Annotated in this window: 55 protein-coding genes and 1 tRNA gene (2 of these 56 cut by a window edge); 20 read left to right on the forward strand and 36 right to left on the reverse strand. The window is 62.1% G+C overall.

Features of this window, described 5'->3' with window-relative positions; translation table 11 throughout:
- Both V6B15_RS01385 and V6B15_RS01390 read right to left on the reverse strand, forming a co-directional pair.
- Positions 1–103, reverse strand: the 5' end (the start) of a protein-coding gene (locus V6B15_RS01385) for a sigma-70 family RNA polymerase sigma factor (protein ID WP_334199757.1). It extends 503 nt beyond the left edge of the window; the window shows 103 of its 606 coding nt (coding positions 1–103); its start codon is at positions 101–103; its stop codon lies beyond the left edge, outside the window.
- Positions 103–294: a NepR family anti-sigma factor gene (locus V6B15_RS01390; RefSeq protein WP_253522162.1), complete on the reverse strand. Its 192-nt coding sequence runs from the start codon at positions 292–294 to the stop codon at positions 103–105. The genes V6B15_RS01385 and V6B15_RS01390 overlap by 1 nt, the downstream gene beginning before the upstream one ends.
- Before the next feature lie 228 nt (positions 295–522).
- Between V6B15_RS01390 and V6B15_RS01395 the strand changes: the two genes are divergently transcribed.
- Positions 523–2,154 (forward strand): CHASE domain-containing protein, encoded by a 1,632-nt coding sequence (locus V6B15_RS01395; RefSeq protein WP_334199758.1) that lies wholly within the window; start codon positions 523–525, stop codon positions 2,152–2,154.
- 89 nt (positions 2,155–2,243) lie between these two features.
- Here V6B15_RS01395 and V6B15_RS01400 read toward each other — a convergent pair whose 3' ends face one another.
- Complete coding sequence (locus V6B15_RS01400) at positions 2,244–3,035, reverse strand: response regulator (RefSeq protein ID WP_253522164.1); 792 nt, start codon at positions 3,033–3,035, stop codon at positions 2,244–2,246.
- 143 nt (positions 3,036–3,178) lie between these two features.
- Here V6B15_RS01400 and V6B15_RS01405 point away from each other — a divergent pair, with 143 nt between their 5' ends.
- Positions 3,179–3,925, forward strand: a complete 747-nt coding sequence (locus V6B15_RS01405; RefSeq protein ID WP_334199759.1) for a Crp/Fnr family transcriptional regulator — start codon at positions 3,179–3,181, stop codon at positions 3,923–3,925.
- Between the two features lie 232 nt (positions 3,926–4,157).
- On the opposite strand, the gene V6B15_RS01410 is transcribed toward V6B15_RS01405, so the two are convergent.
- Together V6B15_RS01410 and V6B15_RS01415 are read right to left on the reverse strand one after the other, a co-directional pair.
- The gene (locus V6B15_RS01410) at positions 4,158–4,589 is read right to left on the reverse strand and encodes a response regulator (protein ID WP_253522166.1); all 432 of its coding nucleotides are present in this window, start codon (positions 4,587–4,589) and stop codon (positions 4,158–4,160) included.
- Between the two features lie 126 nt (positions 4,590–4,715).
- Positions 4,716–5,879 carry an N-acetyltransferase gene (locus V6B15_RS01415; RefSeq protein WP_334199760.1) on the reverse strand — a complete coding sequence of 388 codons (1,164 nt, stop codon included), beginning with the start codon at positions 5,877–5,879 and terminating at the stop codon, positions 4,716–4,718.
- A gap of 147 nt (positions 5,880–6,026) precedes the next feature.
- Here V6B15_RS01415 and V6B15_RS01420 point away from each other — a divergent pair, with 147 nt between their 5' ends.
- A complete protein-coding gene (locus V6B15_RS01420) occupies positions 6,027–7,124 on the forward strand; it encodes a fatty acid desaturase family protein (protein ID WP_334199761.1) in 1,098 nt (365 codons plus the stop codon).
- 37 nt (positions 7,125–7,161) lie between these two features.
- Here V6B15_RS01420 and V6B15_RS01425 read toward each other — a convergent pair whose 3' ends face one another.
- From V6B15_RS01425 to V6B15_RS01450, 6 genes are all read right to left on the reverse strand, one after another.
- Positions 7,162–7,680: a GNAT family N-acetyltransferase gene (locus V6B15_RS01425; RefSeq protein ID WP_334199762.1), complete on the reverse strand. Its 519-nt coding sequence runs from the start codon at positions 7,678–7,680 to the stop codon at positions 7,162–7,164.
- Entirely contained in the window at positions 7,677–8,774 is a 1,098-nt protein-coding gene (gene lptG, locus V6B15_RS01430) for an LPS export ABC transporter permease LptG (protein WP_334199763.1), read from the reverse strand. Before lptG ends, V6B15_RS01425 begins: the two co-directional genes overlap by 4 nt.
- Positions 8,775–8,783: 9 nt before the next feature.
- Positions 8,784–10,004, reverse strand: a complete 1,221-nt coding sequence (locus tag V6B15_RS01435) for an LptF/LptG family permease (protein WP_253522173.1) — start codon at positions 10,002–10,004, stop codon at positions 8,784–8,786.
- An 83-nt stretch (positions 10,005–10,087) separates the two neighbouring features.
- Entirely contained in the window at positions 10,088–10,450 is a 363-nt protein-coding gene (clpS, locus tag V6B15_RS01440; RefSeq protein WP_334199764.1) for an ATP-dependent Clp protease adapter ClpS, read from the reverse strand.
- A 208-nt stretch (positions 10,451–10,658) separates the two neighbouring features.
- The gene (locus V6B15_RS01445) at positions 10,659–11,408 is read right to left on the reverse strand and encodes a phasin family protein (protein ID WP_334199765.1); all 750 of its coding nucleotides are present in this window, start codon (positions 11,406–11,408) and stop codon (positions 10,659–10,661) included.
- 108 nt (positions 11,409–11,516) lie between these two features.
- Positions 11,517–13,382 carry a PHA/PHB synthase family protein gene (locus V6B15_RS01450; RefSeq protein WP_334199766.1) on the reverse strand — a complete coding sequence of 622 codons (1,866 nt, stop codon included), beginning with the start codon at positions 13,380–13,382 and terminating at the stop codon, positions 11,517–11,519.
- Positions 13,383–13,517: 135 nt separating this feature from the next.
- On the opposite strand from V6B15_RS01450, the gene V6B15_RS01455 reads away from it, so the two are divergent.
- The 5 genes from V6B15_RS01455 (at position 13,518) to V6B15_RS01475 (ending at position 17,982) form a co-directional block, all read left to right on the forward strand.
- Positions 13,518–14,705 (forward strand): LL-diaminopimelate aminotransferase, encoded by a 1,188-nt coding sequence (locus V6B15_RS01455; RefSeq protein ID WP_320181725.1) that lies wholly within the window; start codon positions 13,518–13,520, stop codon positions 14,703–14,705.
- Positions 14,706–14,812: 107 nt separating this feature from the next.
- Positions 14,813–15,466, forward strand: coding sequence for a winged helix-turn-helix domain-containing protein (locus V6B15_RS01460; protein ID WP_334199767.1), 654 nt, complete (start codon positions 14,813–14,815; stop codon positions 15,464–15,466).
- An 80-nt stretch (positions 15,467–15,546) separates the two neighbouring features.
- Entirely contained in the window at positions 15,547–16,344 is a 798-nt protein-coding gene (locus V6B15_RS01465) for a crotonase/enoyl-CoA hydratase family protein (RefSeq protein WP_334199768.1), read from the forward strand.
- A 512-nt stretch (positions 16,345–16,856) separates the two neighbouring features.
- Positions 16,857–17,072: a hypothetical protein gene (locus V6B15_RS01470; protein WP_334199769.1), complete on the forward strand. Its 216-nt coding sequence runs from the start codon at positions 16,857–16,859 to the stop codon at positions 17,070–17,072.
- Between the two features lie 160 nt (positions 17,073–17,232).
- Entirely contained in the window at positions 17,233–17,982 is a 750-nt protein-coding gene (locus tag V6B15_RS01475) for a hypothetical protein (protein WP_334199770.1), read from the forward strand.
- 136 nt (positions 17,983–18,118) lie between these two features.
- On the opposite strand, the gene V6B15_RS01480 is transcribed toward V6B15_RS01475, so the two are convergent.
- The gene (locus V6B15_RS01480; RefSeq protein WP_334199771.1) at positions 18,119–19,045 is read right to left on the reverse strand and encodes a hypothetical protein; all 927 of its coding nucleotides are present in this window, start codon (positions 19,043–19,045) and stop codon (positions 18,119–18,121) included.
- 68 nt (positions 19,046–19,113) lie between these two features.
- Between V6B15_RS01480 and V6B15_RS01485 the strand changes: the two genes are divergently transcribed.
- Positions 19,114–19,611, forward strand: coding sequence for an RrF2 family transcriptional regulator (locus tag V6B15_RS01485; protein WP_334199772.1), 498 nt, complete (start codon positions 19,114–19,116; stop codon positions 19,609–19,611).
- A gap of 57 nt (positions 19,612–19,668) precedes the next feature.
- Here the strand turns inward: V6B15_RS01485 and V6B15_RS01490 are convergent, their stop codons facing one another.
- Positions 19,669–20,073, reverse strand: coding sequence for a GFA family protein (locus V6B15_RS01490; protein ID WP_334199773.1), 405 nt, complete (start codon positions 20,071–20,073; stop codon positions 19,669–19,671).
- Positions 20,074–20,616: 543 nt separating this feature from the next.
- Here V6B15_RS01490 and V6B15_RS01495 point away from each other — a divergent pair.
- Both V6B15_RS01495 and V6B15_RS01500 read left to right on the forward strand, forming a co-directional pair.
- Positions 20,617–21,783 carry a hypothetical protein gene (locus V6B15_RS01495; RefSeq protein WP_334199774.1) on the forward strand — a complete coding sequence of 389 codons (1,167 nt, stop codon included), beginning with the start codon at positions 20,617–20,619 and terminating at the stop codon, positions 21,781–21,783.
- A 256-nt stretch (positions 21,784–22,039) separates the two neighbouring features.
- Complete coding sequence (locus V6B15_RS01500; protein WP_334199775.1) at positions 22,040–22,702, forward strand: hypothetical protein; 663 nt, start codon at positions 22,040–22,042, stop codon at positions 22,700–22,702.
- 79 nt (positions 22,703–22,781) lie between these two features.
- Here the strand turns inward: V6B15_RS01500 and V6B15_RS01505 are convergent, their stop codons facing one another.
- Complete coding sequence (locus V6B15_RS01505; RefSeq protein WP_334199776.1) at positions 22,782–23,561, reverse strand: acyl-CoA thioesterase; 780 nt, start codon at positions 23,559–23,561, stop codon at positions 22,782–22,784.
- A gap of 124 nt (positions 23,562–23,685) precedes the next feature.
- On the opposite strand from V6B15_RS01505, the gene V6B15_RS01510 reads away from it, so the two are divergent.
- Positions 23,686–23,759, forward strand: a tRNA-Cys gene (locus V6B15_RS01510).
- Positions 23,760–23,827: 68 nt separating this feature from the next.
- Here V6B15_RS01510 and V6B15_RS01515 read toward each other — a convergent pair.
- The 3 genes from V6B15_RS01515 to V6B15_RS01525 all read right to left on the reverse strand — a co-directional run bounded on the left by V6B15_RS01515 (position 23,828) and on the right by V6B15_RS01525 (position 27,114).
- On the reverse strand, positions 23,828–25,174 hold the full coding sequence (locus V6B15_RS01515) for a phospholipase effector Tle1 domain-containing protein (RefSeq protein ID WP_063510781.1): 1,347 nt from the start codon (positions 25,172–25,174) through the stop codon (positions 23,828–23,830).
- A 108-nt stretch (positions 25,175–25,282) separates the two neighbouring features.
- Positions 25,283–26,413 (reverse strand): hypothetical protein, encoded by a 1,131-nt coding sequence (locus V6B15_RS01520; protein WP_063513146.1) that lies wholly within the window; start codon positions 26,411–26,413, stop codon positions 25,283–25,285.
- On the reverse strand, positions 26,413–27,114 hold the full coding sequence (locus V6B15_RS01525; RefSeq protein ID WP_232508384.1) for a Cap15 family CBASS effector: 702 nt from the start codon (positions 27,112–27,114) through the stop codon (positions 26,413–26,415). Before V6B15_RS01525 ends, V6B15_RS01520 begins: the two co-directional genes overlap by 1 nt.
- Before the next feature lie 373 nt (positions 27,115–27,487).
- Here V6B15_RS01525 and V6B15_RS01530 point away from each other — a divergent pair, with 373 nt between their 5' ends.
- Both V6B15_RS01530 and V6B15_RS01535 read left to right on the forward strand, forming a co-directional pair.
- Positions 27,488–28,165, forward strand: coding sequence for a hypothetical protein (locus V6B15_RS01530; protein ID WP_063511320.1), 678 nt, complete (start codon positions 27,488–27,490; stop codon positions 28,163–28,165).
- Positions 28,165–30,021, forward strand: a complete 1,857-nt coding sequence (locus V6B15_RS01535) for a KGGVGR-motif variant AAA ATPase (protein ID WP_082835728.1) — start codon at positions 28,165–28,167, stop codon at positions 30,019–30,021. The genes V6B15_RS01530 and V6B15_RS01535 overlap by 1 nt, the downstream gene beginning before the upstream one ends.
- A 300-nt stretch (positions 30,022–30,321) precedes the next feature.
- Here the strand turns inward: V6B15_RS01535 and V6B15_RS01540 are convergent, their stop codons facing one another.
- From V6B15_RS01540 to V6B15_RS01555, 4 genes are read right to left on the reverse strand one after another with little or no spacing between them, the layout of a single operon-like run.
- The gene (locus tag V6B15_RS01540) at positions 30,322–31,182 is read right to left on the reverse strand and encodes a hypothetical protein (protein ID WP_063511318.1); all 861 of its coding nucleotides are present in this window, start codon (positions 31,180–31,182) and stop codon (positions 30,322–30,324) included.
- Positions 31,182–31,916, reverse strand: coding sequence for a hypothetical protein (locus V6B15_RS01545; RefSeq protein ID WP_063511317.1), 735 nt, complete (start codon positions 31,914–31,916; stop codon positions 31,182–31,184). The genes V6B15_RS01540 and V6B15_RS01545 overlap by 1 nt, the downstream gene beginning before the upstream one ends.
- A gap of 36 nt (positions 31,917–31,952) precedes the next feature.
- On the reverse strand, positions 31,953–32,825 hold the full coding sequence (locus tag V6B15_RS01550; RefSeq protein ID WP_232508385.1) for a 3'-5' exonuclease: 873 nt from the start codon (positions 32,823–32,825) through the stop codon (positions 31,953–31,955).
- Positions 32,818–33,195, reverse strand: coding sequence for a hypothetical protein (locus V6B15_RS01555; RefSeq protein ID WP_173829922.1), 378 nt, complete (start codon positions 33,193–33,195; stop codon positions 32,818–32,820). Before V6B15_RS01555 ends, V6B15_RS01550 begins: the two co-directional genes overlap by 8 nt.
- A 138-nt stretch (positions 33,196–33,333) precedes the next feature.
- Here V6B15_RS01555 and V6B15_RS01560 point away from each other — a divergent pair, with 138 nt between their 5' ends.
- Positions 33,334–33,609, forward strand: a complete 276-nt coding sequence (locus V6B15_RS01560) for an ArsR/SmtB family transcription factor (RefSeq protein ID WP_063505027.1) — start codon at positions 33,334–33,336, stop codon at positions 33,607–33,609.
- Between the two features lie 12 nt (positions 33,610–33,621).
- On the opposite strand, the gene V6B15_RS01565 is transcribed toward V6B15_RS01560, so the two are convergent.
- The 7 genes from V6B15_RS01565 to V6B15_RS01595 all read right to left on the reverse strand — a co-directional run bounded on the left by V6B15_RS01565 (position 33,622) and on the right by V6B15_RS01595 (position 42,503).
- On the reverse strand, positions 33,622–34,956 hold the full coding sequence (locus V6B15_RS01565) for an MFS transporter (RefSeq protein WP_063505028.1): 1,335 nt from the start codon (positions 34,954–34,956) through the stop codon (positions 33,622–33,624).
- 18 nt (positions 34,957–34,974) lie between these two features.
- Positions 34,975–35,448, reverse strand: coding sequence for a YqaA family protein (locus tag V6B15_RS01570; protein ID WP_232508386.1), 474 nt, complete (start codon positions 35,446–35,448; stop codon positions 34,975–34,977).
- Positions 35,445–36,047 carry a hypothetical protein gene (locus tag V6B15_RS01575; RefSeq protein WP_063505029.1) on the reverse strand — a complete coding sequence of 201 codons (603 nt, stop codon included), beginning with the start codon at positions 36,045–36,047 and terminating at the stop codon, positions 35,445–35,447. The genes V6B15_RS01570 and V6B15_RS01575 overlap by 4 nt, the downstream gene beginning before the upstream one ends.
- Positions 36,048–36,072: 25 nt before the next feature.
- Positions 36,073–36,795 (reverse strand): HupE/UreJ family protein, encoded by a 723-nt coding sequence (locus V6B15_RS01580; protein ID WP_063510669.1) that lies wholly within the window; start codon positions 36,793–36,795, stop codon positions 36,073–36,075.
- 65 nt (positions 36,796–36,860) lie between these two features.
- Positions 36,861–40,022, reverse strand: coding sequence for an efflux RND transporter permease subunit (locus V6B15_RS01585; protein WP_063505031.1), 3,162 nt, complete (start codon positions 40,020–40,022; stop codon positions 36,861–36,863).
- 13 nt (positions 40,023–40,035) lie between these two features.
- On the reverse strand, positions 40,036–41,277 hold the full coding sequence (locus tag V6B15_RS01590; protein ID WP_063511682.1) for an efflux RND transporter periplasmic adaptor subunit: 1,242 nt from the start codon (positions 41,275–41,277) through the stop codon (positions 40,036–40,038).
- 2 nt (positions 41,278–41,279) lie between these two features.
- Entirely contained in the window at positions 41,280–42,503 is a 1,224-nt protein-coding gene (locus tag V6B15_RS01595; RefSeq protein ID WP_082835580.1) for a TolC family protein, read from the reverse strand.
- Positions 42,504–43,136: 633 nt separating this feature from the next.
- Here V6B15_RS01595 and V6B15_RS01600 point away from each other — a divergent pair.
- Positions 43,137–46,853 (forward strand): hypothetical protein, encoded by a 3,717-nt coding sequence (locus V6B15_RS01600; RefSeq protein WP_334199777.1) that lies wholly within the window; start codon positions 43,137–43,139, stop codon positions 46,851–46,853.
- A gap of 39 nt (positions 46,854–46,892) precedes the next feature.
- Here the strand turns inward: V6B15_RS01600 and V6B15_RS01605 are convergent, their stop codons facing one another.
- The 5 genes from V6B15_RS01605 to V6B15_RS01625 all read right to left on the reverse strand — a co-directional run bounded on the left by V6B15_RS01605 (position 46,893) and on the right by V6B15_RS01625 (position 50,625).
- Positions 46,893–47,588, reverse strand: a complete 696-nt coding sequence (locus tag V6B15_RS01605) for a hypothetical protein (RefSeq protein WP_063512753.1) — start codon at positions 47,586–47,588, stop codon at positions 46,893–46,895.
- Positions 47,575–48,165 carry a 7-cyano-7-deazaguanine synthase gene (locus V6B15_RS01610; protein WP_063505036.1) on the reverse strand — a complete coding sequence of 197 codons (591 nt, stop codon included), beginning with the start codon at positions 48,163–48,165 and terminating at the stop codon, positions 47,575–47,577. Before V6B15_RS01610 ends, V6B15_RS01605 begins: the two co-directional genes overlap by 14 nt.
- Positions 48,162–49,352, reverse strand: coding sequence for a PfkB family carbohydrate kinase (locus V6B15_RS01615; RefSeq protein ID WP_094062562.1), 1,191 nt, complete (start codon positions 49,350–49,352; stop codon positions 48,162–48,164). The genes V6B15_RS01610 and V6B15_RS01615 overlap by 4 nt, the downstream gene beginning before the upstream one ends.
- Positions 49,349–49,561: a hypothetical protein gene (locus V6B15_RS01620; protein ID WP_063505038.1), complete on the reverse strand. Its 213-nt coding sequence runs from the start codon at positions 49,559–49,561 to the stop codon at positions 49,349–49,351. Before V6B15_RS01620 ends, V6B15_RS01615 begins: the two co-directional genes overlap by 4 nt.
- A 248-nt stretch (positions 49,562–49,809) precedes the next feature.
- On the reverse strand, positions 49,810–50,625 hold the full coding sequence (locus tag V6B15_RS01625) for an 8-oxoguanine DNA glycosylase (protein ID WP_082835505.1): 816 nt from the start codon (positions 50,623–50,625) through the stop codon (positions 49,810–49,812).
- Positions 50,626–50,638: 13 nt separating this feature from the next.
- Between V6B15_RS01625 and V6B15_RS01630 the strand changes: the two genes are divergently transcribed.
- Positions 50,639–50,974: a helix-turn-helix domain-containing protein gene (locus V6B15_RS01630; RefSeq protein ID WP_334199778.1), complete on the forward strand. Its 336-nt coding sequence runs from the start codon at positions 50,639–50,641 to the stop codon at positions 50,972–50,974.
- Positions 50,975–51,080: 106 nt separating this feature from the next.
- Here V6B15_RS01630 and V6B15_RS01635 read toward each other — a convergent pair whose 3' ends face one another.
- Positions 51,081–51,590, reverse strand: coding sequence for a GIY-YIG nuclease family protein (locus V6B15_RS01635; RefSeq protein WP_063505053.1), 510 nt, complete (start codon positions 51,588–51,590; stop codon positions 51,081–51,083).
- A gap of 272 nt (positions 51,591–51,862) precedes the next feature.
- On the opposite strand from V6B15_RS01635, the gene V6B15_RS01640 reads away from it, so the two are divergent.
- Both V6B15_RS01640 and V6B15_RS01645 read left to right on the forward strand, forming a co-directional pair.
- Positions 51,863–52,333, forward strand: coding sequence for a Panacea domain-containing protein (locus V6B15_RS01640; RefSeq protein ID WP_157726781.1), 471 nt, complete (start codon positions 51,863–51,865; stop codon positions 52,331–52,333).
- Positions 52,323–52,751, forward strand: coding sequence for a hypothetical protein (locus V6B15_RS01645; RefSeq protein ID WP_094062563.1), 429 nt, complete (start codon positions 52,323–52,325; stop codon positions 52,749–52,751). The genes V6B15_RS01640 and V6B15_RS01645 overlap by 11 nt, the downstream gene beginning before the upstream one ends.
- Positions 52,752–52,786: 35 nt before the next feature.
- Here V6B15_RS01645 and V6B15_RS01650 read toward each other — a convergent pair whose 3' ends face one another.
- Together V6B15_RS01650 and V6B15_RS01655 are read right to left on the reverse strand one after the other, a co-directional pair.
- Entirely contained in the window at positions 52,787–54,478 is a 1,692-nt protein-coding gene (locus tag V6B15_RS01650) for a VRR-NUC domain-containing protein (RefSeq protein WP_094062564.1), read from the reverse strand.
- An 18-nt stretch (positions 54,479–54,496) separates the two neighbouring features.
- Positions 54,497–54,931 (reverse strand): excalibur calcium-binding domain-containing protein, encoded by a 435-nt coding sequence (locus tag V6B15_RS01655; RefSeq protein ID WP_332461748.1) that lies wholly within the window; start codon positions 54,929–54,931, stop codon positions 54,497–54,499.
- Between the two features lie 513 nt (positions 54,932–55,444).
- Here V6B15_RS01655 and V6B15_RS01665 point away from each other — a divergent pair.
- On the forward strand, positions 55,445–56,354 hold the 5' portion of the coding sequence (locus tag V6B15_RS01665; RefSeq protein WP_094062565.1) for a hypothetical protein. 35 nt of this gene lie beyond the right edge of the window; the window shows 910 of its 945 coding nt (coding positions 1–910); its start codon is at positions 55,445–55,447; its stop codon lies beyond the right edge, outside the window.

The following is a 56,354-nucleotide window of genomic DNA, read 5'->3' on the forward strand; positions in this document are numbered from 1 at the left end:
GTCCGCACAGGCCGCGCGCAAAGGCGCGCAGGTGCGGCACCACCTCGGTCAGCTCGCGCTTGAAATCGGCTGCATCGGATGCCGTCCGTTCCTCGGCGGCCATCAGGACTTGGCGTCCAGCTGGTCGAGCAGGTTCTGGAAGCTGTCGGGCAGCGGTTCCTCGACCACCGAATCGTACAGCTGCCTGAGGCCATTGGCCCAATCGGGGTCCTTGCCGCGGCCACCGGCGCCGGAACTCGGGGGCGGTCCGCCGGCGGTCGACCGCTGCGGTTTTTTTGGTGTGTCGGACTTCATGACTTGAAAGGTAGTACCCTCTTATGGTTCTCGCTAGGGGCTGTACCCGCTAGCGGGAGCGACGATCCCGGATGTGCTTCGCACAACGCACGGATCATATGCGGGTTCCCGCAAGTTGCAAAATGGAACCAAACCCGCCGCACGGCATAGTATAACGCCGGGTAAATCGACAGGGACAAGAAGCTGGTCAGCGAAGAACTCCAACGCAAGGGACGCCGACGGCGCTGGTTGATCGATTATCCGCGCGGTATCCCGGTGCTGATTTTCATCCTCGTGACCGGCATCACCGTGCTCAGCGTGTTTGCGATCGAGCGGGGCGAGAAGCAGCGCGATGCCGCCGATGTCGCGCGCAAGGCGCAGGCGATGACCTCGGCGATCGAGCGCCGTGCCTATACCAGCTCGGCCTATCTGCGCGCAGGCGCAGCGCTGCTGTCGACGCAGGACGAGGTGACGCCAGAACTGTTCCGGCGGTTCGTCTCCGAATTGCGGCTCGATGCCAATTATCGCGGTGCGGAGGGGATCGGCTGGGCTCCGGTTATCGAGGCGGGCGAGGTCGAGCTTTTCGAGAACCGTCTCGGCGTCAGCCGGGTGGAGGAAAAGCGCGTCTCCCCCACGCTCGAAGAGCAGCCGCGCGACATGCTGACGCCGATTCTCTATCTCCAGCCCGACACCGTCCGCAACCGCCGCGCGCTGGGTTACGATATGTATGCCGAACCGATCCGCCGCGCGGCAATGGATCTGGCGGCGGCCAACGACCGCCCGACCGCAAGCGGCCCGATCGTGCTGGTGCAGGAAGGCGGCGGCAGGGAGGCAGGCTTCCTTATCTACATGCCGGTCTATGAAGGGCTCAGCAATACGCGCGGGCTCAAGGGCTTCATCTACAGCCCGTTCAACGCCACCCAGTTCCTCGATTCGGCCGGCGAGCTGGTAAGCTATGACGCGGTCGGTGCGCGGCTGCTCGATGGCGAGACGCCTGCACGCATGTCGATGGCGCAGAGCGAGGGGTGGGTCGAGGGCCGCTCCGCCGTGACCCGCGAGGTCAATCTCGCCAACCGCGCGATGGTGCTCGAAGTGCAATCGACACGCGAGGCCGGGCTGTCCTCGATGTCGATGATCACGCTGCTGTTCGGTCTTGCGGTCGCCAGCCTGCTGATGCTCGTCTCGCGCCTGCTGACCCAGCAGACGCTGGAAGACCGGCGGGCGATCAGCTGGTTTGAGGAGCAGAACTCGATCCGCAATTCGCTCACCCGCGAGCTCAACCACCGGGTCAAGAACACGCTCGCCAACGTGCTCTCGATCGTCTCGCTCACTCGCCGCCGGTCGGACGATCTGGATGAATTTGCCGAAGGGCTCGACGGGCGTATCCGTGCGCTGTCCGCCACGCACGACCTGCTGACGCAATCGGAATGGGGGACCACGCCGATCCGCTCGGTGATCGAGGTCGAACTGGCGCCCTATGCGCGCGACGAGGATCACAAGCTCGAACTGATCGGCCCGCATACCGAGCTTGCGCCCAATGATGCGCTGTCGCTGGGGCTGGCGATCCACGAACTGGCAACCAATGCCGCCAAATATGGTTCGCTCAGCATTGCCGGGGGCAGCGTGTCGGTCTGCTGGAGCCAGCTCAACGATACGCTGGCCAAGATCGAATGGATCGAAAGCGGCGGCCCGCCCGTCGGCAAGCCGCAGCGGCGCGGGTTCGGCACCGATTTGATCGAGAAGATCGTTGCGCATGAATTGCGCCACCCGGTCGAGCTCAAATTCGATCCCGAAGGCGTGCGCTGCACGTTGATGGTCCCCGTGCGCGAGCCGAGCGAGTTCGAATTGCGGCGCAAGGGCCCCGGCGGCCGCAGGAACTGACCGCCGCCACCTCGCAAGCGGCAGAGCCCGACACGAAAAACCCGGACCTCGCGGCCCGGGCTTTACCGTATTCAATTGTCGGCTGATGCTCAGCCCAGCGGGCGGCTCGATCCGAAGAACAGCGCCTGGCTGATCGCGGCGCGGACCGTCTGTTCCTGGAACGGCTTGGTGACGAGGTAGGTCGGCTCGGGCCGGTCACCGGTCAGCAGGCGTTCGGGATAGGCGGTGATGAAGATCACCGGGACGCTGCTGATGGCGAGGATATCGTCCACCGCATCGAGGCCCGACGAACCATCGGCCAGCTGGATATCGGCCAGTACCAGACCAGGGGTCTTTTCCGCGACCACTTCCTGCGCCTGCGTGCGCGTGGCAGCAGTCCCGCAGACTTCGTGGCCGAGCGAGGACACCAGGTCTTCGAGTTGCATCGAGATCAGCGGCTCGTCTTCGATGATGAGCACGCTGGTCGACGATTCACGGTCGATCTCGGAAATGGCTTCCTGCGCGAGGCGCTCGATATCGTCGGCTGCCATGTCCATGATTTCCCCCGCCTGGTCGGACGAGAAATCCTCCAGCGTGGTCAGCAGCAGCGCCTGGCGGTTGAGCGGTGTAACCGATTTCAGCCGGTCCTGCGCGGCGCCTTCGTGGCGGTCGTCGCCGACGTTTTCCGGAACATCCAGATAAGCGCTCGACCAGACTTTGTTGAAGGCCCGATAGAGCGGCACGCGGCCGCCTTCGAGCGATTGTTTGAGTTCGCTATCGGCCAGAGCGGCTTCAAGCGTGGCACGGACAAATGCGTCTCCCGTAGCCTGCGAACCCGTCAGCGCGCGCGCATAGCGGCGGAGGTACGGCAAGTTACGAGCAATCTGATCACCAAGTGACATTTAGACCCCTTCCTTAAGGTGCGCGCTTCTAACGTCCCGTGTGGCAGTAGGTTCCAAGTCGGCGGCCTGCAAGCTGCGGTTTGACAAACCCGGTTGTTGGGGCGCATCCCGCGCGCAATTCGCTGCCTCAAGGAGATCGTGCGTTGCACGAGATTGCCGATCCGATCGCCTGCCGGAACTGCCCGCTTCAGTCCTGTCCGGGCCTGAGAACGCTGGAAGAGCATCAGCTCACCTATATGCAGCGGTTCAAGGACGGCGAGGTCGGGCTCCTGCGCGGCGATACGCTGATCGAGGAAGGCACCGCGCACGACCGGCTCTATACCGTGCTCGACGGGGTCCTGATCCGCTCGCGCACGCTTGCCGACGGACGGCGGCAGATCCTCAACTTCATGTTCCCCGGCGATCTCGTCGGCTTGCAGGGCGCGTTCGATGCCCCGTCGAACCATGCGATCGAGGCTTTGGTGGATGCGCGGCTGTGCCGCTTCAAGCGCGGCGATTTCATCGACCTGATCTCGGAGCACCCGCGGCTGGGCTACGATATCACCTGGCTCGCCGCGCAAGAAGAAGCGGCGCTGGAAGGCCATATCGTCTCGCTCGGCCAGCGCAGCGCGCGCGAACGGGTGACCTATCTGGCGGTATGGTTGCTCGACCGTGCGCAGGCGACTTGCCTCGCTGGCGATCAGAATATCGTCTCGCTGCCGATCACGCAGGCGCAGATCGCCGACATGCTCGGGCTGTCGCTGGTGCATACCAATCGCACCGTGCGCCAGCTCCACCGCGAAGGGCTGGTCGACTGGAAATCGCGCACAATTCATGTGCCCGACCTCGCCCGGGCCGCCGACTTCGCGCAATTCGATCGCGACAAAGAGACGTGCAGGCCGTTCATTTGACGCGGTTTTTTGCAGGTCCCAAAAAAAATGGACCGGCGTGGGAACCCTCTTTTTGGCGGCGCGTATTCTCTATGTCACCGCCGAGACCCCCCCTCCCGTCCAAGCGGCTGGTGATACGATCCCGAAAGGCCTCCGTTGCACTGCAACGGAGGCCTTTTTTCTGTCCGGCGCCCATATTCGGCGTCAGCGCGGTCTTCCGCGCGCGGGATGAAGCAGGAAAAGGGTAGGGGGGTTAGCGCAGTGCGCCGCGCAGGCGCGAGATGATCCCGCGCCGCTTCGGCTGCCGCAGCACATCGATCAGCACTTCGGCATCATAAGGCTTTTCCAAGGTGCAGCCGAGCGCCGCTATGTCCTTGGGGATGTCCTGCGGCGCACCGGTCGAGAAGATGATCCGCGGGCTGTTGGGGCCAAGCGTGCGGACCAGCTCGGCAATTGCCCAGCCATCGTCGCGATCGGCGAGATGGACGTCGAGGACGATCGCCCCCGGCCGTTCCTGTCGCAAATGCTGCATCGCCTGTTCGGTGGACGAGGACAGCGCGACCTGCGCCACGCCCGCATCGAGCAGCGCCTGTTCCAGAACCATGCCGAGGACAGCGTCATCCTCCACCACAAGCACGTGGTCCGGCAATGTCTCGGCTGAGACCGTCTGGGAAGGCTGCGTCATCGGTTCTCGCATGGCTCCGCGACAAGGATGCCGCGTCTGTTCTGCCAACGGGACAAGGCCTTGCACAGTTCCCGGCACATGGCGTTCAGGCGTGGACCGTGGCGCAATTGCGACAGCCGGTCCGGATCAGGTGGCCAGCGCCTTGCGGTAGATCGCATATTCGCGGTTGACGCTGCTCTGGATCGCATCGGCGATGGCCTTCATCCCCTGGTTGTCGTCGAGGATCCAGCCGATCTCGGCCCGCGTGGTGGCGTATTTCGTGGTCGCGGTTTCGCGGATCTGGCTGATCATCATGAAGGCCAGCTGGCTCGCCAGCCGCGAATTGTGCAGTTCGCGGCGGACCCCCATCAGCGGCACGCGCATGCCTGCCCCCATCGGCTTGCGCATCCAGCGCAGCAGGTGGAACCAGCCGAACGGCAGCAGCCGGCCCTTCACCTTGCGCAGCACGCCGTTCACATCGGGAAAGGTCAGCATGAATGCCACCGGCTTGCCGTCGAGTTCGGCAACCATGTTGAGTTCGGGATGGATGATCGGCTTCAGCTTCTTGCCGGCATAGGCGATCTCGGCATTGGTGAAGGGCACGAAGCCCCAGTTGTTCGACCACGCATCGTTGAGGATGGTCAGGAGGGTCTCGACCTCCTTGTCCCAGCACGAAATGTCGATCGGGCGCACAGTGATGCGGTCGTTGCGCTGACCCGACTGCACGATCCGCTGGATCAGCGGCGGGAAGTCATGCGTCACATCGAGGTGGTAGGTCAGCAGCGTCTTCTCGCGGACATAGCCCGCGCTTTCGATCCAGTGCTGATAGACGGCCGGATGGTGCCCCATCATGATCATCGGGTCGTGATCCTGCCCCTTCACCAGCAGGCCCGGTTCCTCCCAGATCGACATCGATATCGGTCCGATCGCGCGGTCCATGCCCTGGCCGCGCAGCCAGCCCTCGGCCGTGCGCAGCAGCGCATGCGCGGCCGCCTCGTCCGCGGCGTCGAAATAGCCGAACATCCCCGCGCCGGGGCCAAAACCCTGTTCGCGCGGCAGTTCGAGTGCGAGATGGTCGATATGCGCCGAGATCCGCCCCACCGCCGCGCCGCCGCGGCGCGCGACGAACAATTGGTGCGAGGCGTGACCGAAGAACGGGTTCTTGTTGGGATTGACCAGTTCAAGCTGTTCGGAGCGCAATTGCGGCACTGCATGCGGCTCGCGCGCGGCAAGGGCGCGGCCGATGTCGACGAATTCGGCCCGTCCCGACTTGCCCTCGACCGGTTCGACCACCACATTCCCGTCAGACATTCACGCACACTCTCGTTCAGCTTGGATTAGCCCTGTGTGCGCTAGCTGTTCTTTGTCAAGGAAGCCAAGGCAGCGATCACTATGATCGACAGCGCGCGCTGTATCGCGCGCGTGTTTTCGGCTAGGGGCCTCCCAGGAAATTCGATTATGACCGTGCAACAAACCAGCATTCAGGGTGCCGACCTGCTTTCGCGCCGCGACGCGGGATCGGGCTGGCATGCCCAGATTCCCGACGACAAGACGATGCTGCGCGCCGCGCGCGACCTGACCAAGGACATCGCCGCGCACCGCGCCGATATCTACTGGCCCGACATGGTCGGTTCGGCGCTGGTCGGCTACGGCGCGCTGGCGGGTGCGATCCTGACCGGCAGCCTGCCGCTGGCGATCCTGCTGGCGGGCGTCGCGGTCCTCGCGCTGTATCGCGCGCTGCTGTTTATCCACGAGATCTCGCATTTGCGGAACGGTACGCTGCCCGGCTTCCGCACTGGGTGGAACGTGCTGGTCGGCATTCCCATGCTGACCCCGTCCTTCATGTATGAAGGCGTCCACACGCTGCACCACAAACGCACGCAATATGGCACGATCGAGGATCCCGAATATCTCCCGCTGGCGCTGATGAAGCCCTGGAGCCTGCCGGTGTTCGTGCTGGTCGCGCTGCTGGCACCCGCAGCGCTGTTGCTGCGCTTTGCCGTGCTCGTCCCGCTGGGTGCGATCATCCCGCCGATCCGGCGGCTGACGTGGCAGCGGCTGAGCGCGCTCGCGATCAATCCCGAATTCCGCCGCCGTCCGCCCGAAGGCGATCTGCGCCCGCGCGTGTTCTGGCAGGAAGTGGGCGGCATGGTCTGGGGCTGGGCGCTGATTGCCAGCGTGTTCGCCTTCGGCTGGAAACCGCTGCTGGTGGCCTTCGCGGTCGCCGCGGTGGTCGCGCTGCTCAACCAGCTGCGCACACTGGTCGCGCATCTGTGGGAGAATGAGGGCGAGGCGATGACCGTCACCGCGCAGTTCCTCGACAGCGTCAATGTCCCGCCGCCCGGCCGGATCGCCGAAATCTGGGCGCCGGTGGGCTTGCGCTATCACGCGCTGCATCACCTGATGCCCTCGATGCCCTATCACTCGCTGCCCGAGGCGCACCGCCGCCTCGTCGGCGAGCTGGCGACCGATTCGAGCTATCACGGCGCGAACCATGCCGGGATGGGGGTGCTGGTCGCCCGCATCGCGCGCAACACCATGCGCCCGCGCGGCTGATCCTGCGCTGCGCCGGCGCCGCCCGGTAGCGCGCCTGTCAGCCGAGGAAGTGGATCATCGCGATGCGCCGCTGGGCGGGCAGTCCGGCCTCGATCTCGGCGGCGATTTCCTCGGCCAGCCGGGGATGTGCGGCCAGGTCCTCCACTTCGACAAAGCCGATCCGCGTGTAGAACGGCCCGTTCCACGGCAGGTCGCGGAAGGTCGTCAGCGTCACCGCACGGAAACCCGCATTGCCCGCATCGATCAGGCAGGCGCGCAGCATGACTGCGCCGATCCCCTGGCCCTGGCAGTCGGGGTGGACATCCATTTCGCAGATATGCAGTTCGCGGCCGCACGGCTGCGTGGCGAGGAAACCGACGATCCGGTCACCGCTTTCGGCGACCAGGCAATGGCCACGCGCAATCAGCCGGCGATAGTCCGCGGCGGAGCGAACCGCATCGAAATCGATCTCCGTGCAATCGGGATCGTCCGCGAACAGCACTGCGGCGGCGCGTTCGACAGCGGGGAACGCCTCGGCATCCTCGCTTCGCGCCAGCCGAATCGAAAACTCGCTCATTCCTCGGTGCGGATGAGCACCGTCTCGCCGATCAGCAGGAACAGGAAGAACGGCGCCCAGGCCGCGAGCGAGGGCGGATAGCCGCCGAAACTGCCCATCGCGAGCGCGGCATTGTCGATCACGAAATAGGCAAAGCCCAGCGCCATCCCGATCACCGCGCGCACGAACAGCTGGCCCGACCGCGCCAGCCCGAAGGCCGCGACCGCGCCGAGCAGCGGCATCAGGAAGGCCGACAGGGGCCCCGATATCTTGTGCCACCACTTGGCGCGCAATTCGGAAGTTCGCCGCCCCGCGCGCTCGAATTCGGCGATCGACTGGGTCAGCGTCCAGAAGGGTTCGGTATCGGGGTCGATCTTGGCGAGGTCGATCTGGTCGGGCGTCAGCCCTTCGCCCACCACCATGGTGGCAGGCCGTTCGGTCACTGCGTTCTGCACGCTGAAGCGGGTGATCCCCTCGAGCTGCCAGCCGGGGCTGGCATAGCGCGCGGTATCGGCCTGCACCTGTTCGACGATCATCCCCTCGGCATTGCGCTGGTACCAGGTGACCTTGCGCATCGCGATCGCGTCGCCCGTACCGGCAAGATAAGCGGCGGTGAGGATATTGCCGTTATCGGTTAGATAGATATTGGTCCGCACCCGGCTGTCGGTCGGGATGGGACCGAAATCGACCGCTTCCCACGCCTTGAGCGTTGCGGTCGCGCGGGTAACCACGCGTTCGTTGAACCCGAAGGTGACCAGCGACACGATGCCGGCAGTCAGCAATAGCGGCGCGAGCACCTGATGCGCGGACAGCCCCGCCGCCTTCATCGCGATGACCTCGCTGTTCTGGTTGAGCGTCACCAGCGTGATCAGCGTCGCCAGCAACACCGAATAGGGCAGGAAGCGCGAGATCAGCTGCGGTATCCGCAGGCCCGCATAGGTCAGCAGCTCGCCCTGCCCATTACCCGGCACGGCGAGGATCTCGCCGCTGCTCGAAAGCAGGTCGAGCATCATCAGCACCAGCACCAGCACGAACAGCATGGCCGCGATGCGCACGGCAAAGAGCTTCGCCAGATACAGCGTCAGCGTGCGCGAAGGAAAGAAGTCGAGCTGCATGGGTTCCTGCTATTCGGCGGCCGCGAGGTCGATCTTGAGCCGCCGTCGGCGGAACAGCCGCCCGATGCGCTTGGCGACCTTGTCGAACCAGATTTCCAGCGCCCCGATTGCCTGTCCGCCCGGGACATGCGCGACGCGCCAGTACATCCACCCGATCAGCGCGGCAAACAGCAGGAACGGCCCCCACAGCGCGAGGAACGGGTCGAGCCGGCCGAGCGCGGCGATATCCTCGCCGTACTGGTTCACCTTGTGATAGGCGACCACCATGATGATCGACAGGAACACGCCGAGCGCGCTGGTCGATCGCTTGGGCGGCACGCCCAGCGCCACGGCCAGCAGCGGCAGCAGCGCCATCATCACCACTTCGACCAGTCGGAAGTTGAAGCTCGCCTGGCTGGCATCGCGTTTGTCGTCGGGCTGTTCGTCGCTCCACCCGACGCGGAGCAGTTCGGGCAGGATATATTCGCGCTCGGCATCGCCGCGGTCGCGGAATTGCTCGATCGCGGGCAGGTCGATCGGCAGATCGTGGCGGGTGAAGGTCAGCACGCGCGGCGTCTGGCTGCCCGTGTCCTGCACGATCGTGCCATTGGTCAGCCGCAGGATGATCGTGTCGGGGCTGTCGGTGGTGGCGAGGAAGGCGCCTTCCTTGGCGGAGATCGACAGCACCTGGTCCTGGTCGTTCGCCACGCGCGCGAAGATGCCCTTCAGGCGGCGCCCGTCGTCTTCGCTTTCCTCGATCCGCAGCGCCATGCGATCCGCCAGCGTGGTGAACTCGCCGACCTTGATCGAGGCGCCGAGCGCGCCCGAGCGCAGCTCGTATTCCATCTGCTCGTAATAATAGCGGCTGACCGGCTGGATGAAGAACACCAGCGCGACATTGACGATCATCAGCACCGCGGTGATTGCGTACGGTACCCTCAGCAGCCGCCCGTAGCCGAGCCCGACCGCACGCAGCACATCGAGCTCGCTCGATGTCGCCAGCTTGCGAAAGGCGAGCAGGATGCCGAGCAGCAGGCCCAGCGGGATGGCGAGGCTGGCATATTCGGGCACCAGCGCGATCAGCATCTTGAACACGACCCCGACGGGGCCGCCCTCGATCGCGACGAAATCGAACAGCCGCAGCATCTTGTCGAGCACGAGCAGCGAAGCGGCGATGGCGAACACCGAAAGCATCGGCACGATCACGAGCCGGAAGATATAGCGATCTATGGCGGGCAGGAATCTGAGCAAGGTGTCGCCGGTCAGTTATTTTCGCCGGACGCCCTAGCGCGCTTTTCGGCGCAGGTCATGTCCCTTGTGCCGCGCCGCGGGGCTCAGGCTTTCTCGAGCGTGCACTGCAGCGGGTGCTGGTTCTGGCGCGCGAAATCCATCACCTGGTGCACCTTGGTTTCGGCGACCTCATAGGGGAAGATACCGCAGATGCCGACGCCCTTCTGGTGGACATGCAGCATCACGCGGGTCGCCTCTTCCATATCCATCTTGAAGAAGCGCTTGAGCACGATCACCACGAATTCCATCGGCGTGTAATCGTCATTGAGCAGCAGCACCTTGTACTGGCTCGGCTTCTTGGGCTTGGCGCGGGTCTTGGTGGCAATGCCGACCTGACCCTCGCCTTCGCGCGTGTCGTCATTCTCGTCGGCAGCGCAAATCGGGAAGGGGGGCAGAATCTCGGTCATTGCGGAGCCCAATATCGTATCGCATCGCCAAATCGCAAGCCGCGAGCGGCGCGCGCTGCCGATTGCGCGCCGGGAACCGCGCGCGGCGAGGGCGGAGAAGGATAGAAAAAGGGCCGGATGGCAAATACCATCCGGCCCACGGTATCCAATTTCACCGAGCGAGGGAGAGAGGAGAGAGCCCGGCGGAATTGAAGCTGGTTGACGCCGTTCAGGCGGCCTTGCCGACCTTTTCGGCAGCAAGGCTCATGCGGTTCGACATCGGGGCAAACGCCTCGTTGACGAGCTTGAGCATGGTTTCGGTGTTCTTCGACGTGGTCGAGACCATCGCGTCAAAGTTGCGGCGGGCAATCTCGCCCTGCAGCTGGAACATCTCGGTCGGCGACTTGATCGCGGCGAACTTCTTGACGTCGTCCTGCGTGGTCTCGGCAACCGACTTGGCTTCCTCGACACAGGTACGGCCCATGTCCTGGATGCCGCTGGCAAAGATCTTGCCCGATTCCACGAGCGCTTCGAGATTGCCCTTCTGGAACGCGACGGCTTCCTTGGTCATCTCGGTGCCCTTGTCATAGGCCGACTTGACGCGGGCCTGCATGTCGGCGGCCAGTTCCTGGGCCTTGGCGGTGTATTCGGTGGTGGTGTCGGTCTTGGCGGTGGCCATGATGGTTTCCTTCAACTGGGGGATCGGGGTGGTCGGGGCGGCAGCGGCCTTCGCGGGGGCAGCCTTGGACGTCGGGGCAGCGACCGGCTTCTTCACCGGGGCGGCCTTCTTGGCGACGGCCTTTTTCGGCGCGGCTTTCTTCACCGCGACCTTCTTCGGCGCCGCTTTGGCGGGCTTCGCAACCGCCTCGGCGACCTTTGCGGTATTCACCGGGGCCGCCTGGTCCCCATCGACGGCCTGCGCGACCTTCGTGGTGCTCACCGTGGCGGCGGCATCGCTCTTGCTCGGGCTCTCGGCCATGGGGAAACCTCACTTTTGTTGCAGTGCACAAAATAGGCATTGCAACCGCGAAGTCAAGCAGATTTTGTGCAGTGCACAATAAAACGGATCGGCGGGTTTGTGCGCGCGTTAGCGCGTGGCGACGTAGCGTCCCGGCGCGTCTTCGATCACGGTGTCGCCGCGGCCACCCGGTTTGCGTTTGCCCTTGGCGGGCACCGTCGCGCCTTCCTGTTCGCGCAGCCACTCGATCCAGTCGGGCCACCAGCTACCCTTGTGTTCGGTGGCGTCTTCACGGAATTCGGCCAGGCTGCGCGGCGCGGCGTCATTGGTCCAGTACTGGTATTTCTGCGCCGCGGGCGGGTTCACCACCCCGGCAATATGACCCGAGCCGGCGAGCACGAATTTGAGCGGGCCGGTGAAATGGTCGGTCATCCGCCAGACGCTCTCGGCAGGGGCGATATGGTCTTCCTTGCCCGCCTGGATATAGGCCGGGGTCGAAACCAGCCCGAGATCGATCGGAGTGCCGTCGACGCTCAGCGCGTCCGCTTCGACCAGCCGGTTGTCGCGGTAGAGATCGCGCAGATATTGCTCGTGCCACTTGGCGGGAAGATTGGTCACATCGCCGTTCCAGTGGAGCAGGTCGAAGGCCGGATAGTTCTCGCCCAGCAGGTAATTGTTGACCACGTAGTTCCAGATCAGGTCGGTGCCGCGCAGCAGGTTGAAGGTCGCCGCCATATACCGCCCGTCGAGATAGCCATCGGCGGTCATCGCCTTGACCACGCCGAGTTGCGGATCGTCGACGAAATTGAGCAGCTCGCCCGCTTTCTCGAAATCCACCTGCGCGGTGAAGAAGGTCGCGCTCGCGACCTTGTCCTGCTCGCCGCGGCGGTGGAGCAGCGCAAGCGTGGCCGCCAGCGTGGTCCCCGCCACGCAATAGCCGATGGCGTGGACCGCGGGCACGTCCAGCCGCGCGCGGATATGGTCGATCGCATCGATCTGCGCGCGGACGTAATCGTCCCACACCACGTCGCGCATGCTTGCATCGGCCGATTTCCAGCTGACCATGAACACCGTCACGCCCTGTTCGACCGCCCAGCGCACGAAGCTCTTCTTCGGGTTGAGGTCGAGGATATAGAAGCGGTTGATCCACGGCGGGAAGATCACCAGCGGCGTTTCCATCACCGTGTCGGTGGTCGGCGAATACTGGATCAGCTGGTAGAGCGGGGTTTCGTGCACGACCTTGCCCGGCGTCACCGCGATGTTCTCGCCGAGCATGAAAGCGCTGTCGTCGGTGTGGCTCAATTGCCCGCGCCGCAGGTCGGCAAGCAGGTGCTCCATGCCGCGCACCAGATTGTCGCCGCGCGTCTCCAGCGTCCGCTCCATCACCACCGGGTTGAGCAGCGGGAAATTGGACGGGCTGGCCGCCTCGGTGATCGTCCGGGTGGTGAAGCGCAGCTGTTCGCGTTTCTCGTCCGACAGGCCCTCCATGCGGTCGACCATCTCGGCAACGCGTTCGGCGAGAAACAGATAGGTCTGGTGGATCAGCGCATAGGCAGGGTGCGCGCGCCAGCGCGGGTCGGCGAAGCGCCGGTCCGAACGCGGCAGGTCGGGTTCGCCCTCGGCCACCGGCTGCCCCTCGGGGCTGAGCCCGTATTGTCCGAGCACCTGCTGCCACAGCGCCATGCCTTCCTGCATCAGCGCCTGCTGCCGCGCCGGATCGGCGAGCGGCATCTGGCGGTACCAGTCATCGGCCATGCGCATCCAGCGCGCCGGATCGAAATAGGCGGCGAAAGCCTGCGGATCGCCCAGCTGCTCGGTCTGGTATTCGAGCCACATGCCCTGCAGCTTCGTCCCGACTTCGGCCCAGTGCTGCATGTCTTCGGGTTTCAGCGCCGTGCCGGTGGTCGCTTCGGTCAGCGGCGCGAACAGCGCCCGCGCGAGTTTGGCCGGGGCTTCGAACATGTTCGTGAAGGGATCGGGGCCGTCGTCGGTCATCATCGCTCCTGCCTGCTGCCAAGCGTCTGTTGGGGGGACGATAGGATATTCCGCCGCCGCATGCACGCGTGCCGATTGCACCTGCATGATGAATAGGTAATCAGTGTGACTCGCCTACAGTCCGAAAGAGCCACGATGTCCGACGAATTCTACCGTATCAAGCGCCTGCCGCCCTATGTCATCGCCGAAGTCAACGCGATGCGGCATGCGGCGCGGCGCGCGGGACGCGACATCATCGATCTCGGCATGGGCAATCCCGACCATCCGCCGCCGCAGCATGTGATCGATAAATTGTGCGAAGTCGCCGGCAAGCCCAGCGCGCATGGCTATTCGCAATCGAAGGGGATCCCCGGCCTGCGCAAGGCCCAGGCCAATTACTACGCCCGCCGCTTCGAGGTCGAACTCGATCCCGAAAGCGAGGTGGTGGTGACGATGGGGTCGAAGGAAGGCCTGTCGTCGATGGCCACCGCGATCACCGCGCCGGGCGACGTCGTGCTGGCGCCCAGCCCGTCCTATCCGATCCACACCTTCGGCTTCATCATCGCCGGGGCGACCATTCGCAGCGTGCCGACCACGCCCGACGAATATTACTGGAAGGCGCTCGACAACGCGATGGCCTATACCGTGCCGCGCCCGACGGTGCTGGTGGTCAATTATCCCAGCAACCCCACCGCCGAGACGGTCGATCTCGCTTTTTACGAGCGACTGGTGGCCTGGGCGCGCGAGAACAAGGTCTGGGTCCTGTCCGACCTCGCCTATTCGGAGCTCTATTACGACGGCAAGCCGACCCGCTCGATCCTCGAAGTGCCCGGTGCGAAGGATGTCGCGGTCGAGTTTACCTCGATGTCGAAAACCTATTCGATGGCCGGCTGGCGGATGGGGTTCGCGGTCGGCAACCCGACGCTGATCTCCGCGCTGTCGCGGGTGAAGTCCTATCTCGACTACGGCGCCTTCACCCCGATCCAGGCGGCCGCCTGCGCCGCGCTCAACGGCCCGCAGGACGTGGTCGAGGAAAACCGCGCGCGCTACCAGCACCGGCGTGACGTGATGGTCGAAAGCTTCGCCCGCGCCGGCTGGGACATTCCCTCGCCGCCCGCCAGCATGTTCGCCTGGGCCAAGCTGCCGCCGGGCTTCGAGGAAATGGGCAGCCTCGAATTTTCCAAGCAATTGCTCGAGCATGCCGATGTCGCGGTCGCGGCAGGCGTCGGCTATGGCGAGGAAGGCGAAGGCCATGTCCGCATCGCCATGGTCGAGAACGAGCAGCGCATCCGCCAGGCCGCGCGCAACATCAAGCGGTTCCTCGCCGAGCACGCGCGCCGCTAGCGCCAGAGATACATCCGGATCGGGCGCATCTCCGCGCCAGCCCGGTTTGCAAACGATTTCCTCCACTTAGTCTGCGACTCATATCGGAGTACCGAGAGGGGCGATTCGTGAGGGGGCCGACATTCGTATGGCTGTCGACCAGCCCGATTGTTCCGATGCGGTGGGATTTGCGGTTGGCGGACTGGTCGATGACCCACGCGCGCGAGACCGGGGGGCTCCCCGGCCTGCTCGATTGGCGTGCGGCCAGCAGGCCGGGCGACTGGCGCGACCTGGCGGCACGTGGGCGGATCGTCGCGGTCGGCGTCGACAATGCGTGGGAACGCGCGCGGCTGCTCGATCACGGGCTGGGCGACGCGCTTGCCAGCCAGGTCGCGCATGTCGAACTCGATGCGCGGCTGTCGCGGATCGACGGCCAGGCCGCCGGTCTTCCGCGGCGCATCCAGGCCGGGCCCGTCCTGCTCGACCTGTTCCACCGCGACGGGCGGCTGGGCGGCCGCTGGCTCGGTCTCCATCCGCGTGAATTCGCGCTGCTCTGGCGGCTGGCGGAAACTCCGGGCGAGCAGGTGACGCGCGCGCAATTGCTGCGCGATGTCTGGCGGCTCGACCACGTGCCCGAAACCAATTCGCTCGAAGTGCATGTCTCGCGGCTGCGCGCCAAGCTCCATGTCTCGCGCTGCGGCTGGCTGGTCGAAACGCACCCGCAGGGGGGCTACCGGCTGGCGGCCGACGGCGTCGCCCCGCCGCTCGCCCGTTCTGCGTGATCGCCCGCGGCGCAACTGGACTTGTCCCGCCCGATGGCTACCAAGGCGCCAAGGGATATTTTCGGAAGAGAGGCACTGCCATGAATTTCAATGACCGCGTTTCGATCGATCTGGCCGACAACGGCGTGGCGCAGGTGCGCTTTACCCGCGGCGACAAGATGAACGCGCTGGACCCGGCCCAGTTCGAGGCGGTGCTCGCCGCGGGCGAGGCGCTGCGCGACATGCCGGGCCTGCGCGTGGCGGTGCTGTCGGGCGAGGGCCGTGCCTTTTGCGCGGGTCTCGATACCTCGAGCTTTGGCGGCGAACCGGCAGGCTCGGCCGCGCTGGTCGAGCGGACGCATGGCAATGCCAACCGCGCGCAGGAAGCCGCGATGACCTGGCGCAAATGCCCCGTCCCGGTGATCGCCGCGGTCCACGGCGTGTGCTTCGGCGGCGGGCTGCAGATTGCCAGCGGCGCCGATATCCGCGTGGTGCACCCGCAGACGCGCATGGCGGTGATGGAAATGAAATGGGGCCTCGTGCCCGACATGGGCGGCTATGCGCTGTGGCGCGGCCTGGTGCGCGACGACGTGCTGCGCGAACTGACCTACACCAATCGCGAATTCATCGGCGAGGAAGCGCTCCAGCTCGGCTTTGCCACCATGCTCGAGGAAGACCCGCTGGCCAAGGCCAACGCGCTGGCCGAAACCATCGCCAACAAGAACCCGCAGGCGATCCGCGGCGCCAAGCGGCTGTTCCGTGTGATGCACGAAGAGGGCGAGGACGCGATCCTGATGGCCGAAAGCGAAGAACAGGACGGCATCATCCGCCAGCCCAACCAGATCGAGGCGGTGATGGCCGAAATGCAGAAACGCGCCCCGGTGTTCAAGGACGTGTGACCCGGAGGCCCTCGCTTACTCATCGAAACAGTTCGGCATCGGTCCACCACCGCGGATAGTCGGTCCGGCCAAGCACCAGTTCGACCACTTAGGGATAGATCGCTCGGCGGGGGGCGGGCGCAGGGCGGGGGGTATGACCGGTCACACTTGTGCCGTCGAATGTCCTTGCATGGTCTGAAGCGACGACAGCCTACGCGCGAGCGCTGTCCTATTCGGTGAGGGCGTTCGAGCCCCAATTCCCATGGCGAACAACGATCGACCTCGACGGCTTCGTATCCGATCTGGATGGGGTCCGGTGGAAAGTCGAAGACGAAAAAGAATGCACGTTAACTAACTGGATGGTAGCATAAAGAATTAATGATGGCGTGACGTGTGATCTGCAGATTTTCGATTCGATCCAATATGGATTAACTATCCATAGTAATTATTTTCGTGGCCGTGCGACTTTTATTATCCGACGGATTGTGTAGCATTCGACTCGTCGGGCATCTCTCGACAAAAGGAGATAAGTGATGAAGAAAGCTCTTATCGGTGTCGCTGCTGCAATCATGTTCGCTGTACCAGCTTCGGCCAATCTACTCGATACGTTCCATATCCAGTACAACTATTTCGATAACAACGGCCAATTCGTTGGTCAGTTTACCGTGTACTGCAACGGCTTCGAAGTGATGGACGGTTCATATACGAGCAACTTCACCGTGTCGTACGGCAATTGCAACGCGCAATAGAAACAGGGGGCAGGCGATGCCTGCCCCACCCAATCTGAATCCCGATGGCCCAAATTCAGAAACGCGCGCCGGTGTTTACCCACGTGTGACGCGGCCTTGGCCCTCGGGCCGGCTCCGCGCGTTAACATAGCTATGACGATCTGCGCCTAGGCACGCCGCTATGCAGCAATTCGGCCAAATAACTTGCCGCATGTCCGGATGGGTCATGCTCTGCCTTGCACTGGCAGTCGCGGGGTGTTCGCTCACCGACCAGACGCCAGCCTATCGCTATCGCCTGACCGTGGAGGTCGATACGCCCGATGGGGTGAAAACCGGATCGAGCGTGATTGAGGTGGATACCGAGGTCGCGGGCGGATATTCGATCCCGACACCCGGGCGGGTTACCAATCGCGTACGCGGCGAAGCGGTGACGGTCGATCTCGGCGAGGGGCGGGTGTTGTTCGCACTGCTGCGTTCGGAGGCCGACATCGACTGGGCGGGACGGGGAATGTACCGCCTTTCTCCGCAATACGCCGGCGAAAATGCTCTTCGTGACGGGTATCGGAACATGCTGCGGCACCGGCCGGAAAGGACCGTGCCGCGACATTTTTCGCGCGCCGACCAGGTGAATGAACGCTCGGCCTATCCGATGCTGGTAACCTTCGGCGACCTCGACGATCCGACTAGCGTCGAAGAGCTCGATCCGGACGAACTAGCCGCTACCTTTGGCGAAGGCGTCAGCCTCAAGCGCATCACTGTGCAGGTGATCGACGATCCGGTTACGAGCGGGATTGAACGGCGATTGAGATGGTTGGGCCAGTATCGGAAGAAGCATTTCGATGGAACATCGACGGCGTCCGAAGACCTAACAACCAACGACCTCACAGCACGTTTTTCTGCCGGAACGTTTAGCACGGAGCTGTACAGATGAATCGCGCCGTCTTTCTGCCGCTGATGGCCCGCGACGCGCGCAATCACGGCAACGCCAGAACGTCAGACTGACTTCGGCATTCTCCATATCACGGGACGAATTCGGTTCGTAGCTCTCCGCTTCCCGCACCCACCAATCACCCCGCCCGCGGGATCGTGCAGGCCGAGGCATAGCCCAGGCCGCGCTTGATCGCGGGGAACAGCCTGCCGCTGGCGGCGGCGAGCGTCATTTCGGTGCGGACGGGGCGCGAATGCTTTGCTTCGATCTCTTCGCCCAGTTCGGCCGCGCGCAGGATATCGCCGCTGGCGATCGCCTCGCCAAAGCCGAAGGCGAGTGCATCGGCTTCGCTTTCGGGTCGGCCCATCAGCGCGTTCTGCAACCGGTCCTTGTCCATGCCGTCGGCCAGCGCGAAATTGCGGACGATCTCGACGCAGGGCCCGCAATCCTCCGCGCGGGTGGAGCCGAGCCGGGCCATGTGGATCATGTCGCTGGGCGCATGGTAATAGTGCCCCGCCAGCACCATGGAGTGCTGGAATTTCTCGACCGCGAAGCCGCCCGCAGCGGACAGATCGTCGTAATAGGGCTCGGCATCGCCCACCATCCGCCTCATCCCGTTGATGAAAACGCCTTTGGGCAGGGGCACGGGCGAGACGCGCTGGCGGCCCAGCTGGATCGCAATCGCAACCAGCACCACCAGCGGCGGGCCGAGCACGCCGGGCGCGTCGCGCCAGAAGATGCCGGGGCCGCAGATCCCGGTGAGCACTTCGTAGATATGCAGCACGCCATGCGCGCCGAGCCACGCCGCGCCGACCAGCGCGCTGCCCCAGCGCAGCCCCGGATTGGCCGCTGCGAAAGCGATCAACGCGCCCGAGACGAGATAGGCGAGCCCGATATCCCGGATGAAATGCGCATTGGCCGGACCGCTTGCCTTGACCGTGTCCACGAACTGGTACCACCCGAACGGGTCGGCGAGCATGAACAGCCCGAAGACCAGTGCGAACAGCGCGGCTAGCGCCAGCAGGGCTTGCACCAGCCGGTCGAGCGCGTCAGGTTTGCCATACATTATCGGACTCCCTATATCCGGATATCGAATATCCATTTAAAGGAGGCCGCGCAAGAGGAATGGCGGGCATGCGGATCAACAAGGGCGTCGAATGGGCAGGCCATGCCTGCGCGCTGCTGGTGCCGCTGTGGCCCGACAAGGGCTTGCCGCTGTCGGCGCTGGCCGAATTCCATGCGCTGCCCGAGCCCTATATGGCCAAGCAGATGCAGGCGCTGGCGCGCGCCGGGATCGTGACCGGCGGGCGCGGGAGGAGCGGGTTCTACACGCTCGCCCGCGCGCCCGGCGATATCACGCTGCTCGACATATTGCTGGCGGTCGATGGCGACGAGCCGATGTTCCGCTGCAGCGAGATCCGCCAGAACGGTCCCTGCGCCAGCAAGCCCGCCGATTGCCAAGTGCCGTGCAATATCGCCGCGGGGTTCTGGCGCGCGGAAGAAGCCTATCGCTCCAGCCTGGCGCAAGTCGATCTCGCGACGCTGGCAGGCGCCGTCGCCGCGCAGCTGGGCCCGGAAAAAACCGCCCGGGCGGGCGCATGGATTTCCGGCAATGTGCGGACGCGCGGCTGACCCGCAGGGGTTGGGGGCGGTGGTCAGGGGGCCGGCGCAGATCGCGCGCGCTTCAGCTTACCCCAGCGATCGGGCCTCGCGCACATAGGTAAAGTCGCCGTCGCCCGACCAGTCGCGACCATTGGGGTGGCGCAGTTCGATCCCTGCCAGGTCGCCTGCATCGGCCAACCACATGTTCACGCCCATCATCGTGTTTCCGTGAGCCGCGATGGCCTTCTCGGTCAGCACGAAATGGCTCGTTGCGCCGCACGTCGGACAGAATTGCACCTCGGCATTGGGCTCTTCCTTGTCGGCCCTGCGGAACCCCTGCGTCTGGCCGTGAACGGTGACCTCGGAGGGGTGGAAATAGGCCCAGCGCGCACCCGTCTTGCTGCATAATGTGCAATTACACTCGTGAATGAATTCGGGTCGCTTTGTCAGCTCAAGACCGATCTGGCCGCACAGGCAGGACGTTTTTATCATCCGCGGGTGATAGCGCTGGCGGCGCGCGTTTTGCACCCGAATTCGGACACCCCCTCGCTGGAATACCTATGCGCCGCGTGCCGGGTCGCGTTCTCGCTCACCCTCGAAGGCCATCCCGGCGCTGGCCAATTCCGCCCAGCAGCCGCCCAACCCCGCCGCCGCGGCGCTGGCCGGGCGGCATGAAGTCCGCGATGGAACCGGAATGGACCTAGTGATCGCGCTGCACCGGCAGTGATTGCGCCCGCCGAGGCGAGCGCGAAGCTTCCCGGTTGGGCCGGGCCAGTTCGCGCAATCATCCTGTCTATCGAGAATTGCCCGGCGAGTCGGGAAGTATATGATCGAACAGATGTCGCCGTTCTGGACGTAATTTAACTAACCTGCGCAAGCGTCGTGCCGTGGACGCTGTAAATATTCGAATGTATAAAGAAAACACCACGCCGACTTGAAGGTGTCATTTGCACCGAGCGTTCGCGTTCTATGCTCGTTTGCGCGCCTGATCATTTGGAGTCATCTTGTCGGTCTGGCCAACAGGAGGATGTTGCAATGGCTCTTCACCACGCATTCCGCAATAGCGCTCGGAATATCGCCGATGTTCAAAGCGCATATAAGCAAAGCGTCATCTTCGTGAATAACGAAGCGACCGGCGTTTACAGTTCGCAGCTCGGTGTTCTGAACACGCTGCCTCCCGACTGGCAGGATTTCGTCAACGCGCACCAGGCCGCCCAGGCGGACGCGCTTGACTGGATCAACAATGTGATGGCGCGCTTGCTCACCGTCCCGGCCAGCGTCCAGAGCTATAACGCCACCATCTCCGCCGCCCTGCAGGATGCGAGAAACCAGGCCCAAGCGCTGATCCAGAACCCGGGAAACGCCGGCGCGAGATCAGCGCTGACCGCGGACCTGAACCTCGTCAAGTCGCAGGTCTCGCTGGTGCTTGCCTTCGTCTCGGGCACACTCTCGGCCGTGCAGAATTACCAGAACAAGGTGCCGGATATGGCGCAACAATTGCAGACGATCGCGAACAAGTCGTCGGCCGACGCCGGGGCGGATCAGGAGAAAATCGATGATCTGAACGCCGCGATCGAGCAGCTCAAGGCGGATATCAAATCGCTGACCGCGGCCATCGTTGGTCTCGCTATCGCCGACGGCATTGCGCTTACCCTTGGTGTGGTCGCCACGATCGCCGCGTGGCCTTTCGGGGCGCTCGCCTGGATCGTGCTCGGGCCTGTCGTCGTGGTGGCCACCACGTACATCGCCCTCGATGCGATCAAGATCAAGGCGGACAAAGCTGAGATCGAAGCGAAGCAGGCCCAGATCACCGGGCTCACCCAGGACGTCGCGGTGCTCCAGGGCATGGCGAAGCAATATGGGGATTTCGCGGCGCAGACGGCCGACGTGCAGTCGAACCTCGAAAATGTCGAGGCGGAATGGCAGACGCTCGACAACGAGGTGAAGAATGCTGTGAACGACATTCAGGCCGCGATCGCCGATGAACAGGCGTGCAACTATCAGGCGGTCGCCGACGATCTGAACGAAGCCGTCGCTGCCTGGACAGATGCCTATAACCAGGCGGGCAGCCTGATCCTCGACATCAATGTGAACAACGCGCAGCTCGAACCGGGCATGTCGCAGCAAGATGTGCAGGATGCGCTGGCCACCGGCCAGACGACCGATCTCGTGACCTATTTCAACCAACTGCAGACCGCGTAGATTATGGCTCGCGATGGCGGGGCCGCGCAGCAGACGGTTACCGGGCCGGCACCATAAGGCCTTCGCATCCTGCGCCGGCATCAAACGCGCCGGCTGCCTGTCCCGGGCCCGGCTTGTGGGGTGCTGCCCCGCAAGCCAGGCGTCTGCGCAGCGTGCAAGGCGGTCCGGACCCGCATCCCACCAGGCAATGAACGACGACGTCCGGCCTTGCCCAAAACCCTTTCCTACACGCGCCGAATTTGTCTTAACCTTGCGGATGACAGACCAACCGCACCCTTCCTCCTTCGTGCCGGCCGGTGACGACATCGCGCCTGCATCGCTCCCCGCAACTTCCGCCGATCCGCGCCATGGCGGCTGGACGCCCGCGCGGCAGGCCGCCTTCCTGCGCGAGCTCGCCGCGACGCATAATGTCTCCGCCGCGGCGCGCGCGGTGGGGATGGGGCGGCAATCGGCCTACAAGCTGCGCGCGCGGCTGCGCGGAACGCCTTTCGACAGGGCCTGGGAGGCGGCCTTCGCCGCGCGCTTCGATGTGCTCGCCGAGGCGGCGCTCGACCGCGCGCTCAACGGGGTCGAAGTGCCGCACTATTATAATGGCGAACTGGTTGGCACGTCGCGCCGCTATGACGAACGGCTGACGCTGGCCTTGCTCGCCATGCGCCAGGGCCTGGTGCGCAAGCCCCGATACGATTTCCTGCCCGAAGCGGCCTTCGAAACCGGCGATCTGGCCGGGCTCGCGGATCGGGTCGAACGCGGGCCGCCGCACTGGCGGGGCGATGCCGAAGAGGAGCGCGAGGCACTCTCCGAGGCCGAGGCCGAAGGGGAACGGTCCGAACATGGTGCGGATGCCGTCGATCCGGGCGAAGAGGGGGCGGGGGTGCCCGCCGAAGTGTCGCCCACCGATAGGGGCGGAATTATCTAGTAATTACAGTGGCATGTGACGTCGCTATGGCAGGCGACACAGTGTCGCCCTTGTCGCCCGACTGTCGCCCCGATCGGGCTCAGCCGAACACCGCCACGCATTGGATCCCGTCGAGCACCTGCTTGCCGTCGGCATTCCACAGCCGCAACCGCTCGCTGGAATAGCCATGAGCGGCGTGCTGGCTGGCGTTCTCGCTCATCCACCAGCCGTCGCGAGTCGCGGGCGCGGGTTCGAGCAGGTTGAACGACCAGTTGACCGAACTGATCGGCCCCGGTCGCTTCATCGCGCGCATCGCACCCGGCGGCAGCACATCGCCCAGCAGGATCAGCTCGCTCACCGGATCGAGGCCTTCGCGATCGGTCAGCCGCGCCCAGCGGCGCACCACCGGTTCGCCGGGCCCCTGCTGCTCCTGCGCGCGGAGGATCTCGAAATTGTTCTGGATGAAGGCGGGACCCTTGCCGTGCATCGCCGGTTCGGCTTCCTCGGGCGGTCCGGGCCAGTCGGCGACCGGTGCGGCATCATGTATCGCATTGGCCTCGCGTTCGGTGCCGAACAGCCAGAAGGCGGTGAGCGTGCATTTCTCCTCGCACCAGATCTCGCTGCGCACCTGCGCGACATTGCGGCCCTGCCGCACGATCTCGCGCCGCAGCTCGACCTCGGGGCCGGTCGGGGCGACGAAGGCGACCTGCGCGCCGCGCAAGGGCGGCAGGTCGGGAAAGGCGCGGGCGACCGCGGTATAGGCGATCAGCGCCGAGGCGCCGCCATACAGCGTGCGCCCCTGCATCCAGTGGTCGAGCCCGGAAAAGCGCGTTTCGCCGCCTGCTGCAGTGATCGGATCGAGGAGGTTGGCAATGCTCATGCGCAAGGTCATTGCGCCTATCCCGCCACGCGTCCAGACTGACGTTACGTAAGGCGCGACGAGGCGATTGCCTTTGCCCGCGAGAATCGCTAGTGCGCCGCTTCCCGACCGAGAGGCCGGGCGAGGCCCGATGGCGGAGTGGTTACGCAGAGGACTGCAAATCCTTGCACGCCGGTTCGATTCCGGCTCGGGCCTCCACTTCCCTATCATATTGCACCAAGAGCCCCTCATTTTTGCAGAATGAGGGGCCTTTCTTCTAAATTGCGTCAGCTTGGTGAGCGACGGGGTATCCGGACTGAAAGACCGGGAAATATCTCGTCCTCGTCGAGGATGCGATCTCGGTTGGCCTCGTAAATTTCGGGCCATAGCTCGGCATCGCCATAGTGCTTATGGGCAAACTTGCTGAGGGAATCGCCGATACCCACTTTTTCTTCCGTCACTAGGTCGGTGGGCGGCTCGAAGCTCCAAGGACCCAAAGCGTTAAGTTCCTGCTTCACATTATCGAGCGTGCCGGGTCGGTAGGCTTCGCCACCTAATGCACTAGCGGGAGTTCGCCAGCGGCGGATGGCGCTATTGGATAGCTGCCATAGATGCTGCGGACCGTCACGGTCGCCCTTTATCAACCCAGTTACACTGAACTCCGGATCTGCTTCGTTGACCAACGGCGCGAAAGGGTCTGGCCGCAAGCCGTGAATCCTGGTTCCACGGGCGGTGTCCAATCGCAGTCCGGCTCTCTTCGCACCCGTCAAGACCCACATGAGAGCGTCATCGGAAAGTCCGCGGATGTCGCCACCGCCACCGATCGATCCGTGAACACCCGGAAACCACCGCTCCTGATAAGGAGCGTCGTCGCTGCTGCTATCGAAGCCGCGGCTCGCATTAAGCTGATCAACATCGTCAAAGCGAACGACAGGGAAGAGCTTGCGACGTTCGTCGATCGCAACCGCATGGCGCGCGCTCTCGACGAAGGTGTCCAGTGATGCGTCATGATAATCGTATTCGCGATTGAACCAGTCGCTTCCGGGAATGATCTCGGGAATGCCCATGGCCTCGACCGTATCCCAGACGCCGAGATACTTGATGGTCATGAGCGGAGCGCTCCCACTTATGTAATTAGGAACATTCGAACAGCGCCAATCTTCATCACCTTGTCCGATGCACACCTTGTCGGAATATGTTGAGCGAAACTTTCGCATGGCCTCGGCAGAGCCATCTTTTCCCTTCAGACGATCTTCGTAGAGGCCAACCGCTTCGTCGATCCGACCGACATGGAGACGGTGCAATGGGCCGACGTGTCTGATGAAACCGATGAAGGTTCGCGCGCTGAAAGCACCGCGCGAGAACCCGAAAACGAATATCTCGTCGCCAGGATCGTAGTTGAACACCAAGAAGCGATAGGCCTCGCGCACATTGTCCATAAGCCCGTAGCCGAACATCCCGCCACGAATCTGCTCGAGGTCGCCGGTTCCGACGCCTTCGTCATAATGGATCACCTGCGGGACGCCCGCCGGATCAACACGGTCAATGCTTGCCGCGGTTAGGACCACATTGGTCGCGACGTCGGGCAATAACTTGTTCCAGGTCCCGTCGAAACAGAAGATCAGGCGCTTCATATTCATCCTCTTTCATGGCCAACATGACCAGAAGCCGTTGTTGGTTCAGTTTAGGGGGCAGAAGACACTCGCTAGCTCACCGCTCCCGACGCTTCGTCGACGAAGATTTCAGGCAGCATCGGGAACTCGCGCACTTCCAAGTGTCGAGTATACGTTGGACCAAGAGGGCGATGGCCCGAGCGATCCCTGCTCACGGGCCACCTGCTGCGCGAGGTCGTCGAGTTCGCTGGAGATCGCGAGCAGTCCGCTGCGCTTGGCCTCGGTATCCAAGATTCGGCGAAGTCCGTCCGGTGTGGTCAGCCGACCAGCATCGTCCTTATTTCGATAGCACCAATCGAGGAAACGCTGTGCCTCCGACAGGATATGGAGTTCATTGACATAGCCCGCCTTCAGGCTGGTCTCATCGGCGTGATACATCAGTGCGGCGATGTCGAAGCTCGGAAGCTTCGCAGCGGTCGACTCGTCCGAAGCGTCGTTCTTTACGTTCTTCACGAGGCGGATCGCCTTCTTTAAGCCTCCGAAATACGATAGGTCGCGCTCGTGCACTCGCTTGATGTGCTTGAACGGCAGGTTCGAGAAGGTGTCCGGAATCTTCTTATCGAGAATGTAGACGCCGCGTTCCTGCTCCAGCCGGGATGCCTGATAGTCAACCGTATCATGCCAATGGGACGGAACCACATCGACCGGCCGTTCGAAGCTACCACCTGATAGCGCAATGCACTTGCCGCCGTCGCAATCGACATCCGCCCCCCAATAGCGCCGCTTCAACAATTCTTCGCACTCGATGCGCAGTTCGCGAAGCACCGACAAGGACGTTTTGCTCGATGGGCTATACCATCCGCTCGTGGCCAACGCGCCGAAGGTGTCATAACACAGGAAATCGGTCCGGATGACCAGGAGATCCACGTCGCTGACGCCTCGAATATGGACGTCGAGCGGAACCGAGCCCTGCAGTCGCATCTCAATCGGAATGGACAATCCACTGCGCAGCTGCTTTGCCACCCTATCAGCCTCGTCGTGGCTCTTCTGCGTATAGGCGGGGTCAACCGCCTGCATGGCGCCGAGTGCATAACGAGTGTAAGGTTGTTCAGTGGCACGGCGTTGCCAGGATTCCTGGATCACGCTCTTGCGCAATACCTCATCGGCAACCGACGCCGTCACCCGGCCAGATCGGGCGGCGTCGACCCCCTTACGGCGGATGCGAAGATTCTCGAGGCGCGTATTAATGTCCCGAGGCATCAGGCAACTCCTTTCACGAGTTTCATTGTTCCGAAAGTAAAGCGGCCATGGCCGTTGAAATATTCTCCCTCCGCCGTTGAGCGGTCAGGGGAAAAGACGATTTCGGCGAATCCACGGTGACTCTGCAATTCGGGCTCTCCCACCCGCGGATCGTTCCGGTAGTTGTAGAGAAGGCGAAATCCATCTGCCTCGTCACACACCAGTGCTGCGGCCAGGCTGTTGGATCCGGATGTCGAGGTGGTCAGCCGCACGCGGATCTTGTCCCAGCTCTGCACGATCTTGACCGTTCCAGACCACTCGAATGCCACCGAACCGTCGGGAGCCAGCGTTGTGCCCTGGCAGTCCCATTCGCCGCTGAGATCGGGGGCCTTCAGCCAGCCGCCGAGCGGTGCCCATTTCCAAGCATGCCGATCGAGGAACCAATACAACACGGTGAATATCGAACCGGCGCCGATCAGCGAAAGGACCGCAGGCGGAATGTTCGGCGGCAAGCCAAGCGCTTTTGCCACATCCCACAACGCCAATACGCAAAGCATGACGAGCGCGGAGATCGCGGCTGCCGCGACACTCAGATACCGGCCCACTTTCGCCCGGTTCATACCGCCGAGTAGCGCATATTCGTGATCGTGGATCACGACGCGCACCGTTTCAAGCTGAATGCTGCAGCCATGTCCCTCATCACAATCTCCATCGTGCTTCACCGTCGAAGCATGGCTGATCTAGCGAAAGTGTTGACATATGTCAACGCTTTCTTATCTTTTGGTCGTCAGGCCTCCTGTGGACGGTTGACTCATGTCAACGCGGGCCATACCGCAGCGGGATGGCGCGACCGACACACCCAGACAAGGACATCGAGGATGCATTGCGAGATTTCGAAAGTGCCGGATGGAGTGTCGAAAAGAGCGGTGCACGAGCGCACATCTGGGGACGGGCAAAGTGTCCGGCGAACCGCAGGGGCGGATGTTGCATCTCGGTTTATTGCACACCCCGGACCGGGGGGCAGAACCACGCGAAGAACCTGCGCAGAGCGTTGAGGATCTGTGAGTGTGTGACCACCACTCGAAAGGAAAAGACATGAAAAGCTTCGAATTCACCATCGCTGCGACCGGGCTGCCGCTCGACACGGATGAATGGGAATACGCTTTCTACGAAGCCGGTTGCGATGATGCCACCGTTTCGCTTCAACGAGGTGTCTTCATCCTGTTCTTCGATCGGGAAGCAGAGAACTTCGAGAATGCGGCTAGAAGTGCCTGTGAAGACATCCGAAGCGCCGGCGCGAAAATCCTGCGGATCGAGCCTGATCCCCTTGTAAGCAGCAGCGACATCGCGGAGCGTGCCGGCATCACGCGGCAGGCCGTTTCGCTCTATACTACTGGAGGAAGGGGGGACAACTTCCCCCTCCCAGTCGCGGGCATAACGAGCTCGCGGCCGCTCTGGTCCTGGGAAGAAGTCGCGCGTTGGTTCGCCGACCGCGGCAAGCTCACGCGTGAGGCTATCGAACAAGCTGAGTGCATTCAAAGGTTGAATGATGACCTCCAAGGAAGTTCCGCGTCCCTCGTTGTTCAGACTGCAAGAATGGACGAGAGGAAGACGACGATGATCGAAGTCTCGACAAGGCCATTCACTCGATACGAGGATTACGCCCGCGATAAGGCGCAACAACCGCCGGGGCCGACGCGCAAGCCGAAATTCCGCGAAGCCTCGCAGCCGCACAAGCCGTTCGTCCTCCGGCCAGAAATGACAATGCACTGATGTTCGTTACTACATTCTATTCCTATAAGGGCGGTGTCGGTCGAACGATGGCGCTTGCCAACGTCGCGGCTCTGCTCGCCGAAATCGGGCGCCGGGTGCTCGTGGTCGACTTCGATCTCGAGGCTCCGGGCGTTCCCAGCTATGGATCATTGACCGCGGCTGCAGGAAAGCCCGGCATCGTCGATTACGTCTGCCATTACCTCGACACCAACGAGGTTCCCGAAGTTGCCGACTACATCGTCCCGTGTCGGCTAAGCAACGGGCGCGACATCTGGGTGCTTCCAGCGGGTGACAACACTCGTCCCGAGTATGCTGAACAATTCGCCAGGATCGACTGGGGTTACCTATACGCAGAACGCAACGGCGCAGAATTGCTCGACGACATGAAGGTGCAGTGGGAAGAGTTCGAAGATCAGGGCTTCGACTACGTTCTGATCGATAGCCGGACCGGGAACACGGATATCGGTGGTATCTGCACGAGACAGCTTCCTGATGCTGTCGCGATCCTATTCATGCCGACCCGACAAAATACAGACGGTCTCGTGCCGATCGTCGATCTGATCCGAACAGAACGCAAGCGGAGCGGTCGCGAGATTGAACTGATCTTTTGCCCGTCCAACATTCCCGATCTCTTCGATGAAAACCACATTCTAGAAGCTGCTCTGGATCAGGCCGCGAAAGTCCTTGATTACGGCCAGAAAGACCGATTGGAGCCGCCGGTGGTGACGATCAGCCATTGGGTCAACCTCAACCTGCTCGACCTTCCACTAATCGTCGAGGCGAGGGAGAATTCGCGACTGTCCAGTGAATACCGCTATCTGATGTCGGCGATCATCGGTCAGAACATCACTGACAGGCAGGGAGCCGAGTTCACTCTCAAACGACTGCCCGATGTCTACAAGAATGCTCGGAAAGACAAAAAGCCTAAGACCGCGACCGAGGTGAAGAGCCTTGCGAGCGAAATCGCAGCCACACATTCCGAAGACGGTCGGTTGGCATTTCTCGCTTCCGATGTCTTCTCGGAAGCAAAGGACTACGAGAGCCAGGAATCCAGTCTTACTGATGCGATCGCCGCTGGATACGAAATCGTTGTGGCACAGACCCTTCGGGCGGCCGTGCGGATGCATCTCGACAAGAGAACCGAAGCACTCAGCGATCTGAAGGATGTGCTGACCTCGCCACAGGGAAGCACTTTCGAATTCCGGCCCGCAGTCAGGATGCTCCGAAGTGCTGCAAAGGATCCCGTGCAAGTCGCGCTCGACCTCTTCCAACGGGAAGGCGTGAAGATAAGGGCCAAGATGGAGCTCGTGCCATTGCTGATGCAGGGCCGACAGCACCTCGATCTCGTGGCCGACACATTGATTGAGCCGTTGAGTGAACTCGATATAAAGCCCGACCAGGCCGAAGATCTAATCATGACGGCCGTGTTGGCGTTGATCGGCTCGGGTCGGTTCGAAGAGGCTCTCGCCATTACAGACAACAGGGAGCTCGAGGCTGCAGAAGCCGTCGAATTCAATCGTGCGATCGCTTATTGGGGCAAGACCGACGAGCTGCCCAAGCATATGTTCGCGGATCTCGCCGACGCCCTGCCTCGTATGGAGGTCGGTGATCCCAATGTGCATCAGTGCACCGCCTTGGCATATGCTGTTGTAGGCCAGACCGATCTTGCCCTTGATGAGCTTGAAAGCGCCGTCGAGCGAGTCGTCCAGGGCCAACTGAACTTCAGTTGCTGGACCTTCCTGCGCAAGGAAGCCGAAGAGTTCCGTGCGGATGTCGAGGAGATGCGTGCGCAAATAATTGCCGGAGCAGCCCTGAAGCCACCTTTTCTCGACGAAGTCCGGAAGGGGGCTATATAGCGTTGCAAGAGCTATGAGAGTGGGATAGGGCGGCAAACAAGGAACGAAAATGTTCACCATCGCTTAAGCTAGTGATGCTACTAAGAGCCTGTAGGAGACACCAAAATGGTTCATGATTCCGGAACAGACATCTGATCTGCAATCGACCCTAAGGTCACAAGGCCCGGCGAGTGATCGCCGGGTTTTTTGTGCCTTGAAGCATACCGCGATGATCCGTCTATGAATTTCGGTCATAAGCCTCTCAAATCGAATGGGCTCTTAAACCCGGAATGGCGATCGAATCGGGGCGCCGCGCCGGCTTTAATTGCTTCGAAGCTCATCTGAGCCATCGAATTCCGCGACGGCGAATCGATCGCAAAAGGCGAGCTTCATGAAGTGCTCGGTCAACGCACGGGCGCCGCCTCGGGTGACCAACTCGCTCCACGCATCCCAGCGATCGATGCGTTCGAGGAGCCAGAGATAGAACCGGTCACGCGCGAGACGGTCGCCATCAGGCCAGGTCATAGTCCACAGGGTGCTTCGGACCGGGATTTCTTTCGTGATCCGCAGGCCGATCAGTTTCACGGCCGGATCACCACCGATCGTATCGGTAGTGAAGCGATGCGCCATGCGCGCGGCGACGCGCTCCCGCCTTTCAATCTGCTCGGCAGCAGCGATGCGTTCGACATGACCCGCGGCCGTCCGGTTCGCCAAGATCCAGTCGAGACCTACAGCCTCCGCAGCATCCTCACGCGTGCGCGTAGCAATCAGCATCAGCAACACAGAGCGCCCTTCAGGCGTCGGTCGGCCCTCCGTGTCGTTCACCAGCCCGGCAGCCAGCAGATAGGCCCTGAAGAACTGGTCGAGGTGTCCATCGCCGAGGAAGATGTCCCGGACCCGCTCTTCCGGCGCGACGAAGCGACCGTCGGCAATAGCGAGGTAGCTCGCCATGAATTCCATGATGCCGTTCATCCACCCGGTATAGATGGAAGGCAGCCCAAGGCGATCCATCCAGAATGCCTCGCGGACCGATCCCCATTCCCGGCCGTCCTCATCGACCAACGGCGGTTCTCCCGGCACCGATCCGCTCGAAACCAGCCAGTATCCCCAAGGTAAATCGGGATGCCGATCATCGCCGTAGCGTTCCTTACTGGCACCGAAAGGGCGAAACGAGCTGACCATCACTCACCGTGGCGTTCGGAGGGGGCCGGAAGGCCGAGCGGCTCGCGTATCGGATTATCCCTGTTCGAACCCTTCTCGATCATCGACTTCAACTTGCGCGCCAGTTCGATGCAGTTCGCGTAGACGAAGGATTGATCGCGATAGACGTCTCCCTTGCGACCTTCACCGTATCGACCGCCCGGAACGAAGTCGCCCGGATGATCGGTGTCGAAACCCAGCCACCACAGATCCTCGTGGAACTCATCCTCGGTGGTCTGCACCGTGCGATAGTCCTGCACCGTTCTGACCCAAGTCGTGTGGCAAACCGTGTAGCGTTCCTGACGCGGCTTGCCGTGGGCTCGCCGTTCGAACCGGTTTACCTCGCAAGCCTTGCCGTAGGTCACGCCGCCGTGCACCGTGTTAGAGACGCCGACCGGCACGGCGTCCGCTTCGAAGCCGAAGAGCGGGTGCTCGGGGCTCACCCCCACATAGCCAGAGATCGTCCCGTTCTTCTGGCGAAGCATGATGCAGCCGAGGCCGGTCTCGTTGTCGACCCAGGAGACCTTGTCCGCCTCGTTGTTCCAGGGACCGTCGCCCGACGGTCGGCGATCGGGATTGTGATACACCTGCAGGGCCGTGATGCTGGTGTCCGCCACCTGGTAGGGAACCGGTGCGGCGTTCAACAGGCCGTCCGGCAGCGTCGCTTTCGTGACGTGCTTGCCGGCAGTCTTCCGCTGGGTCAGCTTCCTTGCCATGTTCGGTCCTCCTGAGCTGGTTTTTCTGGGCATCGATCAATCCGCACCATCGAGTCGATAGCGGCTATATGCGTCTCGCCGCGTGAGCCGGGGGCCGAGGGCTCGTGCTCCCTTTCCGCTCGCGTAGACTTCGCTGGCCAACCACGCCTGTTCCTCGAGAAGGCGGAACTCCATGACCTCACGCCACCAGACCTGTGCCTTCGGATCCCAGCGGTAGCCGCGCATCCGCAGAGCATCCTTGGTCGAGAAGGCCGAGCCGACCGCTTCGATAACGAAGCTTTCGCACGAAGAGCTGCCATCGAGCTCGTAGAGCAGCGGCCGTCCATCGGTCCGCTCATGGCGCAGGAGCTGGATGAGCGCGTCGACATCCCCCTGCGCTCGGTGCGCATCATAGAACCAACCTGCCTGCGCGCAGAGCCAGCCGAGCGACCTGCCTTCAAAGCCAGCGGCGGCCCAGTCGATCTCCACGCAGGAGCAAGCCCACTGCTTGATCGGCAGGTCAGTAAGGCGCTTCTCCACCATGGGACGATCGAACGCGGCGTTGTGGGCGATGACGACATCGGCGGACGAAATGATATCGGTCGCGACCCGGTCGTCGATCCGCCGTCCAATGAGGTCCTGATCCGTGATGCCGGTGATCCGGATCACATCTTCGGGCAGCGGGACGCCGGGATCCTCGCGCCAGCACCACGCTCGGCCGATCTCGGTGATATGTCCGCCGGGATCATACCTGAAGCGTCGCACCGCCAGTTCGATGACCCTGTCGCTTTCAGGGTCGAGCCCGGTGGTCTCCACATCCAGAACGGCCGCGACACGTTGGGGATCGTCCGGATCCCCGAAGCCTGTTTCGCCTACATGAAGATCGACACGGCGGAGCTGCCGGATGTCGGACTGCGCCGGTTCAGCCACGTCCGGTCCCCAAGGATGCCGAATGATCGAAGAGCAATCGATCGATGACTGCCGGATCGGCGTCGAGGCCGAGACCCAAGCCGTGAAGGAGGATCGCCTTCGAGCAGGCGCTGCGCTCCATGCAGGCTTCGATCGGCGCGCGGCCTTCGAAGAGCTCGAGCGGCGAGACCATCCAGCCGACCGGATCCTCCGCCAAGCCGTCCCGCTGCATTCGCGCCCCGGTCTCTGCAGCCACGCATGCGATCCGGACGAGCGCGACACGGTGAACAGCCAACATGCCTCCACTCCCGTCCTCGAGAGGATCGAGCGCCCAATCCACTGGGGCCTGCTCGAAATGAGGGTCGATTTCGAATTCTGCGGTATCGCTCATCGCACCGCTCCCACGTTCCGCGCCGGACCTACCAGCGCCTCGTGAGACGGCACATAGCATGAACAGAAAATACTTCAATAGGTAATGAAGTATTGAATTAACTTGTCGGTAGGGATCGCTGACGCTATCTGCAGGAGAATGGAAAAGATGGATGCCGTCGCGAAACTCAGTGCCTTGGCCCAGCCAACCCGGCTGGAGATATTCCTGGCCATAGCGCGAGCGGCGAACGGCATCACGTCCAGCGAGGTTGCCGAGCAGACGGACACCATGCCCAACAACACTTCGGTGCACCTGTCGGTATTGCGAAACGCAGGCCTCGTCTCTTCGACAAAGGAAGGGCGCTCAGTCACCTACCGAGCCGAACGAGGGGCCGTGGAGCGGCTCGCGACTTTCCTGTCCGAAGCTGCCAAATAGCTGGCATCCTCCTCAAGGGCGGCCGGGCCAACGTCCGTGCAACTCGTCGATCACAAAAGCATGCCTATGCTCACCCGGAAACTGCCGCGACAAATGCGGATGATCGGACGGAAGTTCAGGGTGTTCATGAGCGATTTCTTCGGGATCAAGCTCGGGCCAGCGCCACAACGCCGAGATTGTGCCGATCGCCGCAATCGCTGCCAGCGCCAAGAAAGCAACGCCCATCCCCGAGTTCGCGCCGATCTGCCCAGCCACCGGATAAGCGAGAAGCCAGCAAACATGGCTGAGGGCGAATTGCGCCGCGAACAGCGCCGGCCTGTCCCCTTCGTTCGAAGAGCGACGCAACAGCCTGCCGCCAGGCGTTACACTGAGCGAATACGTCACGCCCAAGACCAACCAGCCGCCTAGGAGGAACGGCCAGGCGATCAACCCGGCGGTTCCCAGCGTCATCATCGCGAAGACCGACAGCGTGGCGGTTAGCAAGAACGCACCTGCGATCATCACCGAGCGGTCGGAGATCGAGCGCAGAACCCGAGGAAGGATCAGCGCTGCCAGCATCGACCCTCCTCCATAGGCTGCGAGCGCGAGTGCGACGTCCTCTTGTGAGCGGCCCATGCCTTTCACGATGACCACGGTGTTCACGATCACCATGGCGCTCCCAGCCGCAGCTGCCAGCGTCACTGCCAATAGTCCGACCAAACGCGGTGTCCTGAGGTAAATCCGCGCGCCACGCGTGGTCTTGCGCCAAACGCTCTCGACAATCTTCTTCGCTGCCTCGCGATGCGGCAGAGCGGAGGTGACGACGAGCATGGCGGAAATCACGAAGCCGACCGAGGTGCCCGCGAACAGCCAATGGAAGTTGATCACCGTCAGCAGAGCGGCGGCGAGGATCGGGCTGAGCAGGCTTTCCAGATCGTAGGCGAGACGCGAGAGCGACAGCGCAGTTGTATATTCCTCCTCGTCCGGGAGGATGTCCGGGATGGTCGCCTGGAAGGTCGGTGTGAATGCCGCCGAGGCCGACTGAAGCAAGAAGATCAGCAGGTAGATCTGCCATACCGCATCGACAAAAGGCAGCGCCATCGCGACGACAGCGCGGACCACATCCATCGCTACCAATAGGGTCTTACGCGGCAAGCGATCGGCATAGGCACCGACGACCGGTGCGATCCCGATGTAAGCGACCATCTTGATCGCCAGCGCCGTGCCGAGCACCGCGCCCGCATCCGTTCCGGCAATCTCGTAGGCCAGAAGACCCAACGCAACCGTCGCGAGGCCCGTCCCCACCAGCGCGATGACCTGCGCCGCGAGCAGGTGCCGATAGGTTCTATTGGTCAGAACACTCAACATTTCGAATTCTCCACGGGCCTACAGCGCCCAACCCAGAATCGATGCCGCGAGAACAGCATATCTCATGAACTTGGCGACAATCACGATGACCACGAAGATGAGAAAACGGACCTGCAAGACTCCGGCGACCAATGTCAGGGGATCGCCGATCACGGGAACCCAGGAAAAAAGCAGAATCCAATGGCCGTATCGAGAGAAGCGCGCTCCCGCCTTGTCCATAGATGCAGAGGAAAACGGGAACCACGCTGCGTTCCTGAACCGCGCGAGATTGCGCCCCAAATACCAATTGAGCACCGAACCCAAGACGTTACCCGAGGTCGCGGTCAGGAGAAGCACAAAGGGTTCATAGCGTCCGGACATCAGCATGGTGGCCAACACGACCTCCGACTGGGCCGGAAGGACCGTCGCGGCGACGAATGCGGCCGCGAACAGTCCTCCGTATCCAAGCCAAGCCAGGTCAAGGCCCGTCGCGACCCAGTTCGGGATGATCACACGACGCGCTTGATCTCGGCATAGGCGCCTTCCGTCCTAAGAGTGACGGTGACCGTTCCCCCCGATCGATTACGCCAGAACCAACCATGGCTGCCATCGAACGCGGCGACAAGCGTCCCGGACTCACCTGTCGACTCCCGACCCTTATCATAGCCGTGGTAGGAAACGCCCGGTGCGTCGGCGTGCGTGTCGTAGTTGACGTGTCCACCTGCGACAGACCATTCATACCGCAGAGAAGCGCCATCGGACATTACTGCCTTGACTTCTGCCCCCTCGCCAGGAGCAAGTGTCAACTCGGTGATATCCTGACGACCCTCCGCCTCTCCTTCGGAGTCCGGCGCAACGGCTATCGAGCGGACCTCTGCGACCGCAGCGTTCTGCTCATCGGCCGCCGCTTCCGCAGCAAGCTGCTGCTTGATCTCGCCCATTTCAGCAAAGCCGAGGACTCGACCTACTCCGGTCGGATCGATCGCGTATTCAGACGGGAGCACCACAGTCACGAGAAGCGTGCCCGCCGCGACGACAGCGATACCCGTGGCCTTCAGCAACTGCCGGGTGGTCGGTAGATCATTGGACGAGGGACGTTGGGAATTGAACATATCTTATACTCCAGAATGCAAGAATTCAGGCGACGGCAAAGCCGACGAGCTGGTAACCGACGAGCATGAAGCCGGCGGCCATGAGAACGGTGTTGGCTGCGAAGGCGTGGCTCATGAAGCTTCCCGTCCGGCGCCAGAATCCCATCAGGATAAGGATCATGCCGAGTGCGAGAAGCTGCCCGATCTCCACTCCCACGTTGAATGCGAGAAGATTGGGAACGAGACCGTCTTCCGCGATATCGAACTCGATGATCTTCGTGGCCAGACCGAAGCCATGGAAGAACCCGAAGACGAGGGTCGCCGCCTTGGTGCTGGGTTGGAAACCGAACCAGCGCTGGAAGGCTCCAAGGTTGTCCATCGCCTTGTAGACCACGGACAGGCCGATGATGGCATCGATGAGATAGGCGTTGGCAGAAATACCGGTCAGGACGCCGAACAACAGAGTGGTGGAATGGCCGATCGCGAAAAGCGTCACATAGATTCCGACGTCCTTCAGCCTGTAGAGGAAGAAGATTACACCGAAGAGGAAAAGAAGGTGATCGTAGCCGGTCACCATGTGCTTGGCGCCCAGGTAGATGAAGGGCAGGATCAGCGTGCCGCTGCTTTCCTGGATATAGCCCTTGTCGCCTTCTGCGACATTGTGGGCCCAGGCCTCGGCTCCGGAAGCGAGGAATATCAGCAGAACAGCCGACAGCGCGAACAGGCGCGTCAGTGTCTGAGCCGGAAGTTTCTTCGTCAGTTGCATCATCTATTTCTCCGATTGCAGGGGAGGACCGCCTGCGGGATCGCTCCACGCGGACGGCCCGACCGTCTTCAGCCTGCAGTTTGAATACTGGGGGGTGTTTCGGTGTCGTCGGCGGTTGACACCTCCGCTCGGTCGCCACGGACCGCCCGGTAAAGGGCAGGCAGGACGAGCAACGTCAGGGCCGTCGCCGATACGATGCCGCCGATCACCACCGTCGCGAGCGGCCGCTGCACCTCCGAACCGAGTCCGACATTCAGGGCCATCGGGACGAACCCGAGACTGGCGACCAAGGCCGTCATGAGGACAGGCCTCAGCCGGGCCATGGCGCCCTCCTTGATTGCAATGTCGAGCGGCCTACCCTCATCCATTAGTTGGCGAATGAAGGTCAGCATCACCACGCCATTCAGCACTGCAATGCCCGACAAGGCGATGAAGCCGACGCCTGCCGAGATCGAGAACGGAATCCCTCTCAGCATGAGCGCAGCGACACCTCCGGTCAGGGCCAGCGGCACTCCCGAGAAGACAACCAGAGCGTCCTTCACCGAGCGGAACAGAGCGACCAGCAGGCCGAAGATCAGCAGCAGGGCAATCGGGACGACGACCTGCAGCCGAGCACTGGCCGACTCCAGCTGTTCGAAGGTTCCGCCGTAGTCGATCCAATAGCCCTCGGGCAGATCGACTTCAGCGTCGATCCGTTGCTGAGCCTCGGCGATGAAGGACCCGAGGTCTCTGCCCCGCACGTTGCTGGTGACGACAGCTCGACGCTTACCGGATTCGCGACTGATCTGATTTGGGCCCTGAACGTTCTCGATCGTCGCGACTTCCGTCAACGGGACCGATCCACCTCCTGGGAGAGCGATGGGAAGACGTTCGAGAACCTGCCGATCCTGGCGCATCTCCTCGGGTAACCTGACGACGATATCGAAACGCCTGTCGCCTTCGAAGATCTGACCAGCCTCCGCGCCGCCGATCGCGGTCGATACGACAGTTTGGACATCATCGACGTTCAAACCGAGCTGGGTCAGACGCACACGATCAGGGAGCACCTGAATAAACGGCAACCCTGTCACCTGCTCGGTCTGGGCATCCTGAGATCCCTCGATCGAAGAGACCACTCCCTCGACTTCAGCCGCCACGGCGGCGAGCTGGTCGAGATCGTCTCCGAAGACCTTGATCGCGACATCGGAACGAACGCCTGCGATCAGTTCGTTGAAGCGCATCTGGATCGGCTGGAGGAACTCGTAGCGCGAGCCCGGCACCTGCTGGACCGCCTCGTTCATCTCAGCGACGAGCTGCTCCTTGGGCTTCCTGGGGTCGGGCCAGTCCTCCCTAGGCTTCATGATGACGAAGGTGTCCGCCACCGATGGCGGCACGGGATCGGTCGCGACATCCGCCGTGCCGATCTTCGCAAATACCTGATCGACCTCCGGGAAGGTGCGGATCCGGTTCTCCAACGCGGTCTGCATGGCGACGGCCTGGCTGAGGCTCGTCCCGGGGATACGTAGCGCGTGCAGCGCGATGTCTCCCTCATCCAGGTTCGGGATGAACTCCGAACCCATCCGGCTGGCGCCGAACCCGGCAAGGACCACCAAGGCAACCGCTCCAGCGAGCACCACCTTGCGTGAACGCAAGGCGAAATCGAGCATGGGCTGATAGCCCGACTTCGCAGCCCTCATGACCCGCGTCTCCTTCTCCTCGACCTTGCCCGTCACGAAAGTCGCGACTGCGGCTGGGACGAAGGTCAGGGAGAGGACCATGGCGGCTGTGAGCGCCATCACGACCGTGATGGCCATCGGGTGGAACGTCTTACCCTCGACCCCTTCCAGAGCGAAGATCGGGACGTAGACGATGGTGATGATCAGGATGCCGAAGAGGCTCGGCTTGATCACCTCCGCCGATGCGCGGGCCGCCAGTTTGAACCGCTCATCGCGATTCAGCAGTCTTCCGAGAGAATGCTGGGCCTCACCAAAGCGCCGCAGGCAGTTCTCCACTATGATGACCGCCCCATCGACGATCAGACCGAAGTCCAAGGCGCCAAGGCTCATGAGATTGCCGGAAACGTTGTTCTCGACCATCCCCGTGATCATCAGGAGGAAAGATAGCGGTATAACGGCAGCGGTGATGAGTGCGGCCCGGAAGTTGCCCAGGAGGACGAACAGAACGACGATCACCAGCAGCGCACCTTCGGCGAGGTTCTTCTCGACCGTGGACACGGTCGCCTCGACCAGTTCGGAGCGGTCGTATACGGTGTTGGCCACCACGCCGCCAGGGAGCGAACGGTTCACTTCCTCCAAGCGTTCGGCCACCGCAACGCTGACATCACGGGCATTCTCACCGACCAGCATGTATATCGTGCCGAGGACGACCTCGCGGCCATCCTTCGTGGCTGCGCCATTGCGGATCTCGGATCCGATCTCGACGTCCGCCACATCAGCGATCCGAATGGGAACGCCGTCACGATAGTCGACGATGATTCCGGACAGGTCGCGTTCGCCCTCGGCCTGCCCGGGAACGCGGATCAGGTATTGAGATCCGGACCTCTCGACATAGCCAGCGCCCACGTTGGCGTTGTTGTTCTCGAGGGCATCGATCACATCCTCCACGGTCAGGCCGAAACCGGCCAGCCTTTCCGGAAGAGGCGCAACGACGTATTCCTTGCGGTAGCCGCCGATCGAGTTGACCTCGGTCACGCCCGGAACCGTTCGCAGTTGTGGCCTGACGACCCAATCGTGAAGCGTCCGCAGGTCCTGCGCGGTATAGGGCGACCCATCGGGCTTGATCGCACCTCGCTCGGCCTCCACCGTATACATGAAGATCTCGCCAAGGCCGGTCGCGATGGGGCCGAGCTCAGGCTCAACCGCTTCCGGCAGGGTCGAGCGGACCCCTTGAAGCCGTTCGTTGACCAACTGCCGGGCGAAATAGATATCCGTCCCGTCCTCGAAGACGACCGTGACCTGGCTGAGTCCGTAACGAGAAACAGATCGCGTGTATGAAAGGCCCGGAAGCCCCGCGATCGCGGTTTCTACCGGATAAGTGATGCGTTGCTCGGCTTCGAGCGGAGAGAATCCCGGCGCGGACGTGTTGATCTGCACCTGGACATTGGTGATGTCCGGCACGGCGTCAATCTTGAGCCGGCCGAAACTGTAGATGCCCACGGCGGCGCAAATCAATACCGCCGCAAGCACTGCGAAACGCTGTCTGATCGACAGCTCGACTATCTTCTCTAACATGGAATCGCGCTCCTCAGTGATCGTGGCTCGCGCCCGACTTCTCGATGTCGGCCTTGATCACGTAGCTGTTCTCGGATGCGTAGACGGTGCCCGCCTCGATGCCGCCGAGGACCTCGGTCCACTCAGGACCTTCCTGGCCAAGCTCGAGCATCCGAACCTCGTAGGTCTCGCCGATCTTGGCGAAAACGACCCGAAAATCGCGGAACTGCTGAATGGCATCCGTCCGAACGGCGAGAGGAACCCGCCGCTGATCGACCGAGACCAAGCCTCTGACGGCCATTCCAGGACGCCAGAAACCGTCCCTGTTCGGCAGCGACGCCCGGGCGGTGACCGCCTGGCTGCTGACTTCCGCCAACGGCAGGAAATCCCGGATGCGGGAACCCTGTGCACGTTGGCCTTCCAGGCCTCGTATCTGAACCGCCTGTCCGGGACGCACCCGCTCGATGTCTCGTGGAAAGATCGGGAACGTGGCGACAGTGCGCGATGGGTCGGAGATGACGAAAATCGGGTCGCTGCCGGCAATGTCGCCGACATTGGAGTCCCGCTGGGTGATAACCCCCGAGATCGGCGCATATATCGAGTAAGTCTGCAGCGACGAGCTGCTCTCCACCCGCGCAAGCAACGCACCTCGCGAAACGCGATCGCCGAGATTGGCGTGCAGTGAGACCACGGGGCCGGGGAACTTGGCGCCTACTTCGGCACTCCCCGAAGGATCGAGCTCGACACGGCCGATGATCTCGATAGTTTCACCGATCTGCTGCGGCCCGACCGTTTCGGTTCGAATCCCGGCCGCGCGTGCTGCCTCGTCAGCAATCTGGACACGGCCTTCATAGGACTCGAACGCCCACCGATGGGAAGTGTCGCCTTCGTTGGCCACCACAACCACATCGAAGCTGTGCGGTTCGATGAGAACACCCTGGCCACGCAGGTAATCCTGTTCCGGTTCGAACTCGAAGGTCGTCTTCTCCCCGTCCAAACGGGTGATCATAACCCGCGCGCGGACCGTCTTGGGATCGACCGGTTCGTCATCACGGTAGGCGTAGAGACGATACTCCGGAGGCACGCCGTCCTCGAATACCGTGACTTCGATGGCGAAATCGCCATCCCGGAGCATCCGGCCGTTATGGGGCCCGCGCTCGTAATCCCCTTCCGCCGCGGCCTGTTCCTCGGTGGACTCCGGATTGCCGTCAGATTGCCCGCAGGCGCTAAGTGTCACTGCGCACAAGGCAGCAAGGAAGAAATGCGTCTTGCGCATGATCAGTATCCCCCAACAATTTCGATGAAGCGGCCAGTCAGTCGATCGTAATCGACCTTGGCCTGATGATATTCCGCCAGAGCGTCGACGAACCGCACACGGGCGTCGTGCAAGGCCGTCTGGGCGAGGGACACATCGAGGAAGGTAAACCCTCCCCGATTGTAGCCAGCCCTCACCTCCCGGAGCGTCTGTTCCGCTCCAGGAACGACCGCCTCCTGTATCGCTTCGGCCTCATGACGGGCCTCTTCGACACGCTCAGCGGCCAATGCGATCCGTCGCCGAAGCTCGAACCGCTCCACGCCCAGGTCGGCCTCGACCTGCCGCTGCTCCGCAGCTGCGCGATCGATATTGGCACGGTTCAGAGCGCGATTAGGAAGGGGCAGTGAGAACCCGGCAACCAGAGCAACATCCCCGTTGCCGAAGACACGTGGTCCAGCGAAGACGGTTGGGTCGGTGCGAGAATTGGCCCGCTGAAGTCGATAGTTCGCGTCTGCACGATCGCGGCGTGCTTCGAATACCGCGAGATCGACCGGCGTCAGATCGACCGGCCCGACTACGACCTCTGATGGATCGAGAAAGCCGGTAGTCACGACGTCCATCCCTTCGGGATCACCGCCGGTCAGCAGGGCCAAGCGTGCCAAGGCCGCCGTGTAGGCGTGCTCGGCCAGACCGAGGTCTACACGGGCCTCTGCCAACTGCGTGCGGACGCGTGTGCCGGCAAACAGAGGATCGCGTGCTTCGTCGACCCTTCGCTGGACCTCCTTGGCGAGCGTCTCGGCAATCTCGACCCTGCTCTTGGCCAGCTCAAGGGTCAGCGCGGCGGATTGGGCCTCGACATACAGCTCCTGAACCTCGCGCGCGAGATCCAGGCGCCTGACCAGGGCCTCGGCTTCAGCCAATTCGATGTCACCCATGGCCACGCCGACCCGGGCAGCGCGCTTGCCGCCACGCTCAATGCGCTGGTTGTAGGTTCCGTCGACCTGCCACTGTGAGAAGCCGGGCGTCCCGATGTTCTCTACTGTCCCATCAATGGACGGCGCAGGCCGGGTGTCGGCAGCTGCTCTGGCCGCATCCAGAACATCGAGGCGCGCGGCGACCGCTTCGCCTTGGGGTGAGTGAGCGACCGCGTTTCGGACGGCCTCTTCTAGGGTGAACGTTTGGGCTGATGCCGCGTTCGCCCACAGCAACGTGGCCGCCAAAAGGGCGGCACGCGTGGACACGTGCATGATAAATTACTCCTGATCATCTGAACGAAAAGCAGCCCGAAAACCGGGCCGAATTCAGAGATCAGGCTGAAGGCGGTTGCGTCAGAGGGGCCGACGGATAGCCGACGAGGGGGGCAGATTCGCCAGGACGCAGAAGAACCCTCGAAAGCGTGCCATTCGGCACAAGCGCAGCGTCATCTGGCAAAGTGATAGAGCCATGCGAGTGAGACGCAGCATGTGGGACAAGCTCGTCCGAAGCAAATGCGTCCGATTGCGGCTCAACCTCGACCACATCTGCGGATCTGTGGTCATGCGCGTGCGCTGCACTAACCGTATCATGCGCATGAGCCGCTTCGAGATGCGGAATCGCCCCAGGCAGCCCGCCATGCGAGACTACCAGCAGTATCAACAAGAACAGGAAGCGAACCTGGCGCATCGCGCTTGCGGTATACGATTGTGCGGCGCGAAGCAAGCGTTGGAGGGCTGTGATCTGCATTCATTTTACATAACCGCAACAACCCCAGAATTCCCTGCGTGCGCACGTCGACTTTCCTCGGCGTCAATCATGTCAGGAGTCGGGTAGTATACCGTAGCTATATTACCGGACGAGCGTGTCCGATTGCCTAACGCGACAAGCCCAGCCATCTACGTGGCATGGAACTGGAAGCAATGGCGACGGCGGGAGCGGTCCTCGATATCGAATCTCTAACGGCGACGCATGAGCGGCTGTGCCGACGGCTGCGCAAGCTCGATCGAAACGCAACTTGCGGCATGGTCGCAGGGCTTATGGTCGATCCCAGCCTTCAAGGCGGTATCCTTCGACTGGAAGTGCTCGCCCACTTGGCGGCTGCACACTGCGGTGGACAAGAAAAACCCTCGGCTGCGCGGATCCGCGACTTCCTCAATAATGACCTCGCGCGCGGGGCCGTATGGCGTCTGGAGGATCCCTCCGAAGACGTCTTCGTCTCCAACATTACCACAGGGGCCGGCGACTTCCGCATCCTCGAAGGAACCTGGGAAGCGAACGCCGCCTATACCCAGAGCTGTCTCTCTGCGCTCAACAGCGCAATCGCAGATGGTCACGAATGGGCCCAGCACGGAATGCGGCAGGCAAACGCGTTGTTGGCAATTGGCGAGGCGGTGGCGGAGCGAGCAGGACTGCGACGCTACCAAGCTGGTGAGGGCAAGGCGCGCGACCGATTTCGGTTCGATACCGCGAAGGCACTACGTGCATGCGCAGCTGTCACCTTCACCGAGGCGGAACTGCGCGCGATCGGTGTGGAACCGTTCGACCTTCTCCCTTTCGACTTCTCGCGCATCGATCCGCAGCTCTTGCGGAACGAAACCATCAACTGGACAAGCCTCGAGCGGTGGCCCGTCTCGCGAACGGAAGATGGCATCGTGGTGCTGCTTCCCACGGCAATTGGCGCGGCGGTCCGCCGCCGCGCACTGGAACTCGCGAGGGATAACCAAGCGGGGGATGCTTACGAAGGACATCTAACCGAACATCAATTCTTGGGGGCGGTAGGGGACGCTGTGCGCGGACTCGACCTGAGCCCTGCCGCTCCACCCTGGTCGGATGTCCAAAGTCACTGCGTGGTCCAGTTATGCAGGTTCGATGCGGGAGCCTATTGTCAGGTCATATTTGTGCCGGACCGCCCAGATGACGTAATCGCGGAAGGCTTCCGTTCGGTCCAGGACGTTTCAGCGCCTGTCCGAAGGCTGATGAGGCAAGCAGCGGCAGAGTGCAGCGCGCGCGATGACTACTTGCGCGGCATGACGCTGCTGGTCTTCGGTGGACAGGGCCGCGGTGTGGTCGCCGATCACGGAAGACCTCCAGACTGCTGGCAGATCGTCGGGCTTGGTTACGACGACCTTTCGCTTCTGGCATCCGCCGGGGAGATCGATGCATTGCGCATTTTCAGGGTTCTCGAGCAGGAGGATCAACTCGCACGGCGAGGCATCCAGCTGTTCAATCCGAATGGGTTCATGAACCTCTACGGCATGGTCGAAGAGCAGGATTTCACGCTTCTGCCCGAGCAGGTCGATCACTCGGCGCCATCCATGATCCAGATGGGAACCGATCATCTCAGCAAGCTGCGCATCCGGATTCGGCAGGCGCTCGACAAGCATAGCGTCGCGCGTCCTTCGAGAGGCTATCGGGCGGAGGTGCAGCGCCCTTCCGCGTTGCCCTTGTTCGAGGCGGCCAGCACCGAAAGCGCGTTCGTAAGCGTTGACGATCTGCGTCATGGCCACCCTGCAGTCGCAATAGAGGGCAGCAGGACAACGTGGTGGCTGACGGTAGAGGCCATTGACCCAATCACTGCCGGATCGCTCCCCTTTCGAGTATGGGACATGGCACAGAACTGGCTCATCCCGCTTGCGCCAGAACTCGAAATCCATCTGGGTGAAGAATTGCCGAGACATATCGAGGTAGTCCTGACATTCGGACGGATTGATGAGCAGGAACTGCTGGCAGAGGAAGGAAAAATCGAGCCGCCCAATGTCTCCCTCGGCGGCGGGACGATCCGGATCTCCTGCGCGGAACCCTATCTTCGTTCTTTCGGCCAACCGGGTAATCAGGGCGACCGATGGATGGTGCGGGCGATCGCCTCGGGTGCCGCCGGCCTGGCAAACCAAGACCCGTCTGCGTGCGCTGATGCGGTGGAACGCGAGATAGTCAAGGATGACGCAGCGCGCCATCTTCACGTGTTCAACGCTGCTACGATCACGCAGATGGTGATCGCCAAAGCCGTCCATCATCCGCTTCGGAAGGTGCAACCGGAGGTCCGGGCGTGGGCCGAAGTCGGACTGGCAAGCGTCGGTGCCGACGACGAAACGAATGTAGTTCGCGGCCTCGAAGCAACCAAGTTCCTCGCTGGTTTGGTGGACGATCTATGGGCCAGTATCCGAACGAGGCTTAAAGACCTGGACAGGGCCAACGTTATCGAGATGGCGCTTCGCCATCATCATGCGGTGGACAAGGACAGGAACCGATGGCGAACGACGGCTGCGGCGGTTCTCTCGCTCCATCTCCCCGAAGAGGGTGTCCGGGTCGCCATCAACCTTGAAAGCGAGCGAGCCGAAGCGGGACTGTGCTCACGGGTCCTGGCTGAAATGGCGCTGTGCACCTCGCCTACGGAGCATGGGCGCAAGTGCTCGGTCTACGACTTCGATCAGATGATGGCGGAAATCTCCTTGATGAATGCGATCGCGTCCCGAAGTGACGAGATCCACCATGGCTTCGCTTCCGAACTCGCGGTGATGCCGAATGGCACACTCCGCTTCGAAAACGATTTCGCCGAACAAGTTCATACCCCTTACCTGCGTGCATCGTCCCAGGAGCAATTCGAAGCCGCTGCTGGCGATTACGCTGATATATATCGACGTGCAGAAACATTGGAGCGGGACGAGTATGCGGAAAAGAGGGACGCGGCATTCGATGCAGCGTTCCTGGCCGAATACGGCGTCGATCCCTTGGGCATGGCCGACATGGTGTCATTCGTCGGTCTGATCGCACTCGAACGAGGCGGAGACATCGTGCGGATGCGTCGTTCCGAACTGGTCCAGCTAGCCAAGGACAAGCTCGAAATCGATCGAGACGGAATTGGTGCTCTTCTCGATGCATGGTCGCTGCGACCTCGGCCCAAGTGGGACGAGAAGAAGCCCGAGGGCGCGACCGCCAGGGACTGGTGGCCGTGGCGCCATGCGCGCCGCCTCAGCCTTCTGGCGCGGCCGGTCATAAATCTCGACGGTAGAGACAATCCCGAACTTGTGCGGTCCCCAATCCTCCTGGACCATGCCCTGACCTACGCTCTGCGTGCGCATTCGGGCGGACTGCCCGTCGATTTCTATCGCAGTGATGAGATGCGGAGCTGGATAGGCGCTGTCATTGACGAGAGGGGGCACGCGTTCAACCAGAAGGTCAGAGACGACCTTGAAGCAATGGGGCTGGAGGCAATCGCCGAGGTCGATATGACGCGGCTGGGAGGCACGAAGCGAAACGGCGACGTCGATGTGTTGGCCTGGCGACCCGCTGACGGCCGCGTCTTCGCCATAGAATGCAAACGTCTCCGCGCCGACCGGACGGTCGGCGAAATCGCCGAACGCCTCTCGGAATATTCACCGAGGTCGGCGGAGGGCGCAAAAAGGGGGCCGACGGTCAAGCACACGGACCGCATTGCGGTGTTGAGGGATCATCTCGAAGACCTAGCGAAAGTCACCCGCCTGGAGGCCGGGGATGTCTCTCTGGTATCCGCGCTCGTCACGTCGTCACTGGTCCCGATGCAATTCAATGCCGCCTTGCGACAGGCCTTCGACGTCATCACATCGGTCGCGGATCTCTCGCCCTTCGTCGCTTCTCGACGCTGACGGTGAAACCGGCTCGCCATTACGCGGATAGCCCGCTTCCTAATGCCCCTTGCCAGTCTCGTCGGTTGTCCCTGCAGAGCCGATATGGATTGCACCGCCCGCCAGGTATTCGGTGGGGAAACCAGCTGCCGCGACGATGTCGCTTCCGTTTCGCCCAACAGGCGTCGCTTCGAGATCCAGCGCGGTTGCGATCATCGTGATGATACCGAGAAGTGCCCCAGCGTCCCGCCAGAACAGCGATTCCCAATTTTGGTAACACGCTTCGTAGCGTCGACGATCACCGATGAATTGAAGGGTGATCCCGTGCTTCGAGCTCAAAATCTCGTCTATCTCGTTCCGATTGAGCGAGACGGCGGTTTCGAAAGAGGAGGAGCTCCGAAGTTCGTGTGCTTCAGGATCATATAATCCGCACCAAGGCGAGCCGTCGATGGGAAGACAGGCGATGCCGAGCGAGTGGAGACCCCCTGCGGACGGGGCCGCGCGGCTCTCCCACTCGCCGAATCTCGAATTATTGTTCCGTTCTCGAAGAAGCATAGCATGCCACAGAACAGAGGACAGTTCGCGCTCGCTGACAGAACCTCCCAGCGCGGAGCCGCGCCTAGCCAATACCTCGAAGAAATTGTCAGAACCGGTCAGGATCCGCCGGGTCAGAGGAATGACGTGCTCGAACGCCGGCCAGGATCTCGTCGGAGCTTCTACGCCCGCGACCGGTCGAGGCTCGTCAAAGATCCCCATATACGTTCGCGATCACTTCCGCGTTCTTGTAGCAGCCCCTGCAGTCGCCGCAGGCCAGATCGCCCCTGTGACAGGAATGCGCCCATGCCAGGACGGATCGCGGAACCTTCGACTTCACGATCAGCTCTTCGGTGGACATCCCGATCGCGGGCGCTGTCACGTTCAGGCCTCCCTCTTGCCCGGACATCAACCGGTCCAGGTCTTCGAAGAACCGGGGAAGGCCATCGGCATGCGAACCGTCGCCTCGAACCGCTCCGAATATCAGCTCCGTTACGCCCAATTGAACGGCTTTCATGCCGGCCAATGTTGCCAGCAGCTGATTTCGGAATGGCCACCATTCGGGAACCGGCGCCAGTTGGTGCGGCGCGTCGCCCGCCATGTCGCCCGAGCCAAGCTCGGGACATCTCGCTTCGATGACCGTATGCCCGATGCCCAGCTCCTCGCATACCTGACGCGAGGTTCGCGTTTCGGCGATCGCTGCAAGCTGTCCGTAATCGACGGTGATGGCTTGCTCGGGCCTCAGCCACCAAGCAAGCGCAATCGAATCCATGCCGCCCGAGAGAAGCAGTCCCTTCATGCCAGCGCCCAGATCGAATGGTAGATGGCGGTCACGAGATCCGATACGATCAGGCCCCCGCTGCCCTCTGGCATCTTGGCATCCTCGTCGCGCATGTTCTGGGCTAGGCAGATGACGGGCTTGCCTTTCGCCACCGCATATCCAACCTCGAATATCGTCCCTGGATCTGAACCGCTGAGGACTGCCAACACGACATCGGCTTGGTCCAGTCCCTCGAGGTCTCGCAGCGCGACCTCCTGCGCCGTTCCCAAGCCAACATCGTGCAACGGCGAGAAAACGCCAACGCCCATGTCGAGCAGACGCTGCCTGATCTCCTCGACGAGCCAGAGGTCAGCCAAAGTGAAGAACGGTGCTGCGATGTAAACCCGTCCGCTCGACGGCGTGACGGGCGAGAGGTCCAGCGCCGCGAGTTCCTTCTTCGCGGGGATCGGCAATGAGCGGGTCGATGCATATACGGATACCGACCTCGAAGCGAGATCGGCAGCTTCCGTGGGTTCCAGGCCATCGCATGCCCAAAACTTTGTGAAAGCAGCCGAGAAGACATCCCCGGCGCCCAGCTTCCATACCGTGTCGCTGCGGTAGGCAGGAACCCGGGTTCGCGAAGTTCGCGTCGCGACTATCGCTCCATGACCGCCAAGCTTGAGAACCACGATGCTGGCATCCTGCTTCTCGATCAATGCTTCGACCATGCGTTCGGGCTCGGTCTCGTTCGTCAGCCGCCTTGCCTCGAAAGCGTTGAGGATGAGGGCGAGCTCGTCTGCCGTGGATCCATTCTCGTGGAACGGCCGGGGATCGAAGGCCGATTGCGGGTCGTAAACTGCCCGGCGGGCTGTCACCCTCGCATCCCCTTCGAGCATTCCGAACCGTAGAACGACGTCGCCGCTGACTTCGATCGGTGGGTGGACGCTAATGGAATCGGGCCGAGGTGCGATCCTGGGCTCATCGAGAGAATGGATATATCGAAAACTCACCGCATCCCGGACCTCGGGGCCTTCGATCGGGAAACCATAGATGGCCGACAGGTTTTCCAGCCCATCTGCCAACGCCGATGACCGATAGGTGACGAGCTTCAGATCATCGCACCAGCCCGAAAGCGCGGCTGCCGCGCGGCCGCCCGACCCGTATACATCGTTCCAGAACGGTTCGAGGCATTCCTCGGCGTAAACACCGCCGACGACAGCGGTCATTTCGGTTCGATCCTCAAGGCAATGAGGGCGCCCGTCTTCTGGACGACCGTCGCCTTGTAGATGTGTCCGGTGCCAATGCACTGGATGATCTTCAAGTGGCCGGGGTGTGTGAGCGAACCTGCAGCTTGTCCGCCCGCGGTGCTCACCACCAAGCGATTACCGGAGGGAGTATTCTGAAGATCCACCTCAAGCACATCGCCGACCTTCAAGCCCGAAACGACGGCTGGGACCGGACTGGAGAGAGGCGCGGTCTGGACGAAGAGACAGTCGTCAGCATCGGAGCCCCCACCCGCTCCGGATCCGCTACCAGGTGAGCCACCGCTGCCGATCGAATTGCGATTGTGATCCGTTCCCGAATCCGGCCCTCTTCCAGACATTATACTTCTCCCTTGAAAGGAAGAATGATGTCCGGTGCGCACGCGCGTCAACCGCGAACATGTTCATTTCAGCGGAATACTCAGTTGACCGAAGCAAAGAGAGGAAGATCGGCTGTCGGTTCCAGCCTGCGATCGATGACTGGCTGCCTGGCCAATTCACGCATGACGTTCCACATGACCGAATCGAGCAGCGAGGGGCGCGCTCCGATCAGCTCCGCAAAAGCGAGGAATGCTTCCTCCATGGCGAGATAGTGACGCTCCACCGTCCAGCCGGGCTCGAAGAGGCCCATATGTTCGCAGGCGCGAACGATATGAATATCGAGGATGGCGACCAGGTCGCTGTCCCGCCAGTTGCGCACGACCCACGACGCCGTCTTCGGGCCAATTCCCTTGAGGGTCATGATCCCGTCGCGCAGAGCACGATCGGGAAGACCCTGGTCGATCTCCGGCAGAGCCTGAAACGAAGATGCCAGGAAGTGCGCCTTCTGCCGCGCGAACCTGTAACGCACCTTCCGCCCCCTGACCTCGAGCGGCCTGCTCAGCAGATCCAGCACAAAGCCCTCATCCGCCAGGGCCTCATAAAGTCCATCGCATTCGGATCTAATGCGCTCGTAAGCGGCGATACCGACTTCGGCTGGAATGCCGTAGCCACCCAGAAGGCAAGCGATTATCTCGTCCTCCAGAGAGTTGCCGAGCTTGTAATGCCCTGGTGCCTCCAACCCCCACATCCAGGATTGCGCCGCCCAGTAGGCCGGCGTCTTGGGATGGTCATGCATTCCCCATTGTAACTCCGAAATGCCGACCCCGGTGGACGCGGGAGGCAAGCGCAATTCGAGGAATGCCTCTTCTTTCAACGCGTAGACGATCTGGTCGGTTGAGAGGGCTAAAGAATGCATATATGCATATTATATGCATTCCGATTCGGCAGCAAGAAGTCTTCTGGAAAAGATGGAGCGCGCCCGCCTGGCCCGTCGATTCACCCAGCACGCGGTCGCGGAGCAGCTCGGAATAACGCAGCCGCATTACAGCAAGGTCGTGCGAGGAACCGCAGCTCTTACGAATGGCATGCATGACGCTATTGACGCATGGCTGAACCAGTATCCTCCGCCTCCGGTGCAGCGCGCCGATGAACTCATGCGTCTCACGCGTCGGATCGAGCGCGACGTAGCCAAGCTTAATCGGTTATTGGCGCAGGAGGGGCGTCGCCCGCAACGCCGCGCGCTAGCGTCGGAAGAAGGACCCTAATCGGCCCGTGACAGCCAAGCGCCTGGGGTAGTTTAGAAGGTTGCAGGGCCGCCGAACTCAGTCAGCTGCTCACGTCGCCGTCGTCCCGCCTTCGGCGTTTCACACATCAGGGAAGGTTTCCGCCTCCCTCGAAATCGGTCAATGCGTCACAATTCATGCAGTGATACATCCAGGATGCGTCCTGGAAATGCATCCCGCAAAAGCAACCGCAGAACGGGCAGCATTCGTCGATCTCCAAGTCTGCCCAGTCCCAGACGCCGACATACTCGGGAACCGCATCGCGGTCGTAGCCCACAATCTCGAACGCGTCCGCGTTCTTGGCAACGAAACCGAAACGACCCGCGTGTGCGAGATCGGCAAGAATATCGGCCGGTTGCAGGTAGAACCATTCCCGCGCCGCGACCTCGCTACCTCTATTCACATTGGCCAACGCATACTTGGCATGCAGACGAGCCTCCATCACAGCGTCGGATCCGTCATCAATCCAACCGACCAATTTGAGCTGCCGCGAGTTTCCGGTCTGCAAGGCGCGACCGCGACCCTGCGGGTTGCGTGATCGCCCGATCTTCATTCGCCAATCAGCGTCGTTCTCTTCCAGAATGAAATAAACCGCCATTCGCGCCATCTAGCACACAACCAGACGTCTGCGAGCCGTGACCGCAAGACGCGGCTAGCAGTTCGCTTCCCTCGAAGGCGACAGCGGGCTCGCCTTGGGAAATCGTAGCACCTTCGACGCGCTCGGCGTGCTGGGCGGTCAGCCTTCAGGCGTTTTCGTCATTTTTCGACTGGGCGACGCCTGGATCTAGCCATCGATAAACCGAGGACTGTTTTTACGGAAATTTCGGGATTGAAGTTCATCTTGGAAAGGAAAACAAAGAGATGGAAGATATGGCCCGTAAGATCGATGCCCACGATGTCGCAGACTGGTTTATCAATCGGATCGACCGAAGGATGGGTGAAGTCATCACCACCGACGTTGTCCACCGGCTCCTTTACTTCGCACAGGCCTGGTATCTGGCCAATACCGGGCACGAAATGTTCGAAGAGGAATTCGAAGCCTGGGGCACAGGTCCCATAATTCCCGCGATCTACGAGCGCTTCGAGCACATGGATGTCGCGAGCCTACCGGACATCGAGAACAGCCGCACGATCAAGGGTAGCAAACTCGAGATGCTAGAATGCATCCAGAGGGATTATGGCTGCTACATGCCGTTCAAGCTGGACGAACTCGCCAAGGAGCCGGGCGGCCCCTGGCACACCGCTCGAAAGGGCCTCGCACCTCTGGCACCCAGCGACAAGATCATCCCCAAGGCCGCCATGAAGAGCTTCTACAGGGAGAAGATCAAGGATGCCGCATAACTCCGAGAAGGGCCGTATGCGCACCGACCGGCAAGATCCCCGCCCATCCTTGGGGTCATTAGAAGATCATGAAGGGGTAACGGTGAGTTTCGCCCATTACAGGGCAGAGACGGAATGCCTTTCGAGCTGGAACAAGGCTGATCTCAAGAGCTTCGTCGGAGTGGTCGAGAAACTGCGAACGATGGATGTCACGACACTTCGAAATTCCAGCCTTTGCTCTCCGCATCGAGGCGAAGTGCGCCCGGCGAAGCGATTTACGAGACCCGACACGATCGGGAAGGACTACCGAATGCATGAGATCCGAGTGGATCGAAGCAACACTGCACGAATGCATGGCGTGATCGAGGAATCGGTGTTCTACCTTGTCTGGCTCGACCGTAAACATGAGGTGTTTCCCTGGAGGAAGAACAAGAAGTGAGTGCAATTTTCTCTCACATTCACGCATCTCCAAGGTCATGTGGCCTGTATGATTTCTGCTAGCGTCACGTGATGCGCCAACGGATTGAGCAAATCGCGGACTAGTCGCGCCTGACTTGCGTGTATGGAGTCAGAGGGGCCTTTGACCTCGACGAACCGAACCTCGTCGGCGCGCCAGAGCGTGAGATCCGGCCAGCCCGCCCTCAGGTCGTAGGGCGCAGAAGAAAAACGATCCGCAATGGCGGCGAGGCGTTCGTTGCCGAGCGCCTTGAAGAGGCCTTCCACGCCATCCCACCAGACGCCCGGATAGAATGCAGGGGTTTCCCCTGAACGCTTGGATATCAGAGCCCAGTTCCTTCGCAGTTGCCCGATGTCCGCTCGCCTGACGCTCGCCAGCAGATCGCCGATGGCATATCGATCCTCATCGAACGCGACGTTCTGCGCATACAGCGCCTCGATGTAGGTGTCGGCGTTACGCTCCGCCAGCCTAGCGAAGGACGCGGCCTTGATAACCGTGAGGATCAAGCCTCCTTCGGCTGCGGCCCCGCTCCACCCTCCATCGAGGTAGTGCTCTAGCGCGGCATTCTCGATCGACGTCCATTCGCGGAAGGCGGCACTCCTCCATAGCTTGTTCTCGCCCTTTTCAAGTTCGACGACCTCATGCTTCATGCCGAACCGGTCAGCCTGCTTCTCCAGACGTCTCTTGCGCGGTGGCTTCGTCTTCGACGTCCCCCCAACTGCGCGCCGCAACTTTTCCGAACGCCTGAAAACGCCGACCTGAGGGTCAAGCAACAGCGCGCTCTCATACGCTTCCAGCGCTTCGGCATCGCGATCCAGTTTCTCGAGTAGTTCGCCCTTGGCTCGAAAGGCTCTTGCACGAAGCCAATCAGCGTCGGTGCTGCATGCCACGGCGAGGCCCTGCAGAATCGCCGCGATGTCTCCGGACGCAGCGTCTGGCCCGGCAAGCTCGATGGCTGGCTTGATCACGTTGAGGTCACCGCGCCCAATCCGAGCACGCTGCCACTCAGTGGCATTCACCAATCGACCGGTGAAGTCATAAGCCGCGCGATCCCCATCCTCCGTGACGACGTGAACCAGGTCAGCATCGGTATCGAATTCATAGCCGGCTACGGATACGGGTTCCGGATCCCATCGGGCGAGTTCCCGTCCCGCATGCACATCGAACAGGATCAGCTTGCAACTATCACTGCTCCCCGGAGAATTGAGCGTCCGGCAGATCGCCATCCTTCCGTCAGGAGAGAGTGCGTGATCGTTGATGTTGGCCGCTAAGACGTGGTGTAGAAGCTGCTGTCCCTCGCTCGAGAAGCCAGCGAGCACTCCGTCGAGCCCATCCCCGAACAACCAGTCGCTTATCAATACCGTGCCGTCGTCTGCGACCTTACCGTCCTGGGGACGCTGAAGGTTGCCTTGTGCAATCAGACGATCGCCCTCGAGCAGGATCCATCGCCCCTCTCCGTCATACCGGTGGCCGCCCCTACTGCCATCCGGACTGCGATCCGACCAGCCAACGACATAACGGCCATTCGGCGAGCGGGAAAACTGCCCGAAAAAGCCAAGATCTCGTATGGTGAGAAACCGATCGGAGAAGAAGTCAAGCGCGCAGCGCGTAGGGTCCTTGGGTTGCGGGGGAGGGGCCCGCGGGGTTTCCGCTGTCGGAGCAGATGCAAGTTCGGCGAGCCTGCGCCAAAGACCTTTCACGTCGACCATCCCGCTCGCGTGCGAAAACTACTCACAGCCGACACCATCGCCATCGCGATCAAGGTGCCTGGCATATCCCGGGTCGCCTCTCCTGACGGGTGCTGCCCCCGCAGCACGTGCCGCGGCGCAATTCGCATAGTATACAGCCCCGCTTGCTGGCCGACGCTCCCGTGCTTGCGAGGCCTGAGCGCGGTGGCAATGACGACCACCGTTCTTGCGATCATTGTGACATCCGTCGGCCGCGAGACCTCCGGGATGGGCCGAAGCGGCGGCCGCCCACACAAGCGAAGCAACTGCGATCACCAGCGATCCGAACATAAGCGTTGCGACCAGCCCAAACTCCAGCCGGATCAACCAACCGCGCTTTTCGCTCTTCCGATCGCTCCAATCCCTCAGCGACATTCGTGCCTCCCCCAATACCGGTCCCACCGAGCGGCCCAACCTCCGCGAACCATAGCGCATGATAAATCACCGGACTTCGGCGAGGTGCACCATGCGCCTGTCCGGTCACCTCCTGCAGAACCGGTCGAAACACATCGCATCGGAGGACCCGCTACGAGGACATGACCGTGGCGCCCAGTGCCGGTGGGGCGGCCGATCAAGTCGACCAATGCGTCGCGCGCCACCATCGCATCGGCTGCGGGGCAGGGGTGACCATCGGAACAGGAGCCGTCGAGCTCGCGGGCTGCAATACCGGCGAACCGGATACGAGGACCTTCCTGGCACCATACGGGGCCATCGCCGTCCCACACGGCTTCGGGGGTGCAGGTGAAAGCCTCGCCGGCCGGCACACTGCGGCTGCGAGAAGAAGAAGTGCCGACATTCGAACTTCTTACCGGACCTTCCGATCCATTCAATGGCCGTCGCATCGAGGCGCGGTGAACGCGCGCGGTCGCAGACGCCCGACAACCCTCTTGGGGTGGAGGGGAGTGGAATGAGCCAAAGTTTGCAGTTGTAATAGTTAGGAGTGGAAAAATGCCTGAACCGGACTTTGCCGGTATCGAGCCGACGCGCGTGCCCGAGGCCAAGCGCAGGTTAGCCGCCATAGACAAGTATCTGAGCTTGCCGTCTCCGACCGGCGAGGATGCCATTCGCCTCGCTCGCTCGATCGGGATAACGCGTTACCAGTTTCAGCGGCTGGTCAAGGCATGGTGCGAACACCGGAATGCGAAGATGCTCGTAGTGACCAAGCGGGGAAGAGCGACGCGCAACTACGGCATCGACCCACGTGCCAAGGCGATCGCGACCGAAGTCATCGAGGCAAGCGGCGCTGATGCGCAACTGACGAAAGTGGCGCCGATCGTCGAACAGCGTTGCGTCGAAGTCGGAGCCAAGCCACCGTCCCGCCCAACGATCTACAACTGGATACGCCAGCGACATGCCCAGGCCGCGAATGCGGAGGGCGCTCCCCGCATCGTGGTTGGCCGAATGTGGCCGCGGTTGGTGGTGAAGGCGCATCCCGATGCCTTTCCACTCGTCCTTGTGGCTGTAGCGTTGCCGGAAAAGTGCATCCTCGCCCATCGTGTCTCCTTTGACCCGGCACGGCCGGCCTCTGTCAGGGACCTGGTCGATGAACTGCTTCGTAAGCGTTCGACGAAGGCGATGGCCCGGCCACTGCTTTTAAGTCCGAATGACCTAAACGAGGCACGCCCATCACTGGGCATAGATGGCCTCGATGACTTGAAGAGCCACCCGCGGTCGCTCCAGCGGATCATGTCGCAGACCTTCGGAGGCGCGCTGGCGGATATTCGCGTCGTGTTTCAGATCCAGAAGGCGTTGAAGACCTCCGCGGCCAACCTCTCCCGGCAGGACGAGGCGATCAGTGAAGATTTCGCAATGGCGACAATCGACCAGGCCGTCAGCGATCACAACCGCCGTTGCGGAT

This window comes from Qipengyuania sp. Mu-71 (assembly GCF_036867055.1).
GTDB classification, from domain to species: domain Bacteria; phylum Pseudomonadota; class Alphaproteobacteria; order Sphingomonadales; family Sphingomonadaceae; genus Qipengyuania; species Qipengyuania profunda.

Coding starts and splice junctions, on each gene's coding strand:
- V6B15_RS01565 (WP_063505028.1), bottom strand. CDS start 34,956: ATGTTGAGTGTTCTGACCAATAGAACCTATCGGCACCTGCTCGCGGCG.
- V6B15_RS01485 (WP_334199772.1), top strand. CDS start 19,114: ATGCGGATCAACAAGGGCGTCGAATGGGCAGGCCATGCCTGCGCGCTG.
- V6B15_RS01470 (WP_334199769.1), top strand. CDS start 16,857: ATGAAGAAAGCTCTTATCGGTGTCGCTGCTGCAATCATGTTCGCTGTA.
- V6B15_RS01465 (WP_334199768.1), top strand. CDS start 15,547: ATGAATTTCAATGACCGCGTTTCGATCGATCTGGCCGACAACGGCGTG.
- V6B15_RS01610 (WP_063505036.1), bottom strand. CDS start 48,165: ATGAAGGGACTGCTTCTCTCGGGCGGCATGGATTCGATTGCGCTTGCT.
- V6B15_RS01495 (WP_334199774.1), top strand. CDS start 20,617: ATGGCTCTTCACCACGCATTCCGCAATAGCGCTCGGAATATCGCCGAT.
- V6B15_RS01575 (WP_063505029.1), bottom strand. CDS start 36,047: ATGTTCAATTCCCAACGTCCCTCGTCCAATGATCTACCGACCACCCGG.
- V6B15_RS01480 (WP_334199771.1), bottom strand. CDS start 19,045: ATGTATGGCAAACCTGACGCGCTCGACCGGCTGGTGCAAGCCCTGCTG.
- lptG (WP_334199763.1), bottom strand. CDS start 8,774: ATGCAGCTCGACTTCTTTCCTTCGCGCACGCTGACGCTGTATCTGGCG.
- V6B15_RS01415 (WP_334199760.1), bottom strand. CDS start 5,879: ATGTCTGACGGGAATGTGGTGGTCGAACCGGTCGAGGGCAAGTCGGGA.
- V6B15_RS01420 (WP_334199761.1), top strand. CDS start 6,027: ATGACCGTGCAACAAACCAGCATTCAGGGTGCCGACCTGCTTTCGCGC.
- V6B15_RS01645 (WP_094062563.1), top strand. CDS start 52,323: ATGCCGCATAACTCCGAGAAGGGCCGTATGCGCACCGACCGGCAAGAT.
- V6B15_RS01535 (WP_082835728.1), top strand. CDS start 28,165: ATGTTCGTTACTACATTCTATTCCTATAAGGGCGGTGTCGGTCGAACG.
- V6B15_RS01475 (WP_334199770.1), top strand. CDS start 17,233: ATGCAGCAATTCGGCCAAATAACTTGCCGCATGTCCGGATGGGTCATG.
- V6B15_RS01450 (WP_334199766.1), bottom strand. CDS start 13,382: ATGACCGACGACGGCCCCGATCCCTTCACGAACATGTTCGAAGCCCCG.
- V6B15_RS01580 (WP_063510669.1), bottom strand. CDS start 36,795: ATGATGCAACTGACGAAGAAACTTCCGGCTCAGACACTGACGCGCCTG.
- V6B15_RS01640 (WP_157726781.1), top strand. CDS start 51,863: ATGGCCCGTAAGATCGATGCCCACGATGTCGCAGACTGGTTTATCAAT.
- V6B15_RS01595 (WP_082835580.1), bottom strand. CDS start 42,503: ATGCACGTGTCCACGCGTGCCGCCCTTTTGGCGGCCACGTTGCTGTGG.
- V6B15_RS01655 (WP_332461748.1), bottom strand. CDS start 54,931: ATGCGCTATGGTTCGCGGAGGTTGGGCCGCTCGGTGGGACCGGTATTG.
- V6B15_RS01625 (WP_082835505.1), bottom strand. CDS start 50,625: ATGCATTCTTTAGCCCTCTCAACCGACCAGATCGTCTACGCGTTGAAA.
- V6B15_RS01425 (WP_334199762.1), bottom strand. CDS start 7,680: ATGAGCGAGTTTTCGATTCGGCTGGCGCGAAGCGAGGATGCCGAGGCG.
- V6B15_RS01540 (WP_063511318.1), bottom strand. CDS start 31,182: ATGGTCAGCTCGTTTCGCCCTTTCGGTGCCAGTAAGGAACGCTACGGC.
- V6B15_RS01590 (WP_063511682.1), bottom strand. CDS start 41,277: ATGCGCAAGACGCATTTCTTCCTTGCTGCCTTGTGCGCAGTGACACTT.
- V6B15_RS01490 (WP_334199773.1), bottom strand. CDS start 20,073: ATGATAAAAACGTCCTGCCTGTGCGGCCAGATCGGTCTTGAGCTGACA.
- V6B15_RS01410 (WP_253522166.1), bottom strand. CDS start 4,589: ATGACGCAGCCTTCCCAGACGGTCTCAGCCGAGACATTGCCGGACCAC.
- V6B15_RS01390 (WP_253522162.1), bottom strand. CDS start 294: ATGAAGTCCGACACACCAAAAAAACCGCAGCGGTCGACCGCCGGCGGA.
- V6B15_RS01400 (WP_253522164.1), bottom strand. CDS start 3,035: ATGTCACTTGGTGATCAGATTGCTCGTAACTTGCCGTACCTCCGCCGC.
- V6B15_RS01555 (WP_173829922.1), bottom strand. CDS start 33,195: ATGAGCGATACCGCAGAATTCGAAATCGACCCTCATTTCGAGCAGGCC.
- V6B15_RS01520 (WP_063513146.1), bottom strand. CDS start 26,413: ATGCCTCGGGACATTAATACGCGCCTCGAGAATCTTCGCATCCGCCGT.
- V6B15_RS01585 (WP_063505031.1), bottom strand. CDS start 40,022: ATGTTAGAGAAGATAGTCGAGCTGTCGATCAGACAGCGTTTCGCAGTG.
- V6B15_RS01505 (WP_334199776.1), bottom strand. CDS start 23,561: ATGAGCATTGCCAACCTCCTCGATCCGATCACTGCAGCAGGCGGCGAA.
- V6B15_RS01630 (WP_334199778.1), top strand. CDS start 50,639: ATGCATTCCGATTCGGCAGCAAGAAGTCTTCTGGAAAAGATGGAGCGC.
- V6B15_RS01615 (WP_094062562.1), bottom strand. CDS start 49,352: ATGACCGCTGTCGTCGGCGGTGTTTACGCCGAGGAATGCCTCGAACCG.
- V6B15_RS01545 (WP_063511317.1), bottom strand. CDS start 31,916: ATGGCAAGGAAGCTGACCCAGCGGAAGACTGCCGGCAAGCACGTCACG.
- V6B15_RS01635 (WP_063505053.1), bottom strand. CDS start 51,590: ATGGCGGTTTATTTCATTCTGGAAGAGAACGACGCTGATTGGCGAATG.
- V6B15_RS01455 (WP_320181725.1), top strand. CDS start 13,518: ATGTCCGACGAATTCTACCGTATCAAGCGCCTGCCGCCCTATGTCATC.
- V6B15_RS01605 (WP_063512753.1), bottom strand. CDS start 47,588: ATGGGGATCTTTGACGAGCCTCGACCGGTCGCGGGCGTAGAAGCTCCG.
- V6B15_RS01600 (WP_334199777.1), top strand. CDS start 43,137: ATGGAACTGGAAGCAATGGCGACGGCGGGAGCGGTCCTCGATATCGAA.
- V6B15_RS01445 (WP_334199765.1), bottom strand. CDS start 11,408: ATGGCCGAGAGCCCGAGCAAGAGCGATGCCGCCGCCACGGTGAGCACC.
- V6B15_RS01515 (WP_063510781.1), bottom strand. CDS start 25,174: ATGAAGCGCCTGATCTTCTGTTTCGACGGGACCTGGAACAAGTTATTG.
- clpS (WP_334199764.1), bottom strand. CDS start 10,450: ATGACCGAGATTCTGCCCCCCTTCCCGATTTGCGCTGCCGACGAGAAT.
- V6B15_RS01560 (WP_063505027.1), top strand. CDS start 33,334: ATGGAAAAGATGGATGCCGTCGCGAAACTCAGTGCCTTGGCCCAGCCA.
- V6B15_RS01530 (WP_063511320.1), top strand. CDS start 27,488: ATGAAAAGCTTCGAATTCACCATCGCTGCGACCGGGCTGCCGCTCGAC.
- V6B15_RS01650 (WP_094062564.1), bottom strand. CDS start 54,478: ATGGTCGACGTGAAAGGTCTTTGGCGCAGGCTCGCCGAACTTGCATCT.
- V6B15_RS01500 (WP_334199775.1), top strand. CDS start 22,040: ATGACAGACCAACCGCACCCTTCCTCCTTCGTGCCGGCCGGTGACGAC.